This is a genomic window from Actinomadura sp. 7K507, from assembly GCF_004348425.1.
GTDB lineage: Bacteria > Actinomycetota > Actinomycetes > Streptosporangiales > Streptosporangiaceae > Spirillospora.
This window is the reverse complement of record NZ_SMKK01000014.1, coordinates 1-54,864: the sequence shown is the minus strand read 5'-3', so window position 1 is coordinate 54,864 and position 54,864 is coordinate 1. Positions and strand designations below refer to the sequence as shown.

Here is a 54,864-nt window from a genome sequence, read left to right as displayed (position 1 = left end):
CCGAGCCGACCGTGTAGCGCGTGAAGATCATCCGGAGGGCTCGCCCGCCGCGGGACCGGGACGCCCCGGCCTTCGGCCGGTCGTCCGGGGAGCCGGACCGGTCGGTGTCGGCGCGCATCAGTCCCGCGATGTTCCCTGCTCGGCCGGTACCCGGGCGACCGCGAGGATCGACTGGCCGAAGGGCACCGGCAGGAACCGGTCCAGCACCCGGGTGACCGGGACGATCACCCGGTCGTACACGCCGACGGCGCCGCTGTTGGGCGCCGCCGCCCGGCCGAGCCGCATGGCCGCCCACCAGGCCAGGCCGCCGAGCAGGTTCACCGGCCGCGCCAGCTCGCACCCGAGCCCGGCCCGCTGGATCGCGTCCCGCAGCGTCTTGGGCGTGTAGCGACGGAAATGCCCGACCTTGCGGTCGAAGTCGCTGTAGAGGCTCTGGTAGCCGGGCACCCACAGCACGATCGTGCCGCCCGGGACGACCGAACGCGCCAGCGAGGCGAGCACGTCCGCGTCGTCCTCGAAATGCTCCAGCACGTTGATCGCCACCACCGAGTCGACCGGGCGGTCCAGGCGGTCGCCCGCGTCCAGGTCGAACTGGCGGACCTCGATCTCACCGGCGGTCTTCCCGGCGGTGAACCGCTCCTTCATCAGCGTCACGGCACCTGGGTCGACGTCAGTGACCACGAGGCGGTCCAGCCCGGAGAACTGGGACGAGAACTCGCCGAGCCCGGCGCCGACCTCCAGCACGCCGGCGCCGCAGTGCGGGGCGATCAGGTCGAACTGGTAGCGCCGGTAGCGGGGCTTGTCGGCGCCCGCGGACTCGGCCTCCCGGCCTTCGAGCCCGCGGCCGGTGGCGCGCGTGAACGCGCCCTGTGCGTCGTTCATGGGGCTCCCGGTCGTCACGTTTCCTGCACGGGTCCGGACTGCTCGCGCCAGTTGACCTTGGGACGCAGGGCCTCGTCCTTCACCCGGCCCGCGTACCGCTTCGCGACGTCGAACAGCGAAGTGATGAGCGTATCGGAGAGCAGGTGGGGGGACAGGCCGAGATCCAGCAGCCGGGTGTGCACCACGTTGTAGTAGTGCTCCTCGCGCTCGACGCGGGGGTTGTCGAGGTGGTCGATCCGGACGTCGCCCGGGAAGCACCGCTCGACGGTCTCGGCCATCTCCTGGACGGACTTCGCCTCGGTCATCTGGTTGAACACGCGGAACTCGCCGCGGTCGGCGGGGTTCTCGCACGCCAGCTGGACGCACCGGACGGTGTCCCGGATGTCGATGATCCCGCGGCGCTGGCCGCCGGTGCCGTACACCGTCAGCGGGTGCCCGAGCACCGCCTGGATGACGAACCGGTTCAGCACGGTGCCGAAGACGGCGTCGTAGTCGAACCGGGTCGCCAGCCGGTCGTCCAGCATGGTCTCGGGGGTCGCCTGCCCGTACACCACGCCCTGGTTGAGGTCGGTGGCGCGCAGCCCCCAGATCCGGCAGGTGAACTCCATGTTGTGGCTGTCGTGGACCTTCGACAGGTGGTAGAACGACCCGGGCCGCTTGGGGTACAGGACCCGGTCGCGGCGGCCCTTGTGCTCCACCTCCAGCCAGCCCTCTTCGATGTCGATCTCGGGCGTGCCGTACTCGCCCATCGTGCCGAGCTTGACCAGGTGGATGTCGGGGTCGATCTCCCCGATCGCGTACAGCAGGTTCATGGTGCCGACGACGTTGTTGACCTGCGTGTACACGGCGTGCTTGCGGTCGATCATCGAGTACGGGGCCGCCCGCTGCTCCGCGAAGTGCACCACGGCCTCCGGGCGGAACTCGCGCAGCATCCGGTACGTGAAGTCCGCGTCGGTCAGGTCGCCGACGTACACGTCCATCGACTCACCGGTCAGGTCGCGCCACGTCTCGACGCGGGTCTGCAGCGTCTCGATCGGCACGAGGCTCTCGACGCCGAGTTCGAAGTCGTACTGCCGCCGTGCGAAGTTGTCGGCGACGGCGACCTGGTGACCGCACTGCGACAGGTGCAGGGCGGTCGGCCAGCCGAGATATCCATCGCCGCCGAGGACTAGAACGCGCATGTACCTCTCCTGTCATTACCTCAAGCCACGACGGCCGGACGAGACCGCGATCGCGTCCCACCCCCTGGACGTGGTGAGGTGGGCCGGGTTGTCGGTGTGGCTGCCTCGAAGCGGTCAGCATGGTTCCCCCCAAGCGGTGCCGTAATCACCATGCGACCAGAGCTCACCTGGCGGACACACTACCGACCATCTCAGCCCGTCGGCCATCCGCGCACGACCCGGCCACGCCTGGCGGTCCGCTGTCCCGCTCGATTCTTTATGATCATCATGACAGCCCCCACGCCCAGATTCGACCCCGCGAACGGCGCGGCCGGTGCGTATCCGCACCGGCCGCGTTCGGGAAGGGATTCGCGAAAGGGAGGGGTCAGGCTGGGAAGGAGGAGAGTTCCCTGTCCCAGTGGCGGTGCTCGGCGACCGCGTCGTGGAATCGCCGCGCGAACGCGTCGCCCGCGCTCGGGCCGACGACGCCCTGGTCGCCCGGCAGGTTCGCGGCCTCCAGCAGCGGCTCCGCGCCCGGCAGGACGCCGACCGCCTTGCAGTGCTTGAACGCCTCGCGCATGAACTGGACGGCCTGCCCGTCGGCGACGAGTTCCCGTCCTCCGGCCGCCAGGACCGCGTCGTAGAGCACCGAGTTCGCCGCGCTCAGCTGCTTGTCGGCCGTGAACGTCGCCACGGTGCCCTCGTGCGGGGCGACGACGTCGCAGATCGCGCCCTGGTCGCGCAGCGCCTGCAGCACCGGCCGGAGGACGCCCGGGTCGCTCTGGTCGCCGACCAGCACGGCGATCTTGCGGGTGGCGATCGACTTCGGCTGGTTCTCCTGGCTGAGCGCCGGAGAGGACCTGCCGTGGTTGGTGACGGTCACGCTGGGCGGGTCGAAGCCGAGGCCCTTGGCCACCTGCGCCGCGAGGTCCCCGTCCACGTTGGCGAGCCGCTCGACGACCTTCTCCTTGATGTAGCGGCGCTCCACGTGCCCGAGCTCGAACAGCAGGGCGTTGACGATGTGGGTCTTCTCCCAGCCGGCCATGCTGTTCCAGAACAGCGTGGCCTGGCTGTAGTGGTCCTCGAAGCTCGGGCTTCGCCGGCGGATCTTCTCCCCCGACACCCGCTCCTGGTAGTGGCGGAACACCCCCGCCGTCTTCCCGGTGTCCGCGGCGGTCGCCGGGCAGCCGCCGCTGATCGAGTTCTTGGAGTAGGCCGTGTCGCTGTCGTGGATCATGTGCTGGTGGAAGCCGTCCCGGTGGTCGTTGTGCACGGGGGCGACCGGCCGGTTGACGGGGATCTGCTGGTGGTTCGGGCCGCCGAGGCGGAGGAGCTGGGTGTCGAGGTAGGAGAAGTTGCGCGCCTGCAGCAGGGGGTCGTTGGTGAAGTCGATCCCGGCGACGATGTTGGCGGTGCAGAACGCGACCTGCTCGGTCTCGGCGAAGAAGTTCTGCGGGTTCCGGTTCAGGACCATCGTGCCGATCGGACGCAGCGGCACCTCCTCCTCCGGGATGATCTTGGTGGAGTCGAGCAGGTCGAAGTCGAACGCGTGCTCGTCCTTCTCGTCCACGAGCTGGACGCACAGCTCGAACTCGGGGTAGTCGCCGCTGACGATGCAGTCCCACAGGTCGCGCCGGTTGAAGTCGGGGTCGTTGCCCTGGACGCGCAGCACCTCGTCCCACACCAGCGAGTACGTGCCGAGTTTCGGCCGCCAGTGGAACTTCACGAACGTGCCCTTGCCCTGGGCGTTGACGAACCGGAAGGTGTGGACGCCGAACCCCTGCATCATCCGGTAGCTGCGCGGGATCGCCCGGTCGGACATCAGCCACATGATGAAGTGCATGGTCTCGGGCTGCATCTGGACGAAGTCCCACAGGGTGTCGTGCGCCGACTGGGCCTGGGGGATCTGGTTGCGCGGCTCCGGCTTCACCGCGTGGACGAAGTCGAGGAACTTGATGCCGTCCTGGATCGGGAAGACCGGCATGTTGTTGCCGACCAGGTCGTAGTTGCCCTGCCGCGTGTAGAACTTGGTCGCGAAGCCCCGCACGTCCCGGACCGTGTCGGCCGACCCGCGCTCCCCGGCGACGGTGGAGAACCGCACGAACGTCGGCGTGACCAGGGACGGATCGCACAGGAAGTCGGCGCACGTGATGTCCTCCAGGGACTCGTGCACCCGGAACTCCCCGTACGCCCCGGACCCGCGCGCGTGCACCACCCGCTCCGGGATCCGCTCATGGTCGAACCGCGTGATCTTCTCGCGGGCGTGGAAGTCCTCCAGGAGTGTGGGCCCCCGCTCGCCCACCGACAGCCAGTTGTCGGTGTCGGCCACCCCGACGCCCTGGTCGGTCGTGTAGTCGGCGCCGTCCGACCGGACCCGGTCGTCCTCTAGTTGCCGCTGCTTGTCGTTGTCGCCGCCTGCCACTGAACCTCCCGCGGTGAGTCGATCGCGCTGTCCCGGGGGCGGCGTTGCACCGGCCCCCGCCCTTCATGGCACTAACCGGCAGCGGTCATCTGTAACGCGACATCAGCAAAGGAGGAGGCAAGGTTGTCCGGGCCGCACGGCCCCGCGCTCCGCGGAGGGGCGGGAGGAACGAGTCTCGATCGACATCGGCCCACCTCTAGCTTCCCGAATCAAGTTCTAGTATCCAAGAAGCACAATCGGCTCCGGCACTTCCATCGGGAGGCAACAGTGCAGACTCGAGCGGCGATCCTGTGGGAACCACACACCGACTGGAGCGTCGAGGACATCGAGCTCGACGACCCCAAGGCGGGCGAAGTCAAGATCAAACTCGCCGCGTCCGGCCTGTGCCATTCCGACGAGCACGTCGTCACCGGGGACATGGTCCTCAGCGACGAGATCGCGGCGCTGCTGGGCGCGGAGCAGTTCCCGCTCATCGGCGGCCACGAGGGCGCCGGCGAGGTCGTGGAGGTCGGCCCCGGTGTCACCACGCTGCAGGAGGGCGACCACGTCGTCCTGTCGTTCGTCCCGTCCTGCGGCCGCTGCCCCTCGTGCGCGCGGGGCCAGCAGCACCTCTGCGACATGGGCGCCGTGCTGCTGGCCGGACGGCAGATCAGCGACATGACCGCCCGGCACCACTCCAAGAGCGGCAAGGACCTCGGCACCATGTGCTGCACCGGCACGTTCGCGCCGTACACCGTGGTCAACGAGGCGTCCGCCGTCAAGATCGACGACTGGATCCCGCTCGACAAGGCCGCGCTGGTCGGCTGCGGCGTCACCACCGGGTGGGGCGCGGCCGTCAACGTGGCCAAGGTGCAGGCGGGCGAGAGCGTCGTGGTGATCGGCCTCGGCGGCATCGGCATGAACGCCGTGCAGGGCGCGGCCATGGCCGGCGCCCGCCACGTCATCGTCGTCGACCCGGTCGACTGGAAGCGGGAGAAGGCCACCGAGTTCGGCGCGACCCACTCCGCCGCGTCCCTGGAGGAGGCCGCCGCCAAGGTCATGGAGCTCACCTGGGGCGCCAACGCCGACAAGGTCCTCCTCACCACCGGCGTCGCGACCGGCGACCTCATCAACCCGATGATGAGCATGGTCGCCAAGGGCGGCCGCGGTGTCGTGGTCGCCGTCGCGCCGATCCTCCAGGAGGACGTCAAGCTCAACCTGTTCGACCTGGCGATGCAGCGCAAGGAACTGGTCGGCTGCATCTTCGGCAACGCCAACCCGCGCCGCGACATCCCGCGCCTGCTGCGCCTCTACGACGAGGGCAAGCTCAAGCTGGACGAGCTGGTCACCACCACCTACACCCTCGACCAGGTCAACCAGGGGTACCAGGACATGCGGGACGGCAAGAACATCCGCGGCATGATCAAGTACTGACCCGCCCGCGCCTGGCCACCGGTTCCCGTCTCACAGCGTGTGGCGGTACCAGCCGCCGTTGGAGCCGGTGGTCAGGAACGAGCGGTCTCCCAGGGGCACGATGTCCTCCCTGTCGAAGAACTCGGAGGGCATCGGTCCCAGTACCCGTCCGGTCCGGACGTCGACCAGCTGGTTGTGGTGGAAGTCGAGGTCCTGCGGCTCGTCGTCGTCCTCGTCCTCGGCCAGCTCGCCGCGGACGGAGACGATCGCGGTTTCGGCGTCGAGGTAGCCCACGATGAAGCCGATGAAGAACGTCTCGTACTTGTCCTCGTCGTAACCGAGCGCCTCGGCCGAGACGATGACGTCCTCCTCCTCGCCGGGGAACGTGCGGATGACGAGTTCTTCGAGCAGGCTTCCCCGCACCTCCCGGACCGTCATCAGGCGGGTTCCGTCCGGGGACAGGGCGCACAGCATCGAGTTCCACTCGTACTCGGTCAGCGCGATTCCGGTGCCGTCCAGCCGGGCGCTGTAGATGCGCGACCCGTCCTGCCCCTCGCCTACTTCCAAAAGGATTTGCTCGCCATCCGGGTGGACGTAATGCTCTGCGCCGTGACCGGCGCTTCCCAGGTCGACCTGCCCGAGGACGTTCCCCGTGGCCGCGTCGAAGGCGAGCCACTGGTCAGTGTGGTCGCGTCCCTTCATGGCGAGGTCGGGCCGGTAGAGCCACACCACGTCGCCCTTCAGCGAGAACTCGCAGTAGGCCCTGCCGTTCATGTATTGCTCGGCCGGTGCCTCGAAGTCACTCCGCCACCTGGCGGTACCGTCACGCTCCACGCAGATGAGGGCTTCGTCGGTCGTGTACGCGGCACACTCCAGATCGGGCGCCGCCGCATGACCGTACGGCTTGCCTTCGGCGGGAAACGCCGCCGCGCGTTCAAGGAGGCCGCCGTTGGCGACCGGACGGGACAGGTCATAGGCGGCAACCGCATTCAGTGTCGCCTTTGTCAGGATTCGCGGATTCATGGTCACGCCCCCGCACGCTAGCCGGTCGGACCGGATCCCGGCGCGGAACGTCCGACTTCGAAACATAATGGAAGAACGGCATATCGGGGGCGGAGGGTCTGATGGACGCGGGTATGCGCGCGGGGCTGGCCGAGATCGCGGCCAAGCTGGACATCGTGCGGCGGACGGAGGCCGAGCACGGCTTCGGTGTCACCATCGAGGACCCCAAGGAGCTGGAAGACGTTCCGGAGCTTCCCGAAGGGGTGACGGCGGTCTTCCGGCTGTTCTCCTGCCTGGCAGGGGACTATTTCTGCTTCAGGCAACCCGATGTGATCCAGAACCCGGGCGCATGGAAATGGCGGCTGACGGCTCCGGGCTGTCCGCTGGGCAATCCCCTGGAGATCGGCTACGAGCGCTACGGGATCCCCGCCGCCATCCTCGAGGACATCGACGGCGGCGCCCCGGTACGCCTGGACATGAACGATGGGAGCGTCTACTACGTCGACCCGGACGACTACATCTTCTTCTACAAGAACGTCGAAGAGGAGGAGATTCCCAGCGAGGATTTCGCGGACGACGTCGTCGCCTTCTTCAACGACCACGTTCTCGGCGAGGGCTACCCGCGGCTCGTCGAGGGGGTCCTGGGGAGCCGTGCCGTCACGGAACACGACCGGCGAGGGCGGCACAAGGACAGCTGGATGAGGCTGCTCTCAGCGAGCGGCCTTCTCACCGGCCGTGTTCCGTGACGGACGAGCTCTTCAGCGCAGGGCGGCGACGAGGGCGTCGCAGTGGGAGCACCAGAGCTGGCGGGCCTCGGCGAAGCCGCGCTCGCGCAGCGCGTCCAGGTGCCACTGGGTGGTGGTGGGCCGGTCGCCGACCGGCCTGGCGCCCTTGCGGGGATCGCCGAGCATCTCGAAGCGGCGCTGGGCGAGTTCGGACAGCGCCGGGTCGTCGGCGACCTGGGTCCACCAGGTGCCCCAGTCGAGTGCGCCCTCGGCCTTCGCTCGTTCCTGGCGGGCCGTGAGGAGCGACTGGGCGGCGGCGTTGAGGCGAGGCGCGGACTCGTCGGTCATGTGGTCGGCGTTCAGGAACACGCCGCCGTCCTTCAGCACACCGCGGATCTGCCCGTACAGGACGCGCAGCGGCTCGGCGTCCAGCCAGTGCAGCGCGGTGGCGGTCACGACGGCGTCATAGGGGCCGTTCACGGCGTCGGTCCAGGCCGGGTCGGTGAGGTCGGCGGTCACGAACTCCACGCGGTCGTCGCCCTCGAAGTGACCGCGCGCCATGGTGAGCAGGACCGGGTCGTAGTCGAGGCCGGTCGAGCGGGCGCCGGGGAAGCGCTTCAGCAGCCGGTCGGTGATGCTTCCCGTCCCGCAGGCGAGGTCGAGGACGCGCGGCTCGGGGCCGGCGAGGGCCTCGACCATGTCGAGCATGACCCGGAACCGCTCCTCGCGGTCGGGCATGTACCACTCCTGCTGGCGGTCCCAGCTGTCCTGCCACGTCTGCCAGGCGAGCGTTTCCGTCATGACTTCCCTACCTTCTTCCTTGGTGGTCGTGCCGCCTGGATCAGCAGGCGGGTGGTCTCGGAGTCGGGTGCGTCCAGGACGCGGGCGAGTTCGCCCTGGTCGGCCGCGTGACCGCCGTCGAGGACGACGATCCGGTCGGCGACACGGCGGATGAGGGCCAGGTCGTGGCCGATCCACAGGATGGACGTGCCGTCCGCGCGCAGCCGGGCGACCTCGGCCAGCACGAGACCGGTGGCGGTGTCGTCGAGCGCGGTGGTGATCTCGTCGCAGATCAGGACGTCCGGGCGCGCCAGGACCGCGCGGGCGAACGCGGCGCGCTGGAGTTCCCCGCCGGACAGGGCCGCCGGCCGGCGCCGTGCGGTGTCCGCGGCGACGCCCAGCCGGGTGAGGAGGGCGGCGGCCTCCGCGGCGGCGTCGTCCGGGGGTGTCCCGCGGAGCCGGACGGCGGTGCGGGAGACCTGGTCCAGTACGGGGCGGCGCTCGTCGAACGAGCCGCGGACCTCCTGCCACACGTACTGGACGCGGCGTTTCTGCGCGCGGTCACGGCGCCGGAGCGGGGGTAGCGCGTTCCCGTCCAGGAGGACCTTTCCGCGATGCCGTTCGTGGAGTCCGGCCACGCATCGGGCCAGGGTCGTCTTGCCGCTGCCGGACGGACCGGCCACGGCGAGGCAGCCGCCCGGGGGCAGCGACAGGGAGATGCCGTGCAGGACCACGCCGCGTCCTCCCGGACGCAGCCAGGCGGTGAGGTCTTGCACCGCGAGCCGTGCCGGTTCGTCGTGCGGGAGGGTGGACGGGCTCGCGGGTTCGGTGGGGACGGGCAGCACGTCCAGGGGAGCGCCCTGCTTGGTGACACGGCCGTCCTCCAGCAGGACGACGTGGTCGGCCAAGGCGCGCACGAGGTCGTGGTCGTGGGTCAGCAGGAGCAGCGCCATCCCGTCCTCGGCGAGAGCGGCGAGTTCCTCGATGAGGCCAAGGCGGGTCACCGTGTCCAGGCCCGTGCTCGGTTCGTCCAGGATGAGCGCCTTGGGTCCGCAGGCCAGCACCTGCGCGAGCGCGACACGCTGGCGCTGGCCGCCGGAGAACTGGTGCGGGAAGCGGCGCAGCACGGACCTCTCCGGGGACAGCTGCGCCTTGCGGACCGCGTCGGCGACCGTCACGGTTCCGTGCAGCCCGGCCAGCTCCTTGATGACCGCGCCGGTGCGGCGGGCCGGGTTGAGCGCGTTGCCCGGATGCTGCGGCAGGTAGGCGATCGTCCCGCCGCGCAGGGCGGCGGCCTCCCGGGTGACGCCGTGCTCGGACACGACCGGCACGCCGTCGACATGGACGGCGCCGCCCAGCTCCACGCCCGGCGCGGATTCGCCGAGGAGGGCGAGTGCCGTCGTGGTCTTGCCGCTGCCGGACGGCCCGGCCAGGGCGGTCACCCCGCCCGCCCGGACGTCGAGATCCACCCCGCGCAGCAGGTCGGACGTGCCGGTACGGGCCGTCAGCCCGCGCACCTCGATCACCGCGCCGCCTCCACCCGCGCCGCCTCCACCCGTGCCGCCTTCACCCGTGCCGCCTTCACCCGGCGCGGCCGTTCCCGCTTCTCGTGCTTCCCGCGTTTCAGGAGGCGGTCGGCCAGGAGGTTGAGCCCGACGGTGAACATGACGAGCATCGCGGCGGGCGCGGCCACGGCCCACGGCTGGATGAGCAGCGCCTCCCGGCTCCCGGCGATGGTGACGCCCCAGTCGGGCGAAGCCGGGTCCAGGCCGAGGCCGAGGAAGTTGGCGGCGGCGACGGTGAAGACCGCGGCCGGGACGCGGGTGCCGACGTCGGCGGCGGCCACCGGCAGGACGGACCGCCCGACGTACCCGAACAGGACCCGGGCCCGGGACTCGCCCTGCACCCGCATCGCCTCGGCCACCGGCCCGCTCGCCGCGTCCAGCGCCGCCGCCCGCACCAGCCGGGCCACCGCGGGCGCGTTGATCACCGCCACCGCGAGCGCGACGGCCACCGGGCTGCCGCGCCACCCCACGCCGACCACGCTGATGACCAGCAGCGACGGGATGGGCAGGAGCAGCTCGATCGGCCGCATCATCAGCTCGTCGACCCAGCGGTGCCGGGTCGCGGCGGCGGCCAGCCCGAGCGGCCCGCCGACGAGGCAGGCGAGGGCGACGGCGCAGCAGGCGACGCCGAGGGCGCTGCGCCCGCCGCGCAGCAGCAGCCCCAGCACGTCGCGCCCGGTCCCGTCCGTGCCGAGCAGATGGCCGTTGCCCGTCACGTACGGCGCGCCGTCGTCCGGGGTGATCGCCGGGGCGAGCAGCGGCCCCAGCACCGCCGCCGTCACGGGCACGGCCAGCAGCAGCGCCGCCAGCGCGATCGTCAGCGAGGGACGCCGCCCGCGCGGCTTCCCGGGACCGGTCATCGCAAGACCTCCGTGCGCGGGGCGAGACGCTGGCAGACGAGGTCGGCGGTGACGTTGAACGCCAGCGCCAGCGCCGCCAGCAGCAGCGTCAGCGCCTGGACGGTCGGGACGTCGCGGCTCTGCACCGCCTCGATCAGGGCGGTCGCGGTGCCGGGGATCACGAAGATCGCCTCGACGATCAGGACGCCGCCGAGGAGCTGGTCGCCGGTCCGCGCGAGTTCCTGCACACCGGGCACCGCCGCGTTCGGCAGGACGTGCCGCAGCACCAGCCGGGTGCGCGGGACGCCGAGCCGCCGCGCCTGGACGGTGTAGTCCGCCTCCAAGGCGGCGATGGCGCCCGCCCGTATCTGCCGGGAGAGCGTGCAGACCGTCCGGGCGAGCAGCACGGCGACCGGCAGCACGAGCAGGACGGGGCTGGCCAGCAGGCCGCCGCCGTCGGCCCCCAGCCAGGTGGACGGCAGCCAGCCCAGGTGCAGGGAGAACGCCGCGATCAGGGCGAGGGCGAGCACGAAGTCGGGGACGGAGTTGAGGGCGAGCGTCACCGAAGTGATCACGCGGTCGGCGGCCCCGCCCTCGCGCAGCCCCGCCGTCAGGCCGAGCAGCATCGCCAGCGGCACCAGGAGCGCGGCGGTGACACCGGCGAGGACGAGGGTGGAACCGAGCGACCCGGCGACGATCTCGCGCACCGGGTTCCCGCTCACCAGCGACGTGCCGAGATCACCGGACAGCAGCCCGCCGGCCCAGTCGGCGAACCGCTCGTCCAGCGGGCGGTCGAGCCCGAGCTGCGCACGCAGGTGCGCGACCTCGTCCAGTCCCGCTTGCTCGTTGAACCGCACCTCGGCGGCGTCCCCGGGCAGCAGCGAGGTCAGCAGGAAGATCAGGACGGCCAGGAGCGCGAGCTGGACGGCGGCCAGCAGCCCGCGCCTGGCGGCGTGGCGCAGCACCGTTCAGGCCAGCCACACGTCGTCGAACCGGGCCCAGTGGACCGTGTTCGGCGGTGCCTTCCGCACCCCGTTCACGCGGGACGACACAGCGTTGAGCCAGTCGGGATGCCCCCACAGCAGCAGGCCGCCCTCGTCGCGGATCCGCCGCTGGAGCGCGCCGTACTTCTGCGTGCGCTCCTTCTCGTCGACGATCGACTGGGCCTTCCTGAACTCCTTGTCGAAGTCCTCGCGCTCCCAGGCGGTGGCGTTCTGCGGGGAGCCGGTCAGCATCCGGTCGCTGATGTAGGTCGGGATCGGGGTGGCGCCGGTGCGGTGGCTGCCGATCAGGCCCTTGTCGAGCTGGTCGGTGTAGTAGGTCTCCGGCGGGCCGTTCACGATCTTCACGCGCAGCCCCGCCTCGGCCGCCTGCTCGCGGAACAGGTTCGCCGCGTCGACGAACCCGTTCGCGGCCGTGGAGGTGTAGAAGGTCACCTCCTTGTTCAGCGCACCGCTCTTGCGCAGCAGGGCGCGGGCCTCGCCGACGTCGCGTCCGCGCTGCGGGACGTCCTCGGGGTAGTAGGTGAACCCCTTGCCGTACATGTCGTTGCCGACCACGCCGCGGCCGCCGAAGACGACCTCCACCAGGCGCTCCCGGTCGGCCAGGAGCTTGACCGCCATCGCCGCGTCGGGGTCGTCGAACGGCGGCCGGTCGGTCTTCATCACGATGCCCTCGGCGCCGCTGCGGGGCGTGGCGATGATCCGCACGTTCCGGTTCGACTCGACGACGCGGGCGAACGTCGGCGTCATCTCGTGCGCGTACTCGACCTCGCCGGCCTGGACGGCGTTGGCGCGGGCCTCGGTCTCGGCCGACAGGATGCGGATCTCGTCCAGGTGCGGCGCGCCCTCCCAGTGGTCGTCGAAGCGGCGGCCCGTGAACGACCGGCCGGCGGTGAACGAGTGCGCCCGGAACGGTCCGGTGCCGACCGGCTTGGACGGGTCGGCGTAGCCGCGCCGGACGATGTGGGTGCCGGTCATGGCGAGGAGCGAGGGCAGTTCCGCGTTCGGGCGCTTGAGCGCGATCTCCACGACCCGCTTGCCGGCGGCCCGCGAGCGGTTCAGGTCGACGGCCGCCAGCGAGGCTCGCGCTCTCCTGTCGACGCCCTTGGGGTCGAGGATGCGCGCCAGGCTGTAGAGGACGTCCTCGGCGTCCAGGACGTGGCCGTCATGGAACGTGGCGGCCCGCAGGTGGAACCGCCATACGGTCGCGTCGCCGTTGGTCTCGTAGCGTTCCGCCAGCCGGGGCACCGGCCGGAGGGTCTCGCCGAGATCCACGAGCTTGTCGAAGACCGCCTTGTGCCGGGCGATGTCGACGAACTGCCGCTGCGCGTGCGGGTCCATCGTCTCCTTGGCCCCGGAGCCGGGGAACACCGCCCGGAGGGTGCCGCCCCTGCGCGGCGTGCTGGAGCCCGTCCCGCCGGACGAGCACGAGGTGAGCAGGACCGCCCCCGCCGCTCCGGCCAGGCCGAGGAACCCCCGGCGCGTCGTACCGCCCGGCACGCTGAACACCACCCCTTACCCCGAGAACCACTCAACGCACTTATTGCGCAAATGCAACATACTTGCAAGTTAACGGTGGATCGGGACGGACCCCCTGCTTCGGGACGCGACCCACGCCGGGTGGCGAATCGACGGCGCGAGGCCCGGCGGGACAGCGCTTTGAACAGCGCTTTTGGCGCCTCCGAGAGCGCCGGAGGCCCTAACGGTCACGATCAAACGTGGGTTTGATCACAGCGCGTGTTAGCAAGAACTACCGCAGGGACCCCTTATTTCTGGCCGTGCGCAGGGCTAACGTTCGTCCTGTCCGTCCTGTCCGCACTAGTTCGTCACACTATGTGACGCATCGACCGACCAATGGTGACCACCGTGCGTCCCTTGCGGGCCGCGCACCGTCACCAGCAGCACGTCCACAGGAGGAAGTCCGATTCAGCGCCAAGAGTTCGGGGAAAATCCGACCGAGGTTCGCGACACCGATCACTACACCGAAGAGTACGTCCAGAGCTTCGTGGAGAAGTGGGACGAACTCATCGACTGGAAGCGGCGCTACGAGAGCGAAGGCAGCTTCTTCGTCGACCAGCTCAGAGAACGAGGGGTCAAGAAGGTACTCGACGTCGCCACCGGGACCGGGTTCCACTCGGTCCGGCTTCTCCAGGAGGGCTTCGAGACCGTCAGTGCCGACGGCAGCCCGGAGATGCTCCGCAAGGCCTTCCAGAACGGCTACACGTTCGGCGGCCACATCCTGCGCGTGGTGTGCGCCGACTGGCGTTTCCTGAACAGGGACGTCCACGGCGAGTTCGACGCGATCATCTGCCTGGGCAACTCGTTCACCCACCTGTTCTCGGAACGCGACCGGCGTAAGGCCCTGGCGGAGTTCTACGCCATGCTCAAGCACGATGGTGTGCTCATCATCGACCAGCGCAACTACGACTCCATCCTGGACAACGGCTTCTCCAGCAAGCACTCGTACTACTACTGCGGGGAGGAGGTCGTTGCCGAGCCGGAGTACGTCGACGAAGGTCTCGCGCGGTTCCGGTACCGCTTCCCGGACAACAGCGAGTACGCCCTCAACATGTACCCGCTGCGCAAGAACTACACGCGGCGGCTCATGCGCGAGGTCGGCTTCCAGCGCATCGACACGTACGGTGACTTCCAGGACACCTACAACGACGACGACCCCGACTTCTTCATCCACGTGGCGGAGAAGCAGTACCGGGAAGACGACATGGCAACCGGCTACTCCACGGCGGTGAACACCGCCCGCGACTACTACAACTCAAGCGACGCGGACACGTTCTACCACTCCGTCTGGGGCGGGCAGCACATCCACGTCGGCATCTACGAAGAGAACGACACCATCGACGCGGCCAGCGCCCGGACCGTCCAGCAGATGGCCTCCGGCCTGAACCTGACGCCGGACTCGCAGGTCATCGACCTCGGCGCGGGCTACGGCGGGTCCGCCCGCGAACTGGCCCGCACGTACGGCTGCAAGGTCACCTGCCTCAACCTCAGCGAGGTCGAGAACGACCGCAACCGCGCCATGAACGAGGAGCAGGGACTCGCCCACCTCATCGACGTGGTCGACGGCTCCTTCGAGTCCCTTCCGTTCAACGACAACACCTTCAACGTCGTGTGGTCGCAGGACGCCCTGCTGCACGGCGGCGACCGGATCCGCGCCCTGGAAGAGATCGCCCGGGTGCTCAAGCCGGGCGGGGACTTCGTCTTCACCGACCCGATGGCGGCCGACGGCTGCCCCCGGGACTCGCTGAAGCCCATCCTCGACCGCCTCCACCTCGAGACGATGGGTTCGCCCGGCTTCTACCAGCGCGAGATCGCCCGTCTCGGGATGCGGCCGACCTTCGAGGACCTGACCGAGCACCTCACCACGCACTACGGCAGGGTCCTCAAGGAGACCGAGGAGCGCGAGGCGGACTTCTCCGGCCAGATCAGCGCCGACTACCTCGAACACATGAAGTCGGGCCTGCGCAACTGGGTCCACGGTGGCGAGTCCGGCCACCTGAAGTGGGGAATCTTCCGCTGTAAAGCGTGAGCCCGCACAGGGCGGGACGGATGGCCGAGGCCGGGAGAGGAACGTTCCTCTCCCGGCCTCGCCGGCTCGGTCCCCCGGCTCGGTCCCCCGGCTCGGTCCCCCGGCCCGGTCAGCTCCAGCGGAACAGCTTCGCCGCCGCACCACCGGCCAGGACGATCACCGCGGCGAGCACCGCGAGCTGCGACGGGTCCGGCGCTACGCCCATCCAGGCATCGCTCATCGCCTCGACGCCCGCCCCGAAGGGCAGGTACCCGCCGAACGCGGCCAGCCCGTCGGGCAGGTTCTCGCGCGCCCCGAACCCGCCGCCGACGGCCATCATCAGGAAGAACACCACCAGGCCGATGGCCATGGCCGCGTTCGTGGACGGCGCGATCGCCGCGACCACCATCCCGAGCGCGTACATCGCCAGCGTCACCAGGCAGAACACCCCGGCGGCCGTGAAAGCGCCGCGGGGCATCGACACGTCGAAGGCCAGCCGCGCCACCAGCAGGGACAGCGCCACACCGGCCAGCACCTGCACCAGGCTGGCCAGCACCTGGGCGATCAGCAGCATCGCCGGATGCGCGGGGGTGACCCCCAGCCGCCGCAGCACGCCCTCCTTGCGGTACGACGCGAGCACCGCCGGCATGTTCACCGTGCCGATGATCGCCACGACCATCACCATGGTCAGCGGGACGACGTAGGCGTCCAGAGCGGGAAGCCCGCGGAACTTCCCGTCGCCCCGGCCGTCGGAGCCCAGCCCGTTCATCACCATGATCAGCATGGGCAGGCCGAGCGGAATGACCAGCCCTGGGGTGTCCCGGACGACCAGTTTGGCCTCGGTCCAGGTGAGCAGCGCCCACGAGCGCGCCGAGGGCCGGTACGCCGTCATCCCGCCTCCCTCTCGCCGCGCGGCCGGACGGCCCCGTCCTCGCGCGCCCCCCGGCCCGTCAGGGCGAGGAACGCGTCGTCGAGCGTGGCGTGTTCGAGCCTCGTCTCGGTGGCGACGACGCCGTGCCGCACCAGCGCCGAACTCACCGTGTGCAGCAGGTTCCCGGTTCCGGTGACCACGGTCTCGCCTCGTTCGGTGCGCACCTCACCGACGCCGTCGAGCCCGGCCAGCAGCGTCGCGTCGAACGGTGCGGCCACCCGGAACCGGACGCGCTGCGGAGCGTCCAGCCGCGCGATCAGCCCGCCCGGCGTGTCCAGCGCGGCGAGCCGGCCCCGGTCGAGGACCGCGATGCGGTCGCACAATCGCTGGGCCTCGGCCATGAAATGCGTGACGAGCAGCACGGTCACGCCGGTGTCGCGGATCTGCTCGATGAGCTCCCAGGTGCCCTGGCGCGCCTGCGGGTCGAGGCCGGTGGTCAGCTCGTCGAGCACCGCGACCCGCGGCCTGCCGATCAGCGCCAGCGCGACCGACAGCCGCTGCGCCTGGCCGCCCGACAGCCTGTCGTACGCCGTGTCGCGCTTGCCCGCCAGCCCCAGCTCCTCCAGCAGCCGGTCCGGATCGGCGCCGTCGGGATAGAACGACCGGTACAGCTCGATCGCCTCGCCGACCCGCAGCTTCTCCGGCAGGGCCTCCTTCTGCAACTGCGCGCCCAGCACCTGCCTGAGCCGCGCACGGTCGCGCTGCGGATCCAGGCCCAGCACGCTGATCCGGCCCCGGTCGGGCCGCCGCAGCCCCTCGACGCACTCCACGATGCTCGTCTTGCCGGCGCCGTTCGGGCCGATGATCCCGAATATCTCACCCTCGTCCACGGTGAAGGACACATCGTCCACGGCGACCGTCCCGCCGTACCGCTTGCACAGTCCCTCGACCTCCACTACCGGCATCGCCACATCCCTTCCCCCTCTGTAACAGCAGGTCAGAACGCTAGGCGGGCGGCACCCCCGGCCGCGCGTGCCGGAGGTCACGACCCGCGCCCATGACTTCCGGCACGGTCGGCCCCCGCCGCGCCGCCCGTATGCTTCGGGACATGGCCAGATCCCATCTCGAAATCTGGGGTGCGGCGAGCGCGGTGGCGGTGTGCCTGGTGGTCGGGGCGCCGGTCTTGTTCATCGACGAGGACCTCACGCTCGGGCCGGACTGGGTGTGGTGGTCCTGCTACCTGGGGTTCCTCGCGCTGTTCACGCTGGCGATGGTGGACGTCGTGCCGGGGCGCAGTGGCCGCCTCCCCCTGATCGGACTCGTGGCGGCCGGGCCCGCGGCGGTGCTGCTGGCCCCGGGCTTCGGCTGGCTCCCCATCCTGCTCGTGTTCGCCACCGCGCTCCTCGCGCACCTGACGTCGATGCGCATCGTCATCGCGGTGCTCGCGCTGAACAGCGCGACGGCCGGCGCGGCGCCGCTGCTGCGGGACGGCTCGATCCTGGACGTGACGCTGACCGCGTTGATCTACGCGATGCTGCAGATCTGCACGGTGTGGGCGGTGCGCAGCGAGCAGCGGGAGGCCGCCGCCCGCGAGCGCCTGGCCGTGGCCAACACCGAACTACGCGCCGCCACCGCGCTGCTGGCCGAGTCGAGCCGGTCCGCCGAGCGGCTGCGCATATCCCGCGAACTGCACGACCTCCTCGGCCATCAGCTCACCGCGCTCGTCCTCGAACTGGAGGTCGCCGCACACCACAGCACGCCGCCCGCCGACGGGCACGTGGAACGCGCCCGCGGGCTCGCCAGGGACCTGCTCGGCGACGTGCGCTCGGCCGTCGGCGAACTCCGCGCCCGCACCCCGCCCCTCCGCCAGGCGCTCACGGAGATCGTCGCGGATCTGCCGCACCCGCGCGTCCACCTGAGCGTCGACGACTCCGCCGAACCGGACGAGGCGTGCACGGCCGCGCTGATCCGCTGCGTGCAGGAGGTCGTCACGAACACCATCCGCCACTCCGGCGCCGGGAACCTGTGGATCGACGTCGCCCAGGCCGGCGACGGGGAGATCGTCCTCACCGCACGCGACGACGGCCACGGCACCTCGGTCCTGCGCCTCGGCAACGGCCTGACCGGCGTGAGGGAACGCATCGCGCAACTTGACGGCGCGGTCTCGTTCGACACCCGGTCCGGCTTCACGGTCAACGCCAAGGTCCCGGCTCCGTGATCCGCGTAGGCGTCGCCGACGACCAGACGCTCGTGCGCCAGGGGATCCGGCACCTGCTGGAGCTGTCCGCCGAGGTGACCGTCACCGCGGAGGCCGGCGACGGCGACGAGGCACTGGCGATCCTGGAATCCGACCCCCCGGACGTCCTCCTCCTGGACCTCCGCATGCCCCGCCGGGACGGCATCGCCACCCTCGTCGCCATGCGGGAGCGCGGCATCACCGTCCCCACCCTCGTCCTGACCACGTTCGACGACGACGAACTGGTGCTGCGGGCCCTGCGCGCCGGCGCGTCCGGCTACCTGCTCAAGGACGTCACCCTCGACCAGGTCGTCGGCGCCATCCGCACGCTCGCGGACGGCGGCACGCTCGTCCAGCCCGCCCTGACCGAGCGCCTGCTCCAGGCCACCAGGCGGCTCCCCGACCCGGACGAGATCCAGGACCTCCCGCCCCAGCCGCTCACCGACCGGGAACAGGACGTCCTGCGCCTGCTGGCCGGCGGCTACGCCAACCGCGAGATAGCCGAAGCCCTGCACCTGGCCGAGGGCACCGTGAAGAACCACGTGTCCAGCCTCCTGGCCAAGCTCGGCGTCCGAGACCGCACCCGCGCCGTCCTCAAGGCCCTCCACCACGGCCTGCTGGACCGCTAGCGCCTCCGGCCGGTCGCCACCCCCCCGTGCCGAGCCGAGCCGCGCGATGGGGTAGGAGGGCGTAAGCTTGGGTTGAGCAAGGGTTCTCGACGCGAGTGACCAAGCCCGCGTCCCCCTGCTTTCCCGATACTCGGTCTCCTTCGGGGGCCCAGACAGGTCCGGCGCCCATGACGCCGCAACACCAGCCCTCCTGGACGTCCGCCGCCTGCGCGTTCTTCACCACGGGCTGACGGCCCGGGGTGAGGTACGCGCCACCGTCCGGGACAGGCTTCGCCCGTGAACGGCACTCATTGACTCCGGATCGGAGATCCAGCATGCCCACCGACGTTTCCGCCTCGGCCTTGTCCGAGGCGGGCCTGAGCCGCGAGAGGCTCGGGGAACACACCATCGTCGCCATCAGCGGCGAACTCGACATCGCAACGACGCCGTCGCTGCGCGAGCGCCTGAACGCCGCGCTGCGCGACACCGGACCGCACGTGGTCATCGACCTGTCGGGCGTGACCTTCTGCGACGCGTCCGGCCTGGCCCTGCTCGTCGGCGCACGCCGGCGGACGCAGCCCAGGGGCGTCACCCTGGTCCTCGCCGGGCCGCGCCCGCAGCTGAACAGGCTGCTGCGCGTCACCGGCCTGTCCCGTGTCTTCACGGTCCACCCCACCGTCACCGCCGCGCGGCTCGGCCGTCCCGGCATCCGATCGGCCGCGGCCTGACCGCGCGAGGCCCCGAGGGGCCGGACTTTGGAGGCGGCGGCGACGATCCGGCGCCCGTCCACTGGGGTCCGCCGGGAGCCGTCCACGCCTCGGACGACCACCGGCGGTTCGCCGCGTCGTCCGAGGTGATGACCGCGGTCCTGGACGGTACCGGCCTGCCCGGCCTGCTGAACCTCGTGGCAGTGCACGCGCGCGCGATGGCGCACGTCCCGCTGGCGTTCATCGCCCTGCCCGCGGAGGACCCCAACATGCTCCGGATCGATGTCGCCGTCGGCGCTGACGGCGACAGGATCCGCGGGCTGACGGTGCGGCGCGGGCGATCGATGCTCGGCCGCGCGTTCAGCACCCGCCGGGCCCTGTCCGCGCGGATCGCCGCCGACCAGACGCTCAGCGTCCTGCCGGCCGGCCCGATCCTGATCCTGCCGCTGGAGACAGGTGAGGGCACCCGCGGGGTGCTCGCCGTCCTGGGGCGTCCGGGCGCGGAGCCGTTCAACCCGCGCACCGCCCGCCAGTTGCTTCTTTTCGCTGACATGTCCGCCCGGCTGATCGAGCTGGCCGAAGGCGTCCGCGCGACCGCCTCGGCGGATCCCGCCGCCGACGGCGCGCACATCGTCCGCGATCTCCGCCCCCTCGGCCCACGCGAACGTGAGGCGACCGGGCGGGAATGACGGAGTTCGACCGCCCAGGCCGGCGTGTCCCGGGCCTGGGTGGGGTCTTCCGGCTCGCGGCGCCCGCCCGATTCCGGGATGTGAGGCGCTGCCGTGCCGGTTCCGAGCGGAAGCTCAGAGCTTGAAGAGTTTCGTGTAGGGGGCGGGAATCCTGACGGTGCGTGTCCCGAAGTCGACCAGGACGGCGTGGCCGTCCTGGACCTCCAGGACGCGTCCGAGGCCGTACTTGTCGTGGGTGACCTGGTCCTGGAGTGCGAACTCCTTGGCGGGCGGGGCCGCGGCCGGTGGCTTGAAGGGGCTGGTGGGCAGGTGTCTACGCCTGGCGGGTCCGGTGGGTTTCATCACTCCCAGTATGCGCCTATCTGAGCAGTCTGGGGAGTCTGTCCAGCAGGTGATGGCAAAATTCCTCCCGCCGGCTCGTGTGGTACTCTGTTGGTAGTTGCGGTTCCCATAGACATTCTTGTGCGCCTGCGGGTTCGTCCTCAGGCGCATTTTTGTTGTTCTGGATCTTCCGGGTGGGCCTATCGCGGCGTCCCGGCCGCACAAGGTGTGCGGCGGGGAAACCGACCCAGAAGAAGGAGAAAATCATGGCCAGCGGTACCGTCAAGTGGTTCAACGCTGAAAAGGGCTTCGGCTTCATCGAGCAGGACGGCGGCGGCGCCGACGTCTTCGCCCACTACTCCAACATCGCGGGCAACGGCTTCCGTGAGCTCCAGGAGGGGCAGAAGGTTTCGTTCGACGTCACCCAGGGCCAGAAGGGCCTCCAGGCGGAGAACATCGTCCCCGCCTGATCACCGACGGCGCGGCGGGCGAGCCTGAGGGCCGCCCGCCGGCTTGTCGTCGCGCAGCCTCGCTGCGATGGCGTAGTCGATCCGGACGTCGCGGTAGGTGATGTTCTCCTCGACCTCGTCGGGCAGGTCGGTGCGCGTGCTTCCGGACGCGGAGTCGTCACCGGCGTCGCCGGTGAACTCCACGCGGCTTTCGGGAGCGGTCCCGAAGCAAAGCTCGTCGGCCTTCACTCTGGCCGTGAAGAGGATGTCCGCCGTCCGCTGAAGCTCCGGTTCCGGATGCTCATCGCGGCTCACGGCCACTCACCCCTTCACCATCCGCAGCAGCGCCCGCCCCAGGTCGCGCACGGAATCCTCGGCCTCCTGCAGAGCGTTCTGAACGGCACCGCCCTCTTCTTCCTCGCGGTCGGCCGTCCCGTCTTGATCAGCCGAGGTCTCAGCGTCCCCCCGGTCTTCCGACCCGTCAGCACTCCCGCCTTCGCCGGCATCCTGGCCGGTGTCCTCGTCCTGGCCGGTGTCCTCGTCCTGGCCGGTGTCATCCGGGGCGGTTCCGGCGACGCCCTTCGCGGCCTCGCCCGCGCCTGCGGCCGCGCCCCCGGTGCCCTTGCCCACGTCCTTGGCGGCGCTCCCGGCGCCCTTGCCCACGTCTCGGGCCGTGTCGGCGGCTCCCTCGCCGACGTCCTGCACCGCTCCGCCGGCACCCTCGCCCACGTCCTCCACAGCGCTGCCGGCGCCCCTGCCGACGTCTTCGACCGCCCCGCCGGCACCCTCACCGACGTCCTCGACGGCGCTCCCGGCACCCTCACCGACATCTTCGACGGCGCTCCCGGCACCCTCACCGACGTCTTCGACGGCGCTGCCTGCTCCCTTGCCGATTTCGCCGACCGCTGAACCGGTTCCGGCGCCGATGTGGCGTGTCGCCGACTCCACACCGCGGCCGATGTGCTGGAGGATCTCCGGGTTCCGGTCGAGGGTGGTCAGCACGCGGTTGACGATCACGGCCACGTTGTCGAGCCGGACGTCCAGCTGCGCCTCCGCCTCGACCCCCTTGATCTGCAGCTCGACCTTGCCGAGGTACACGTCCGCGCCGACGTTCAGCTTGAGCATGTCGAGGACTTGGGCCACGAGCGATACGTGCGCCTCCAGGTTGTCGACCTCAAGGGAGATCTCGTCCACCTTGAGCATGGGGACATTGAGGTGGACGTCCGGCCCATCTCTCGGACTCGGCTGGTTCTCCCGCTCGTAGACCCTGCCGACCGCGGCTTCCCGCCCCTGATCGGCGTCATCGCGTTCCTGGCCGCGCTCCGGCTCGCCCGACGTGCTGTAATCCGTCATTCGGCCCGCTCCTTCTCCTCCTGGACGGCCTCCTCGTGCGTCTTGACCACCTCGCCGTCGCGGATCTCGCCGCGCCAGCCCTCGGTCTCGTCCTGGGCCAGGAGGGTGCGCGTCATCATGTGCCGCTTGATGTGCTTGAAGTCCAGGCGGAGGCGGCGTCCCTGGGCCCGCCACAGGTTGGCGGTCTTCTCCAGGAAGCCGTCGGGGTGGTACTCGGCCACGAGCATGATCCGGGTCATGGTGGGGGCCAGCTCGTGGAACGTCACGGCGCCGTCGACGTAGCCCTTGGCGCCCTTGGACTTCCAGACGATCCGCTCATCGGGGACCTGCTCGATGATCGTGGACTCCCAGCTGCGGTGCGACAGGAAGATCTGGGCCCGCCAGTTGACCTTCTCGTCGGACTCCTGGTCGACGCTCTCGACCTTGCGGGTGAAGGACGGGTAGTCGCCGAACATCGTCCACTGGCCGTAGGCGACCCGTCTCGGCAGTCCGACGTCGAACTCTTCGACGATGTTGACGACCTTGCCCTCACCGCTGTCCTGGCCGCCGCCCTGGCCGTCGCCGCCGTCCTGGTCTTCGTCGGGCTTCCCGTCGCCGTCCGTGCCGGGAAGCAGGCGGGTGAGGCCCCGGATGCCGCCGCTGGTCTTCTCCAGCGTCTGCACCGCGGCCGCTTTGGCGATCCCCTGGCCCGCATGCTTCAGCTGCTCGGTGGGCAGCAACCCGGCCAGCCCCCGGCCGAGGGCCCCGACCCCGGCGCCTGTCTCCATCATGATCATCACTTCGCCTCGTCGAGGTGCCGTACCGGCTCGTACGGCTGAGTACCGGCATAGCCGTAATCACCGCGACGAAACGACCTTTATTAGCCCTGACCAGGGGAGATAAGGATCTACCGCGCTAGGGGTTCGACAGGTGGCGCTCCTTCAGGGCGGCCTTGTGGATCTTGCCTACCGGGGTCAGCGGGACCTCGGTGGTGACCACGAACTGGCGGGGGATCTTGTAGTCGGCCAGGCGCTCCCGGCAGTAGGCGGTGAGTTCCTCCGGAGTGGGCGGTTCGGAGTCGGGGCGCGGGACGACGTAGAACCGGCCCACCTCGCCCAGCACCTCGTCGGGGACGCCGATACCGGCGGCCATCGCGACCTTCGGGTGGGCGGTCAGGACGTTCTCGATCTCCACCGGGTACACGTTGAAGCCGCCCTGGATGTACATCTCCTTCTTGCGGCCGCGCAGTACGAGATGCCCGTCCGGCTCCATGGCGACCATGTCGCCGGTGGCGAGCCAGCCGTCCGGCAGGAAGACCTCGGCGGACTCCTCGGGCATGTCCCAGTAGCCGGCGGCAACGCAGTCGCCGCGGACCTCGAGTTCGCCGGTCTCCCCCGGCGGCAGGACGTCCCCGTCGAGACCGGTCACGCGGGCCTCGAAGTCGCCGATGACCACGCCCAGGGTGCGGGCGACCGTCTCCGGGGCGTCGTCCAGCAGCGAGAGCACGCACGCGCCCGACGATTCGGACAGGCCGTACAGCCCGTAGAGCGGGGCGCCGGGGAAGCCGCGCCGGATCTCCTCCGCCAGCGCGGGCTCCACGTTGGACCCGCCCGCCACGCAGAGCCGGACGGACGAGAGGTCGTGGCCGGCGAAGTCCTCCCGGCCGAGCATCAGCACGTACATCGTCGGCACCGCGCCGCAGAAGGTCACCCCGTGGCGCTCGATGGCGCGCAGCGCCGCGTCCGGGCCGAACGCGGGCAGCAACGCCACCGCCCCTCCGCTGACCAGCGCGGACATGATGGTGCAGGTGATGCCGCCGACATGGTTGAACGGCAGATGGCCGAGCAGGACGTCGCCCTCGGTCATCTGGAAGTGGTCCGCCTGCGCCCGCGCGGAGGCCAGGATGCTCTGGTGCGTGATCGTCGCGCCCTTGGGGCGTCCGGTCGTCCCCGAGGTGTAGAGGATCATCAGGGGGTCGGCCGGGTGCACGGCGTCGCGCGCCGCCGCCAGCCTGGCCGGGTCGGGCGGCGTCGCGGTCAGCTCGTCGAACGTCCCGCTGCCCGCGAAGCCGCCGCCGAAGAACACGTGGTCGGTCACGCCGGGGAGGCGGTCCCGGGAGTCCTCGAAGAACGCCGCGAAGTCGAAGTCGGGGACGGCGTCGATGCTGATGACCGTCCGGGCGCCGCTCTGGCCGAGCATGTAGGACAGCTCTTGCTCCCGGTAGCGCACGTTGAGCGGGACGACGACCGCGCCGATCCGCGCGGCGCCGAAGAGGGCCGCCAGCCATCGCGGCGTGTTGAGGTCCAGCAGCGCGATCCGGTCGCCACGGCCGATCCCGCGCGCCAGCAGCCCGGCGGCGACCCGGTCGGCCAGCTCGTCGAACTCGGTGAACGTGATGGTGTCGTCGCCGTCGTGCAGGAACGCCTTGCCCCGCGCCGCCGCGTCCCGCAGCGCCGCCCCGACCGTCTTCGCTCGCATGCCGCCTCCCAACGCCGATACTCATCAACGATCACTGATCGGGCCCCCATCTGCCAAGACCCGTCATCCCTGGTGAGCGGGTGAGATCTCGTCGCGGATTCTGGAACGATGACGGGCATGACCGACCGCGTCGGCCTGCGCACGGCCGAGGACGATCTGCTGCCGCCCGCGGACTGGGGGCGCCGCGACCCCGCGTCGCCGGGGACCCGTGCCGCGTGGGCGTTCGGCCTGCTGGCCGCTTTGCTGGTGCTCGGGCGGATGTGGGTGGCGCCGCACGTCGACGCCGGCGCCCTCGACGCCTGGACGACGATCTTCGTCGCGGTGTGCGTCCAGGCGCTGCCGTTCCTGGTGTTCGGGGTCGCGCTGTCGGCCGCGATCACCGCGTTCGTCCCGGCGTCGCTGTGGCGGCGCGTGCTGCCGCGCCGGCCGGGGGCCGCGGTGCCCGTCGCGGGCGCCATGGGCGCCGTCCTGCCGGGGTGCGAATGCGCGTCGGTGCCGGTCGCGGGCGGGCTGATGGCCCGCGGGGTCGTGCCCGCCGCCGCGCTGACCTTCCTGCTCGCCGCACCCGCGATCAACCCCATCGTGCTGATCGCCACCGCGGTCGCCTTCCCCGGGCAGCCGGAGATGGTGGTGGGACGTTTCGTCGCCTCCCTGCTGGTGGCCGTGCTGGCGGGCTGGACGTGGCTGCTGATCGGCAAGGGCGAGTGGATCAAGATCCCGTCCCGTCCGGAGGTGCACGGGAGGGCCGGGCGCGTGGAGGCGTTCCGGCAGGCCATGCGGCACGACATCGTCCACGCCGGAGGGTTCCTGGTCGTCGGCGCCTTCGCGGCCGCGACGATCAACGTCGTGGTGCCCTCCGCCTGGGTGTCCGCGGCGGCCGACAATCCCGTCGTCTCGGTGATGCTGCTGGCGACGCTGGCCGTGCTCATGTCCATCTGCTCGGAGGCGGACGCGTTCGTCGCGGCCAGCCTGTCGCAGTTCTCGACGACCGCGAAGCTGACCTTCCTCGTCGTCGGGCCGATGGTGGACCTGAAACTCATCGCCCTGCAGACGGGCTTCTTCGGCCGCCGCTTCGCGGTCCGTTTCGTCCCGCTGACCTTCTGCCTCGCGGTCGGGGTCAGCGTCCTGGTGGGAGGGCTGCTGTCATGACCAAGGCCGCGCAGAACCTGCTGCTGGTGTTCCTCGGCGTCGCCGTCCTGTGGATCACGCTGGGCAGCGGCGAGTACGTCAACTACGTGCGGCCCGGCTTCCGGTACCCGCTGGTGGCCGCCGCGGTGGCGCTGCTGGCGCTGGGCGGCGCCGGAATGCGCCGGGAATGGCGGGACGCCGGAGACCACGCCGGGCACGCGGACCACGCCGACGGGCACGATCATTCGCGCGGCCCCAAGGTGGCGTGGCTGCTCGGCCTGCCCGTGCTGGCGATCTTCGTGATCGCTCCCCCGGCGCTCGGATCGTTCACCGCCGCCCGGAACGCCGACCGCACGGCCCAGCCGCCCGCCCCGCCGGACAACGGTTTCCGTCCCCTGTCGGCGGCGGGCGGGCCGGTCGAGATGTCCATGAGCGAATTCCTCGGCCGCGCCCACGAGGCCCAGACCGGTGATCTCGCGAAGCTCGCGGGCGTCCCCGTGCGGCTGACCGGATTCGTGGGCCCGGCCGGTGAGGGCCAGGCCGGGTGGCAGATCATCCGGATGAAGGTCGCCTGCTGCGCGGGGGACGCCGTGCCGTTCCCGGTCAGGGTGCGCGGCCTTCCGCAGCCGCCCGCCGACTCGTGGGTCCGGGTCGTCGGCGTCTGGGAGCCGCCCACCGGCGCTCAGCGCAACAGGACGGTCATACACACGCTCCGGGCCCGGTCCGTCCAGAAGGTCGAGAAGCCCGGCAACCCGTACGAGTAGTCCCGGGTTCCGGTCACCGGGACCTTCCGCCCGCAGGGCGTCACGGAGCTTCTACCGTCGGGCCGTTGGGGATGATCGGGCCAGGCGCGGGTCCGCATGACCGGCCGCCTTCCGTCGGCGGCCGCTGAGAGGAACGCGCATGGACCAGACCGCTGATTACGTCATCGTGGGGGCCGGCAGCGCGGGGTGCGTGCTGGCGAAGCGGCTGGCCGAGTCGGGGGCGGACGTCGTCCTGGTGGAGGCCGGCGGGCCCGACCGGACCGCGCTCGTGCGCAAGCCGGGGCTCATCGCGGTCTTCCACAATGTGCCGCAACTGAAGAAGCGGCTGGACTGGGGCTTCTACAGTGCCCCTCAGGTGAACGCGCTCGGCCGGAAGATCCCGCAGACCAGGGGCCGCGTCCTCGGCGGCTCGGGGTCGATCAACGGGATGCTGTTCGTGCGCGGCAACCGCAGGAACTTCGACGACTGGGCGGCCGACGGCTGCACCGGCTGGGGTTACGACGACGTCCTGCCCAGCTTCAAGCGGATGGAGACCTGGGAGGACGGCGAGACCGGCCTGCGCGGCGCGGACGGGCCGATCCGGGTGACCCGGCAGCGGGACCTCACGCCCGCGTCCGAGGCGTTCCTGGAGGCGATGGCCGAGACGGCGGGCGTGAAGCGGAACGACGACTACAACGGCGAGGTCCAGGACGGCGCGTCGACCTTCCAGCAGAGCGTGGCCGAGGGGCTGCGCTACAGCTCGTCCGTGGGCTACCTGGACGACCACGGCCTGCCGAACCTGACGATCCTGACCAAGGCGATGGTGGAACGCGTGACGGTCCGGGACGGGCGCGCCACGGGCGTGGAGGTCGTCACCGGGAAGGAGCGCGGGACGATCCGGGCGACCCGCGAGGTGATCCTGGCCGCCGGGGCGTTCGGCTCGCCGCACCTGCTGATGCTGTCCGGGGTCGGCCCCGCGGACCACCTGCGGGAGCACGGCATCGACGTCCACGCGGACCTGCCCGTCGGGGACAACCTCCACGACCACATGTTCCTGCCGATGACCTTCCTCATGGACACGGCCCGCCACCGGGGTACCGCCCCCTACTTCGCGTCCGGCGTGGCGAAGGAGTGGACGCGCGGCGGCACGTGGGTGGCGCGCAGCGTGTTCGAGGGCGTCGGCTTCGTCCGCAGCCCGCAGGCCGGCGACATCCCCGACCTGCAGATCCACACGCTGCCGTGGTCGTATCCGTTCCCCAACCAGGACGCCCCGACGCGGCACAAGGTGGACAAGCGCCCCGCCCTCACGATCATGCCGACGCTGATCTACCCGAAGAGCCGGGGGACGGTGCGGCTCGCGTCCGCCGACCCGGCCGCCGCGCCGGTCATCGACCCGGGCTACCTCAGCGAGCCCGACGACGCCCGGCTGCTGCTGGACGGCATCGACCTCGTCCGCGAGATCATGGCCAACAAGATCATCTCCGCCGGGGTGGGCGCCGAGCTGTCGCCCGGCCCGGACTTCCCCGACCGCGCCGCGATGGCCAGGGAGCTGCCGAACCGGGCGACGACCGTCTACCACCCGGTCGGCAGCTGCCGGATGGGCGCCGACGAGCGCGCCGTCGTCGACCCCGCGCTACGGGTCCGCGGCATCGAGGGCCTTCGCGTGGCCGACGCCTCGATCATGCCGAGCATCACCGGCGGCAACACCGCCGCCCCCAGCATGATGATCGGCGAACACGCCGCCGGCCTGATCCTCGGCTAGGTGGCCACCAGGTCCACCTGCCATCGACCGGTTTCCGCAGGTCTTGGCGGGCTGTGGCCGCCGGTCGGGGATGTTCACCGGTCGTGTGATCTGGCGGGACATCAAGTGATGCCCGGCGGTGCCTGCGCCGGGCAGTTCGGCGAGCCGTCCCCAAGACGCCAATCGGCCCACTCCTGGGCGGCGTCGGCCATCGCCTGCATCCACGCCACGTCGGGATACCGCCGGGCGAAGCCGACCTGCATCCGCGCGTTCGCCGCCGCGAACTCGTCAAGCGCCTCGGGATCGGCGCCTGTCCACGCCGAGCATCCGGCAACGACACCCTCGGCCGCCTCCGCCCGGTACCCGGTCGCGATGAGCTGCACGACGAGCAGGGCCGGGTCGATGAACGCCGCGCCCCTGGTGGGCCACGCCCAATCGACCGCCCATACTGCCTGGTCACCGATGAGGATGTTGTCGGGCTGGATATCGGTGTACAACAGCGTGTCACCCTGCAGCAACTCGGGCCGATCGGTGTGGCGATCCCACCGGGTCTCCTGCCAGCCCGCGGCGACGTCGGGGAGTGGCAGGGCGCTGATGCGGCCGAGGACATCGACCACAGCGGACATGTCGGGAGACCCCGGCTCGAAGACGGAGGGCCGGCCGTCGACGACCTCGAAGCCGAGCGCGAGCCACTCGCTGCTCTCGGCTTTCCAGAGGACAGCCGGGGAGATCGGCTGCACATGGGGGTTGACGAGTCCTTCCCGGACCAGGGAATCGCGTCGGCCGCCAGGGCGGTCACGCACCGCCTTGACGAACCATCGGCCCGCCTCAGACGAGACCAGGGCGGTGACGTCCGAGGAGTGCCCGCGCTCGGTCGCCTCAATGCCGGTGATGACACCGGTGTGGGGGGACAGGACCTCGGCGAGCCCCGCAGGCCCGGGAAGGTCGCTCATCGGTTTCTCCTCAGGTGCGTGGGCTGCAGCCGCTTCCGGGGTACCCGGGACGGCATTCGTCGTCGGGGTCGCAGTCGGTGATGGCGGGAACGGCAGCGCCGATGGTGGCCGTGGCGTCGGTCATGGCGGCGCCGCTGACGATAGCCGCCAGGGGCGCCTCGCGGACGTTGCCCACGCCCATCCAGCTCGACATCGGGCACGGCGACACCTGCCCGTCGGGGTCGACGGCGGCCTTGTCCGTGCCGCACCGCCCGCACAGGTCGGCCGGGTCGGGGGCCTGGCCGTGGGCGGCGCGGCCGAACGGCCGGACGCGGTCGATCTTGATGCGGGTAACGCCGATGGACTCCAGGTCGTGGCGGGCCTTGTGCGCGGTTTCGGGGGCGCCGGTGTCGACGATTCCGACGCGTACCCGGATGCCGAGCTGGACGGCCTTGGCGATGTTGCCGCGGGTGAGGCGGTGGGTGGGCCGACCGGTGACCGCGTTGTGCTCGGCAGGGTCGGCGGAGTAGTAGGACGTGGCGATCGAGATGCCGTCGCGCTGGAGCAGGTCCCACCATCGGGCGGGGATGTGGACGAGGTTGCTGTAGACCTCGACGTCGAGGTCGAGGTCGAGGTCGAGGGCGTGGCAGGCGATCTCGAAGGCGTCGGGTTGGGCGGTCGGTTCGCCGCCGATGAGCTGGCCCTTCTTGACGCCGCCGGCTGCGGCCTGGTCGAGGACGCCGAACCAGTCGCCGCGGGTCATGCTGCCGTGCGTCCCGTCGGGGCCAGAGGCGTTGTAGCAGTGGGTGCACTGCAGTGGGCATCTGCGGGTCAGGTCGAGCGAGATCATGGTCAGGCCGATGTTGGCCGGCCGGCGCGTGTCGGTGATGGTCATGGTGTCCCTCCAGCGGCGCGCTTCGTGGATGATGCGGCAAGTCCCGGTAACCTGCTCGACCCGGCCGCCGGTGACGAGCGCGACGTGCAGGACGTTGTCGCGCAGGTCGGCCGTCGCGTCCTGGTGCGCTTTGATGGACTGCTCTAGGGCGAACAGGTGCTCGGACGCTCGCATGTGGTGCCTCACGACGCCGCCCTCCGGGAGGCGTCCTCGGCTGCGTGCTGCGCCTCGGCCTGGAGAGCGCCGCCGATCAGCTCCCGCAGCCGATGAGCGGTGTCAGCATGCAGCCACCCGTACCCACCGAGCGGCGGGAGCCGGAACGGGAGGCGACGGGCCTCCCATGGCAGGTTCGCCTCGGGCATGTGCTGGATCACCCAGTCCGGATACTCGGCGCGTAGTTCTGCCCCTCGCGCCAGGTCCAACTGCTCGCGAAGCCCGACTTCGCTGTCGGCGCGGAGGGTGTGGACGAGCCCGTCGCGTATCTCCGACTCGGTGAGGAGCCGGTCGCGGGTGCCCCACCACGTCGTCACGCCGTTCTTGGTGGTGGCCCAGATGGACCAGCCGGCGATGTCGGCGGAGGGGGCGGGCGTTCCGGGCGTGGCAGTCATGGGTTCTCCTGGGTGTTCCTCTGTGCTGTGACGGGATCAGGAGCCAGCCAAGCCCTGGGTGTGCCGCCGGGGGGAGGTGTGAATAGGCGCGGATGGTGGCGCTTCCTTCACACGGGGTGTGGAACAAGTGGCCGTGACGCCTCTCACAATCGGGTGCCTCGCTCCTACACTGCGTGTGACCCCCAGCAAGGAGGCGCGTCGTGGCCGAGCCCAACCTGCTGCTCGACGCTTTGATCGACGAGGCCGGCATGTCGTACGCCGGGTTCGCGGGTCGCCTCAACCGCGGCCGCACCACCTGCTACGACCACGCGTCTGTTCGGCGGTGGATCCGCGACCACGCCATCCCGCGCGGCGAAACCCCGGAGGTGATCTGCCGGGTGCTGAGCGGCGCGGTGGGCCGCCCTCTCACGCTCGCCGACATCGGCATGGACCGCACCCACCACGGCGACCTGTCCGACACTCCGCTTCAGGCCGCGATCGACCAGGCTGCGGCCTTGTGGCGCGGTGACCACGTCAAGAGCGAGGCGGTCGAGCAGACCCGGATGCTCGCCGGTAGCGCCGCGGTGGCACCGGCGTTCGCGTGGGAGAATCCGCCCAACGACATCGATGTGTCTCACCGCGGGCCGCGTGCGGTCGGTGCTGGCGATGTGGCACGGGTCCGAGCGGCCAGGGATCAGTACGAGCAGATGTATCGGCGGGTGGGCGGTGTCCCAGTGCGGCCACGGATCGTCGCCTACCTCAACACCAGCGTCGGGCCTCTGGTGCGCGGCGGGTACGACGACCGCACCGGGCGGGGTTTACTGCGGGCGACTGGTGGCTTGATCGCTTTGGCGGGTATCTCGGCCTATGACGCCGATAGGCAGGCGCTCGCGCAGCGGTACCTTCTGCACGCACTGCGCATGGCCAAAGCGTCCGGACATCGCGGTTTCGGCGGGTACTGCCTTGCGCTGCTGGCCAACCAGGCGATGTACCGGGGCAACTACCGCCGGGTCGTACAGTATGCCCAGACCGCGCTGCGCGGTGCTCACGGGCACCTGTCCCCGGCGCTGGCCGTCGACCTGCACACGCTGCAGGCCAAGGCGTACGCCCGGATCGGCGACACCCGCGGCTCCCACCGGCACATGACGCAGGCGGAGAGCATTCAGATAAGCCCGGAGAACGAACCGCCAGAGACCGGGTATGTGCAGCCCGGCCTGGTGGAGACCCAGCACGCGGATGTCCTGCGCCGACTCGGTGACCTCCGGGCCGCACAGACCTACGCCGAGGAAGCGGTCCGTGCTTTCGGCGGCACGCACCTGCGGGGCCAGGCACACCGGCTCGCGACGCTCGCGCAGGTCCAAGGTGAGCGCGGCCACGCCGAGGAAGCCGCCGCGACCGCGCAGCAGATGCTCGACCGCACCGAAGGTATGGAATCGGGTCGCATCCGCGACCGCGTCACCGGCCTGGCCCGCGCGCTGGCGGCCTATGACACTGGGGATGTGCGGGCTTTCCGGGAGCGTGCGGAGCTTCAGGTCCAGGACGGGCAGTAGGTTGACGGGCGAGCCACGCCAACCGACCGAGGAGCTCGTCCGTGCGCTGGAAGGTCCACTCCGAGAAACCGCTCTACACCGACCCGTGGCTCGACATCCGCCTCGCCGACGTCGAGATCACCGGCGGCCGGCATCTGGAGCACCGAGTGATCCGCTCCCACACGGGAGGGGCAGGTGCGGTCGTGGTCGACGAGCAGCGGCGGGTTCTCCTGGAATGGCGGCACCGCTTCATCACTGACGCGTGGAGCTTTGAGATCCCGATCGGCGGTATCCGGGACGGCGAGGACCCGGCTGCGGCGGCCGCGCGCGAGGTGGAAGAGGAGACCGGATGGCGGCCTGGCCCGATGCGTCCGCTCACCGTCGTGCATCCCACCCCTGGGATCAGTGACTCCCGGCACCACATCTTCTGGGCGGACGGTGCCACCCTGATCGGGCCGCCGGCGGAGGACTGGGAGGCTGAGCGGATCGAGTGGGTCCCGCTCGTCGACATCCGGGGGCTTGTGGAGGCGGGGGAGATCGTCAGTGGCACCAGTATGGCGGCCCTTCTGCTGGCCGCCTCGACACCTGGAGCCTAGGCTTCGCGACCGCTTGCAGCGTTTCGCTTATCGGTCGACCGCCACGCCGCAGGCGTGGCGGTCGGGCACCGACTCCTGGACGACCGCGCGGCCGAGAACCAGGCCAGGTCGATAAGTCCCGGCGCAGTGGAGACCTTCGTAGGGCACGAGGGTGTAACCGGCTACGGTCGTCACTTCGCCGCCTCCCGCAGCTCGGCGGACTAGGTGGCCACGAGGTCCAGGGATTCGAATTTTCTTAGGAGGTTTGCTCTGGCCAGGGCGACCTGGTCGGAGCCGCCGTCGCGGGGGAACGGCAGCTCCATGCGCATGTCCTCGACCAGGCGGCCGCCCTTGGCGAACATGAGGATGCGGGTGGACAGCTCGATGGCCTCGCTGACGTCGTGGGTGACGAACAGGACCGTCTTCTGGCTCCAGCCGTTCGAGGGGATCGACCGCGAAGGCCGACGACCAGCAGCTCCGGACGGCCACGCCGATGTCGCCGGGCGTCACCTCGCTGACCGAGGAGAAGGCGCCCGACCAGCGGTGGTCGCCTTCGAGCGGGCTGGACGAGCGCACGATCACCCGTCCGCCCAGTTCCCCGACCACGGCGCCGAGCCGTGCTTCGAGGGCGTCGTCGAGCGGGACGCGCAGCGCGGCACGCCGGGCCGCGCCGCTGTCGCCCGCCCGCTCCCGCAGCGCCCCACCGCCGCCGACGGGCACCGCAACCTACTGCTGACCATGGCCGTCGACCTGTCGGCGGCGCGCGGGGCCGAGGTGGAACTGCCACCCGACCCCGCCGAGCTGGACCGCGCCTACGCCGGCGCCGAAGCCGCTGAGTGAGCCGGGAGGAGATCACGATGCGACAGATCAACCTGGGGATCGTCGGGACGGGCTGGTGCGGCGGCATCAGGGCCGACGTCGCCGCCGCGAGCCCGCTCGTCGACCGGCTGCATTTGGCCGAGATCCGTCCCGAACGGCTGGCTGAGGTCGCGGAACGCACCGCCGCGAGCACCGCCACCGCCGACTACCACGACGTGCTCGCGCAGGACGTCGACGCGGTGATCGTCTCCGCGACGCCCGAGACCGTCCACCACCCGATGGCGCGGGACTGCCTGCTGGCCGGCAAGCACGTCCTGCTGGAGAAGCCCCTCGCCCTCACCCTGGACGAGGCGGACGAGCTGATCGGCCTCGCCGAGGAACGCGACCTGAAGTTCGCCATCGGCTACTCGCAGCGCTTCAACGCCAAGCAGGCGTACGTGCGCCAGTGCGTCCAGGACGGGACGCTCGGCCGCCCTGTCAGCGCGCTCGTCAGCCGGCACATCACCCGCAACCTCGGCAACAAGATCGGCGGCCGGATCAAGCTGTCCCCCGCCGCGATGGAGGCCACCCACGACATCGACTTCCTGTTGTGGTGCCTCGCCCCCGCCCGCCCCGCGACCGTGTACGCGCAGTCGGTGTACGGGGTGATGAAGGACGCGCACGACGTCCCCGACTGCACCTGGATCACCATCACCATGGGCGACGGCGTTGTGGTCGTGGTCGGCGCCGGGTGGATCCTGCCGCCCGGATACCCGAACTTCTCCACCACCACGATCGAGATGGTCGGGTCGGAGGCGGCGCTGCTGATCGACGACAGCCACCGCGACATCGTGCTGAACCGGATGGACGGCGGGATCTCGCTGCCGCTGTCGACCATGCCGGGCGAGCAGGTCGGGCACGTCTACGCGGGCCCGATGGCGGCCGAGACCATCCACTTCCTGGAGGCCGTCGCCCTCGACCGTCCCGTGCTGGCGACCGCGCGGCAGGCCCGCACGGTCATGGAGGTCTACCTCGCCGCGGACGCGTCCGCCGAGTCGGGCCGTCCCGTCACCCTCGATCCCGTACCGGTGTAGCGGACGGCGGCCTCGGGGCGGTCAGGCGGGTGGGAAGCGGGTTACCCAGCGGCGCTGCCAGGGGGTTTCCACGGCCCGCGGGTGGTGGTGCTCGCGGGTCCAGGCGACCGCTTCGGACGGGTCGAGGCCGGACAGGACGGCCAGGCACGCGAGGACCGTCCCGGTGCGCCCGACGCCGCCTCCGCAGGCGACCTCGACCGGCGCGCCGGAGCGGGCCCGCTCGTGCAGCGCGCGGATCTGCCGGACGGCCTCGTCCCGGTCGCGGGGCAGCAGGAAGTCCGGCCACTCGATCCATGCGGACGGCCAGGTCAGCTCCGCCTCGTGGCGACGGCGGAGGCGGCCCGAGCCCAGGTAGAGACCGAAATCGGGCACCGGACCCTCGGGCGCCGGGTCGCGCAGGCCGCGTCCCCTGACCGCGGTTCCGTCCGGGAGTTTCAGCGAGCCGGTGAGCGAGACTGTCACGCAGGGACTGTATCCGCTAGACCGTCTCCTCGGTGGAGACGCGGAACTCCAGCCCGCCGTTCGCGGCGGAGACGTCGATGTGGTTGCCGTGCCGCAGGTCGCCCGCGAGCAGCAGGTCGGAGAGCTGGTCGTCGACCTCCCGCTGGATCGTGCGGCGCAGCGGGCGGGCACCGAACTCGGGCTGGTAGCCGCGCTCGGCGAGCCAGTCCACCGCCTCGGTGGTGAAGGTGACGTCGACGTCCTGCGCGCGGAGCCTGCGGCGCGTCTCGTCGAGCAGGAGGTCGGTGATCTGGCGGAGCTGCCCGGCCTCCAGCCGCTGGAACACGATGATCTCGTCGATCCGGTTGAGGAACTCCGGCCGGAACGAATCGCGCAGCACCCGCATGATCCGGTCGCGGAGCGCGGTGCCCTCCCCGCCGGGCGTCCCGAAGCCGATCTCGGTGCGGCCGGTGATCAGCTCGGAGCCGAGGTTGCTGGTCATGATGACCACGGTGTTGCGGAAGTCGACGGTGCGGCCCTGCGCGTCGGTGAGGCGTCCGTCGTCGAGGAGCTGGAGCAGCACGTTGAAGACGTCCTGATGCGCCTTCTCGATCTCGTCCAGCAGGACCACCGAGTACGGCTGCCGCCGGACGGCGTCGGTGAGCTGCCCGGCCTCCTCGTATCCGACGTATCCGGGCGGCGCGCCCATCAGCCGGCTCACGGTGTGCCGCTCCTGGAACTCGCTCATGTCGAACCGGATCAGCCGGTCGCGGCTGCCGAACAGCGCCTCGGCGAGCGCCTTGGCCAGCTCGGTCTTGCCGACGCCGGTCGGGCCGAGGAACAGGAACCCGCCGATCGGGCGGTCCGGGTCGCCCATGCCCGCGCGGGACCGCCGCACGGCCCGCGCCACCGCGGCGACGGCGTCCTCCTGCCCGATCACCCGCTCGTGCAGGTGCTCTTCGAGACGGGCGAGCCGTTCACGCTCCGCCTGAGTGAGCTGGGTGACGGGGACGCCGGAGATCCGGGACACGACCTGGGCGATGTCCTCGGTCGCCACCTCGGGGACCGTGACGGGCCCGCCGTTGTCGCGGGTCGCCTCGATGTCCTTCTCCAGCCGGACGATCTCGTCGCGGAGCTCGGACGCCTTCTCGTAGTCCTCGTCGGCGACGGCCTGGTCCTTCTCCCGGCGCCGGCGGTCGAGGCGTTCCTCCATCTCGCGGCGGCCGCCGTCGCGCGTCCCCGACCGCAGCCGCACGCGGGCGCCGGCCTGGTCGATCAGGTCGATCGCCTTGTCCGGCAGGAACCGGTCGGTCAGGTAGCGGTTCGACAGGTCCACGGCCGCGATCAGCGCCTCGTCGGTGAACCGCACCTGGTGGTGCGCCTCGTACCGGTCGCGCAGGCCGCGCAGGATCTCGATGCTGTCGCCGACGCTGGGCTCCGGCACGAGGATCGGCTGGAACCGGCGCTCCAGCGCGGCGTCCTTCTCGATGTTGCGGCGGTACTCGTCGATCGTCGTGGCGCCGACGACATGCAGCTCACCGCGTGACAGCGGCGGTTTCAGCATGTTGCCCGCCGACATCGAGCCCTCCCCGCCGCCCGCGCCCACGATCGTGTGGATCTCGTCGATGAAGACGATCAGCTCGTCGGCGTGGTCGCGGATCTCGTCCACGAGCTTCTTCATGCGTTCCTCGAAGTCGCCCCGGTAGCGGGTGCCCGCGACGACGCCGCCGAGGTCGATCTGCACGACCCGCTTGCCGCGCAGCGTCTCCGGGATGCCGTCGTCCACGATCCGCTGCGCGAGGCCCTCGGCTATCGCGGTCTTCCCGACCCCCGGGTCCCCGATCAGCACGGGGTTGTTCTTGGTGCGCCGCGACAGGACCTCGACGGTCTCCTCGATCTCGTCCTCGCGCCCGATGACCGGGTCGATCCGCCCTTCCCGCGCAAGCGCGGTGAGGTCGCGGCCGAACTCGTCCAGCGTCGGCGTCCCGGTCGCCTGGCCGCCACCACCGCCGCCCCCGCCGGGAGGCTGCTGCCCGCCGCCGGTCGCCGCCGACTGCAGCGAGTCCGGCGTCACATGCTCGGCGTCCAGGATCCGTCCCGCGCCCGACCCGCGGTCGAGCGCCAGCGCGAACAGCAGGTGCTCGGGCCCGATGTAGGAGGACCCGAGAGCCCGCGACACCTGGTGCGAGTCCAGCAGCGCACGCTTGGCCGACGGCGTCAGCTCCGGCGGCATGTCCCGCGGCTCACCCGGCCGGACATGCTCCTCGATCTCGCTCTTGATCTTGTCCGGGTCGGCGCCGGCCCGCTCCAGCCAGTGCCGGGTGCCCTGCTGCCGCGTCGCCGCCCACAGCAGGTGATCGGTGTCCAGGTCGACGCTTCCCCACTGCGCCGCCTGCGTGGCCGCGTCCCGCACCAGTTCCCGCGCGGGCTCGCTCATGAGCCGCGCCAAGCTGATCCGCTCCGTCGGACGCCGCTGCGCCCGTGCCCCGAAGAACCTGGCCAGCATCTCCTCGAACGGGTCCATGCCCCCGGACCCGTACCATCCCTGGGTCATCTCCAGTACCCCCTGAGCATGGAACGACGCGTCATAGCAACGGTCAGTCACGTGCCCATGGAAAGCCCCCAGAAACCCGCGTCCGACTTGCCCTGCCACGGCGCCGCACGCGCTCGGCGAGCTCCTCGGCGGCCTCCGTCCACCGGGCGTACTCGAACGCGAAGCCCGCGTCGGCGAGACGGCCGGGGACGACGCGGCGGCTTTTCAGCAGCAACTCGGGTGTCCGAGCGCATCGCGAGCGCATCGCGAGCGCTCCGATCTCCGCCATCCCCTTCGTCGCGGGCAGCCCGACCGGCACCCCCACGCCGCCCGCAGCGTACGCATGAACTCGCGCTGCGGTGCCCCCTTATTGGACGGCGGCGACCAAGTCGTCCACGACCTCGGGGGTCAGGCCGATGCCGAACGACCTGAACTTCGCCAGGGGGATACCGCGCATCAGGTTGAACAGCGCCGGTGAGGACTCGGCCATGCCGGTGAACCTGTCCCCGAGCCGGTCCCGGAGGATCGGGCCGCCGGCCGGATGGTCGAGCCATTCACCGAGTGTGGACATCCGTCCGAGGGCGTCGACATACCCGTCGCCAGGCGTGGTCAGCTCGGCGCGCAGCCGGATGTCGCGGGACGAGGCGCCCACCTCGACCGCGAACGTCCCCGCGTCGATCCGCCAGCCGCCGCGCGCCGTCGACCACCAGGCGATGTCGCGTCCGGTGACGGCGAACGTGACCTGGGTGCCGGTCCCCGGTTCGAGCTCGACCTTCGCGAAGCCGCGCAGCTCGTGGCAAGGCCGTGACGGCAGATCCTCGTCGAAGGCCACGTAGAGCTGGACGACCTCGGACGCCGTCCGGCCGCCCACGTTGGTGACGGTGCACTCCACGGCCCACTCGTTCGCGCCCGTCTCGCGGACGTCCAGGCCGGAGTACTCGAACCGCGTGTAGGTCAGGCCGTGGCCGAACGGGTACGCGACGTCCGTCCCGAGCGTGTCGTGGTAGCGGTAGCCGACGTAGCGGCCCTCGCCGTACGCGACGTGCCCTTCCGCGCCGGGGAAGTTCAGGTGGGACGGGACGTCCGCGAGCCGGTTCGGGATCGTCTCGGTGAGCCGCCCGGACGGACTGGCCACGCCCAGGAGCAGGTCCGCGATCGCCGAGCCGCCCGCCTGGCCGGGCAGCCAGGCTTCCAGGATCGCGTCCGCCTCCGCGTCCCACTCCGCGACCGACACGACACCGCCGTTGGCGAGCACGACGGCGACGCGCGGGCAGGCCCGCGCGACCGCGCGCAGCAGCTCGACCTGCACGCCGGGCAGGTCGATGGACGTCCGGTCGAACCCCTCGGACACGGCGTCGCCCGGCAGGCCCAGGAACACCACCGCCACGTCGCTCGCGCCGGCGGCCTCGGCCGCCTCCCGCTTCAGCGGCTCGTCGGGCGCGCCGTCGAGCCGGTACCCGGCGGCGAACGTCACCGGCCCGGCCGCCCGCAGCGCCTCCCAGGCCGAATCCAGCTTCGTCGGGACGACATGGGAGCTGCCATACCCCTGGTAGCGGGGGCTCTGGGCCAGCTCCCCGACCACGGCGACGCGCTGTGCCGCAAGGTCCAGCGGCAGGACGTCGTGCTCGTTCTTCAGCAGCACCAACGACCCGCGTGCCGCCTCCCGGGCCAGTTCGTGGTGCGCGTCCACGTCCCAGCCGTCGAACCGCTCGGCCGCCGCGACCCGCCGGGTGAGCGTGCGCAGCCGCCCGGCCGCCCGCGTCACCGTCGCCTCGTCCAGGCGGCCCGCCCGTACGGCGTCCACGATGTCCTGGTCGGTGCGGCTGGGCGGCATCTCCAGGTCGAGCCCGGCGGCGAGGGACGCGACCCGGTCGTTGACGGCGCCCCAGTCGGAGACGACGAGCCCGTCGAACCCCCACTCACCGCGCAGGACCTCGGTCAGCAGCCAGTGGTTCTCGCTCGCGTACACGCCGTTGATCTTGTTGTAGGACGACATGACCGCGTACGGCCCGGCCTCGCGCACGATGTGCTCGAACGCGGCCAGGTAGATCTCGCGGAGCGTCCGCTCGTCCACGTCGGCGCTGACCCGCATGCGGTCGGTCTCCTGGTTGTTGACCGCGAAGTGCTTGACGCACGCGCCGATCCCGAGTGACTGGATCCCGGCGACGACGGCGGCGCCCATCACGCCGGTCAGGTGCGGGTCCTCGGAGAAGTACTCGAAGTTGCGGCCGCACAGCGGCGAGCGCTTGATGTTGATCCCGGGACCGAGGACGACGTCGACGCCGAGGGCGGACGCCTCCCGTCCGAGCGCCGCGCCCACCCGGCGCGCCAGCCCCGTGTCCCACGACGAGCCGAGCGCGACGGCGGGCGGGAAGCAGGTGGCGGGGACGCTGTTCTCGAGCCCGAGCGCGTCCCCCGCCTCCTCCGGCTGCCGCCGGATGCCGTGCGGGCCGTCGCCGAGCCGGATGGCGGGCACCACGTCCCCGGCGGCGGTCGTGCGCCACATGTCGGCCCCGGACGTGAGCGACGCCCTCTCCTCCAGCGACAGCTCGTCCAAATCGTCCAGGGTCGGGTCGTCGGAGGCCCTCGGCACAGGCTCATCGGGTGTCTCAGACATGCTGCTCTCCTACCACACGGCAGGAGATTCAGCGATCCTCTAGCGAGGAACCCCGGTCCTTCACTTCAGGGGCCGGGAGGAATCGCTTCTCGTGTACGGCGCGTCAACGCCGCCTGAGCCGGTTGTTGCGTGAAGCGATAGTTGTCGGTAGGTAATGTTATGGTCACGCCATGAAGTTGGTGGTGCAGGTGAAGCTGCTACCGACGGCCGTGCAGGCCGCCGCGCTGGCCGAGACCCTGCACGCCTGCAACACCGCGGCGAACCAGGTGTCGCGGGTCGCGTTCGACACCGGCATGACGCGCAACTTCGATCTGCGCAAGGCCACCTATGCGGGGTTGCGGGAGGCGGGGATCGGGTCGCAGGCGGCCCAGCATGTGATCAAGAAGGTCGCCGACGCCTACACCACCCTGCACGCCAACATTCGCGCCAGGAACCTGGGCCGCCCCGGCTCCCGGCGCCGCGCCCGCGCCCAGAGCAAACCGATCATGTTCCGGGCGGACGCGGCGCAACCGTTCGACCAGCGGAACCTGTCCCTGGCGGTGGACGCGGGCACGGTGTCGATCTGGACCACCCGCGGCCGCTGCAAGGACATCGCCTTCGCCTGCTCCACCCAGACACGCAAGACGCTGGCCGAGTCCCCGCGCGGCGAGTCGGACCTGCTGTACCGGGACGGCAAATGGCTGCTGCTGATCACCGTCGACGCCACCGAACAACCCCTCAACACCGATCCTGGCGGGTTCGTGGGGGTGGACCTGGGCATCGCCAACATCGCCACCACCTCGTCGGGGTACCGGGCGGCCGGGCGCGGGCTGAACCGGCACCGCGCCCGCCAGGCCGCGCTGCGCCGCAAACTCCAGCACAAGCGCACCAAGGCCGCCAAGCGTGTGCTGAAGCGGCAGCGCCGCCGGGAGCGGCGCCGCGCCACCGACATCAACCACTGCGTCTCGAAACGGATCGTGGCCGAGGCTGAACGCACCGGGTACGGGATCGCCCTGGAAGACCTGACGGGCATCCGCAGCCGGGTACGGCACCGCAAGCCCCAACGGGCCGCGTTCCACTCCTGGGCGTTCGCCCAGCTCGCATCCTTCATCCGCTACAAGGCCCGCCGCGCCGGTATCCCCGTGGTGTTGGTGGATCCGGCCCACACCTCGCAGAGGTGCGCCGACTGCGGTCACGTGAGCCACCTGAACCGGGTGAGCCAGGCCTTGTTCGTCTGCCAGGACTGCGGCGTCGTTGCACACGCGGACCGGAACGCCTCCCGCAACATCGCCCACCGGGCGGGTGTTGCGTGGGACGCGGGGCGGCAGTCATCCGCCCCTGCACCCGACCCCTAACCAAGGGCGGGTGCTGGACGCGGCAGGCACCCCGGTACCCAGCCGGGACCTAGCCGCAAGCTCGGCCGTTCACGGCTCGCTCACGGCCGAGAAGCTGACAACTGGTCGGCGGGCTGGAGGAGCGGCCGCAGCAGGGCCGCCTCGACGCGCTGCTCCTCGCTGACGCCCGTCATCGGGTACTTCTGCGCCGTCCGCAGGTGGCCGCGCAGCAGGCGGGCCACGCCGTCGGCGTCGCCCTCCTCGATGAGGGCGAGCGCCTGCGCGTGCTCGTCCAGCGCCTGCCTGCGCAGCGCGGGCTCCGGGAAGAAACCGCCGCGGGTCGCGTGCTCGGACCAGCTGCTCTCCTGCGCCGTCCACAGCGTCTCCAGCGCACCGGCCACGACGAACAGCGTCTCGTTGCCGCAGAGCCGGACGATCGCCTCGTGGAACTCGCGGGACGCCGGCGTCGCGCGCTTCTCGTCACCCGTCTCGACGGCGTGCACGAGGCTCTCGTGGGCGCGGCGCAGCCCCGGAACGACGGCGGTGTGCCGGTCGGGGCGCTGCGCGCAGAGCGACGCGCAGAACGGCTCGATCTGCTGGAGCGCGAACCCCACGTCCGGCAGCGCGGCCTGCCGCGACTCCAGGACGAGCGCGAGCATGTAGGCGACGCTGTCGCGCTTCGGCGCGTGCACGACCGACCCGCCGGTGTTGCCGCGCCGGACGGTGATCAGGCCCTCCGTCTCCAGGATGCGCAGCGCCTCGCGGGCGGCGAGCTTGCTGACCCCGAACTCCGCCAGCAGGTCGGACTGCTTGGGCAGCAGGCTCCCGTCGGGCAGCTCGCCCCGCAGGATCCGCGCCCGCAGGGTGTCGGCGAGCAGGTCCGCCACCCGCGGCTGGCGCATCTGCGCACGCGGCTCCGGGGCCCCCGTGTCCTCCACCGTGTCCGTGTCCTCTCGGCCGTCGTCGTTCCGGTCATCCCGTGTTATCTCATGTTCCACCTTGCGGCGAAACCGCTTGCCGCACCGCGTCCTCGGGCCTTCCGGCGACCGTGACGCCCATCGCCCGCTGGTACGCGGCGTCCAGGTCCCGGCCGCCCTCGACGGGGTCGGACGCCTGGCCGCGGAGCAGCACGTAGCCGCGGTCGAGGCGGTCCCGGATCGCGCCGATGGACGGCTCGACGACCACCACGACGGTGCCGTCCTCGGCGAGCCTCCGGGCGGTGTCCATCAGCTCGGCGACGATGAGCGGCGCGAGGCCGGTGGACATCTCGTCCAGCAGCAGCGCCTTCGGCGACCCCATGAGGGCGCGGGACACGGCGAGCATCTGCTGCTCGCCGCCGCTGAGGACCCCTGCGAGCGCCCGCGCCCGTTCCCGCAGCACCGGGAAGCGGTCCAGCGCCGACTCGACCTCGCCGCGGGGCAGGCCGAGCGTGTCCGCCATGACCTGGAAGTTCTCCCGGACGGTCAGCCTCGGGAAGATCTGCCGGCCCTGCGGGACGAGCGCGAGCCCGCGGCCGGCGCGGCGGGCGGCGCTCAGCCCGCCGACCTCCTCGCCGTCCAGGGTCACGCGGCCCTTCGCGGCGACCGACCCGTACGCGGCGAGCAGCAGGCTGGACTTCCCCGCTCCGTTCGGCCCGACGACGGCGTTGATCTCGCCGCCGGTGAAGGTGAGCGACGCGTCCGCGACGGCCACCGACTCGCCGTAGCGGACGGAGACCCCGCTCAGCGCGAGCTCATGCGCTTCCCCAGGCTTACGCGACCCCGCTGGCTTATGCGACAACGTTCTCACCACCGGTTCCGAAGTAGACGTCCTGCATCTCCGGGCTGGCCAGGCATTCGGCCGGGTCGCCGTCGAACACCACCGACCCGGAGCGCAGCAGCATGATCCGGTCGACGAGGGACGCGACGATGTCCACGTTGTGGTCGACCAGGATGATCCCCTGGCCGTCGGCCCGGACCGCGCGCACCGCCTCGGAGATCGCCGCGATCCCGGCCGAGTCGGCGCCGGCGAACGGCTCGTCCAGCAGCAGGACGGACGGTTCCTGGGCGAGCGCGCGGGCGACCTCGACGAGCCGCTGCTCGCCGAGCGTGAGGTCGCCGCACCGCCGCTCCAGATCGCCGAGTTCGAGGGCGTTCGCGACGCGGTGCAGGACGCCGTCGAAGCGGGCCCCGGCGGGACGGAACGCGCCCGCGACCAGCCCGCCGAGCAGCCCGCCGACTCCGGCGAGCTTGGGCGCGGCGGCGCCGAGCAGGACGTTCTCGCGGACGGTCAGGTCGAGCGCGAGATGCGGATGCTGGAACGTGCGCGCGAGGCCCGCGCGGGCACGCCGCGACGGCGGGCCGGAGAGCCGGCGGCCACGGATGGAAAGACTCCCGCGGTCGGCGGGCTGCGCACCGTCGAGCAGGTCGACCAGCGTCGTCTTCCCTGCTCCGTTGGGGCCGATCAGCCCGAGGACCTCCCCTTCCGACAGGCGCAGCGACACGTCGTCGACCGCGTGGACACCGCCGTAGCTCTTGCCGAGCCCGGTGCCTTCCAGCAGAACGGTCATCCTCGTGCTCCCTTCGTGCGGGTCAGCCGTCCGCGCAGCCATCGCGCGCCGCGCCCGGTGTAGCCGAGGATCCCGCCGGGCGCGATCAGCAGCACGGCCAGCACCGCCACGCCGAAGATCAGTGATCCGGCGCGCTCGAAGATCTGCAGGTTGAAGGTCAGCTGGACGACCAGGACCGCGCCGAGCACCGGCCCCCAGGCCGTGCCCTGGCCGCCGAGCAGCGGCATGAAGATCGCCAGCATGATCAGGTGGAGCGTGAACGTGTCCGGACCGATCGTCAGGTTCGCGGTCGTGAACAGGCCGCCGCCGAGCGACGCGATCGCCGCGCCCGCCCCGAGGACGGTCAGCCGGAGCGTGGGGACGTTGATCCCGGCGGCCTCCACGGCGTCCGGAACGTCCCGGGAGCTCTGCAGCGCCACCCCGAACGGCGACCGCCGGATCCGGTCCACGGCCACCGCGACGATCCACACGACCAGCAGGCACAGGGCGATGAACGTCTGCCGGTCCAGCTCGTTCCCGAACAGGGTGAGCGGCCGGATGGAGCCGATGCCGAGCGCCCCGCCGGTGATGCCCTTGGCGTCCAGGAGGAAGTTCTGGAACGCCATGCCGAACAGCAGCGTCACCGCCGCCAGGTAGAAGCCGGACAGCCGCCGCGTCGCGAACCCGAGCGCGACGGCCAGCACCGCGGACGCGGCCGCGCCGAGCAGGTAGGCGACCGGCAGCGGCCAGCCCGTCTTCGTCGCGACGAGCCCGACCGAGTACCCGCCGATCGCGACGTAGGCGCTGTAGGCGAGCGACAGCGCGCCGGCCAGGTTGAACGGCATGTACATGCCGAGCGCCAGCAGCGCGTAGGTGGCGCCGAGGAGCGCCAGGTCCTGCCGGAACAGGTCGCCGCCCGCCCACGCGATCACGCACAGGGTGAGCGCGAACGTCCCGAGCACGCGTCCGGTCTCCGCGGACCGCACCCACCCGAGCGACCCGGCGGCCGCGGGACTCTTCATCGCCTCGCTCATACTCGGACCTTCCGGACGAACAGGCCTTTGGGCCGCAGCGCGAAGAACAGGATCGCGACGGCCAGGACGGCGTAGTCGAGCGACGCGCTGCCCAGGTAGTAGGGGACGAAGGTCTGCGCCATCGCGAGCAGCATCCCGCCGGCCAGCGGCGCCCACACCGAACCCGTGCCTCCGATGACCATGGCGAGGAAGCCCGACAGCGCCCACCCGAACCCGGACTGGAAGCTCACTCCGGCCTTGGCGGAGAACAGCTGCCCGGCCAGGCCGACGACGAGGCCGGCGAGCCCGAACGCGACCAGCCGCACCCGCCCGACCGGCATCCCGAGCGTGCGCGCCGCCTCCCGGTTGCTGCCGACCGCGCGCAGGATGCGGCCGTACTTGGACTTGCGCATCCACAGCCACACGGCGGTGAACGAGACGAGCGTGCACGCGACGAGCACGAGCGTCTGCCCGTCGATGGTGACGAAGCCCAGGTCGAGGGACGTGTCCGGCAGCCATGACCGGCCCGGCATGAGCTGCCGTCCGAACAGCGTGCCGGCGAGCTGCTCGACCGCGAACAGCACCGCGACCACCGCGATGAGCGACGGCAGTTCGCCGCCGCCCGTCCGCGCGTCGATCGGCCGGACGAGCGCGACCTCCGTGACCATCGCGAGCGCCGCGGCGATCGCGATGCCGAGCACGGCGGCCAGCCCGAGCGGCCAGCCGCGCTCGGCCATCAGCCAGGAGGCGGTGAGGCCGGAGAACATCGCGAACGGCCCGAGCGCGAAGTTGAAGAAGTCGGCTCCTTCGAGGACGAGGTAGTAGCCGAGGGCGACCAGCCCGAAGAAACACCCGATCTGGACGACCGAGACCCACAGTTGCGCTGACATCACGCTCCTTCCGGCCGTGGCCCCTACCCGGACTGCTCCACCGGGCGGGCCCCTACCGGCCGCGTTCTGTGGGATCTTATGTTTAAAAGAAAGCTATGACAATGCTCAAGCCGCTGCTAACTTCGAGGCAGCTCGCGACCCCGGGGAGGCACCTGTGACCAGTCCATACGCGACCCGCCCCTTCGACGAGGCGACCGTTGCGGCATACCGGGCCGCAGGCTGGTGGGGCACGGAGACCGTCGCCGACCACGTCCGGCGGCACGCGGCGGAACGTCCCGGCGACCCCGCCTACGTGACCCCGGACGAAACGCTCACCTGGTCGGCATACGACGAGAACTCGACGACGCTGGCACGCCACCTGGCCGCCCTCGGCCTGGCCCCGGGCGACCGGGTCGCAACACTCCTCCCGGACGGCCCGGCCTGGCACATCGCGGCCGTGGCCGCGGAGAAGGCGGGCCTCGTCCTGGTCGGCGTGGGCGCACGCGCGGGCCGCCGCGAACTGCACCACCTCCTGCACCGAACCGGCTCCCGCGCCCTGGTCACCCCCGCGGACCATCGCGGCGGACCGTCCGGCGCCTTGCTGGACGAACTACGCACAGACGGCGTCGACCTCGCCCACCACGTCGTCGTCGACCGCCTGGGCCTCCCCGACCGTCCTCGCGACTCCGACATCACCGGCCGCGCACTCGGCCCGGACGACTTCTCCATGCTGAACTCGACGTCGGGCACGACCGGACTGCCCAAATGCGTCTCGCACACCCAGAACCGCTGGTTCTACTTCCACGAACTGGCCCGCCGCGCGGGGGCGCTGAACCCGTCCGACGTGTTCATGGGCGCGGTCCCGTCCCCGTTCGGGTTCGGGCTGTGGACGGCGCACTTCTCCCCCGCCGCCCTCGGCGTCCCCACGATCCTGATGGAGCGGTTCGACGCGCACGCCGCGCTCGACCTGATCGAACGGCACCGGGTGACCGTCCTGCACTGCGTGAGCACGCAGTTCATCATGCTGCTGAACGCGCAGGCCGAGCGGGAGCGCGACCTGACCTCGCTGCGCTGCATGTTCACCGGCGGCGAGGCCGTCCCCTACGACCGCGCGGCACGGTTCGAGGACGCGACCGGCGCGAAGGTCCTGCAGTTCTACGGCTCGAACGAGACGGGCGCGCTCAGCCACACCAGCCTGGACGACACCCGCGAGCACCGCCTCCGCACCGCCGGGCGGGTCATCCCGGAGATGGAGGTCCGCCTGTTCGACCCGTCCGACGGCTCCGACATCACCGGTTCGGGCCGCCCCGGCCAGCCCGGCTGCCGAGGCCCCGCCACCTGCCCCGGCTACTACGACGACCCGGAGGCCGACAAGGCGCTGTTCACCCCCGACGGCTGGATGCTCATGGCCGACATCGTGGAGATCGACGACGACGGCTACCTGCGCGTGGTGGGCCGCCTCAGCGACCTGATCATCCGAGGCGGCAAGAACATCAGCGCCGCCGCCGTGGAAGAGGAGGTCAGCACCCACCCGGCCGTCGCACTGGCCGCCGCCGTCGCCATGCCAGACGAGGTCTTCGGCGAACGAGTCTGCGTCTACACGGAACTACGCCCCGGCACGTCCCTGACCCTGGACGACCTGACCGCGCACCTCACCGAACGCGGCGTCTCCCGCGAATGGCACCCCGAACGCCTCATAGTCGTGGACGCCCTGCCCCGCTCGTCCGGCGGCAAGGTAGCCAAGGGCGCCCTACGCGAAGACATCCGCCACCGCCTCACAACCTGACCTGCCGCAAGGGCCTTCTGGTCAGTTCCAGTAATCGCGTTCAGGAAGCTTCAGCCACATGTCGGCGGGCCCGACGATCGCACGGGAGTCGGTCGGCCGCAGCCCTGTATTGGCGAAGCAGAACGCTGCGGCCTTGTGGCTGTAGAGGTAGGTGAAAAGGACCTCCTCGACGGTGTCGCCAACGCTGGCCGATCCCCCGAAATAGAGGTCCCAGCCTTCGATCAAGCTGTCCCGGACGATGCTTCCCTGGTTCCCGCTCTTGGGATTGGCGTACATGGCGTAGCATACGGTCCCTGCCGAAAGGGCTTTGATCACGCCTGGCATGGATGCCCCGTAGGCCCATGGCTGGATGATGACGCACCCGCCCGGCACGTCGATCGCGCCGACGACGGAGTCGTCGTAATCGCCGTGGTCTCCGTACTCCTCGTACTCCGGCGCTTCGGCCTTCGTCGCCTCCAGCCGCCGGGCCGCATCGTCCGCGGTGATGTCGGCGACACAGGCCAGGCTGTAGCCGTCGTAGAAGTGCTCGCTCAGCGCCCTTATAAGGCGGCGGGCTTCCCCGGCCGCCGCGGCCTCGGCGGCCGAAAGCTCGGCGCGGGACGGCGAGAACAGGTCCGGGTACGGACCGGCCAGGGCGAGCCGCCCAGGTGACCAGCCGGCCATCATGGGGCGCCACGGGTCGGCGCCGGCTTCGGCCAGGGCCCGGGCGTTGTCGGGACAGTTGTCGAAGACGGCCCTCCAGAGAGCGGTCCGGCCCTCATGTTCGGCGTCCACGTCCCTGACGTGCCTGGCCAGTTCCGCGACCACTTCGGGCGAGCCGTACTTCACTGCGAAGTCCAGCGGACGATGGGACCCGTGTATGAGGGCGTCCGGATCGGCGCCCACTTCGAGGCGTGCACGGACCTGGGCGAGGTCGCGCCAACTCGTGTTAGCCCATTCGTTGGTGTCCATGGCACGCGGATTGTGGCGCGCAGGTCCGACAGTTCACATGGACGCGCCCCGATCGAGGTCACCCCTTGCCGCGAGTGCGCTCCCGGTGCCCCTTGGCGTCGGGGCGGCCGATGTGGCCGGCCGCCCGCTCGTATTCGCCGAGCCAGAGTTGGGGGACGTACTGCTGGACCGCCGCGACCATCTGCTGCCGGCTGGCGGCGGGGATGCCGAGGCGGTGGCGCAGGCGGGGAAGGCCGGGGCGGAACGGCTCCTCGTCGCGGACCAGGGCCCACAGGACCGGGTCGTCCCGGTCGATGGGGCCGGTGGGGAACAACTCCAAGGAGTAGAGCTTCTGGCTGCGCCCGAGATTGCTCCAGTAAAGGCAGACTCCGGCGAGAGTGTTCCAGGGGATGACGTTCCGAAGTTTCCCGCTTTCGATCCAAAGACCTGTGTGGTCGATGAGGATCCTCGTGCGGCGCCCCATCCAGATCGGGATGAAGAAGATGACGCCGAGAACCCCGAGGGCCACCAAGACGCCGAGCCCCACGAAACCCGCGCCGGTGGATTCTCCCTTCTGGTTCCCGGTGGCGACCACCACACCGCCGATGATGCCGACGACACCGACCGCCATGAGGAAGACGGAAATGGGAAGTCCGATCATGGCGCTACGGCGACCGGTCCGCATGACCGCGGCGTCCGGCGCAGGGGAAGGCGTGGGGGGAGGCGACATGGCGCGTGAGCTTAACGGCCATTCTCGTGAGGAGTCGAGATGAGAGATGGGCACGAGGGCGAAACACCTCGCGGAGGCATCGACTCGCGGCCCTCCAGCTTCGTCCCGTTGACGGGATGCCCCGCTCGTCCGGCGGCAAGGTGGCCAAAGGCGTCCGACGCGAAGACGCCCGCGACCGCCTCACGACCTGAGCCGCACCCTGGCCGTCCTCCCGCGCAGGCCACGGTTGTCCCTGGTGAGCGGGGTACGTGCCCGGTCGGACGCTGATCTGGAAAGCGATCTGAGAAAACTCGACGAGGTCATGTCGAGACGGCCGGGTCGGCTCCGACCTCCTGGTGACGGCGCCCGAGGGCGGCGCCGATCGATCGAAGGAGCACCCTGATGTCCAAGGTTCGCGTTCACAACTTCACGACCTCGCTGGACGGGTTCGGCACCGGCGAGGGTCAGACCCAGGCCGCCCCGTTCGGCCACGCCGGCGAACGCCTGCACGAGTGGATGTTCGCCACCCGGTTCTGGGGCGAGATGATCGGCGCCCAAAGCGGCCACTCCGGCGCCGACCACGCGTTCGCCGCGATGCACGAGCCCGGCATCGGCGCCGAGATCATGGGCGCCGGCAAGTTCGGCCCGCCCGGCTGGCAGGACGACCCCGACCACAGGGGCTGGTGGGGCCCGAATCCGCCGTTCCACACGCCGGTGTTCGTCCTGACCCACCGGCCGCGCCCCTCGATCGAGATGGAGGGCGGCACCACGTTCCACTTCCTGAACACCACACCCGCCGAAGCGCTCAACGTGGCCCGCGAAGCAGCAGGCGGCCAGGACATACGCCTGGGCGGCGGCCCCACAGTGGTACGCGACTTCGTTGCCGAAGGCCTGGTCGACCACATGCACGTGGTCCAGGTCCCCGTCCTGCTAGGCCGCGGCGTCCGCCTCTGGGACGGCCTGGAATCACTGGAAGAGGCGTACGACATCGAGACGGTCTCCACCCCCAGCGGCGTCACCCACCTGACCTTCACCGCCAAGACCCGCTGACCACAAAGGCAACCGCCCCGCAGGGAATCCAGCCAGGCCCCCCGCGGGTCACCTACCGTCCGTCAGCAACAAGACGCCATGCCGCGCGGCATCCGGCTCGGCTGCTTCACCATGCGACATGGCCGGACTTGACCTCCGGCTCGGCGACATGGTCCGCGAGCGCCGCAGGGAACTGGGACTCACCCAAGCAGAAGTGGCCAGGCTCGCAGGCATCACACAGCCCGCGCCGTCACGCATCGAGGGCGGTGGAGGTGTGCCGACCCTCGCGATGCTGGACCGGATCGCCAAGACGGCCCGCGAGGCGACCGACCCGTAGGGGATCCAGCCAGGGTCCCCTACGGTCACCTGACCTCTGTCAGTAGTGACACCGCATGCCGGGTGGCGTCCGGGTCGGCGGTGGCCAGCGACTCCAGGAGGCCGTCCAGGTCGGACGCCGAGATCGAGATACGGCCGACGGCCCGCCACCCACCCGCACCGTCCCGCATGATCGCCCACTCCGGGAACAGGTGGTGGAGCAGCAGCAACATCACGGACTCGTTCATCGTCAGCGCAGCTTGGCCCAAATGACCTTCCCTCCCTCGTTGAGGGGACGGACGCCCCAGGCGTGGACGAGTTCGGCCAGGAGCAGCAACCCCCGTCCGGAGACGGCGGCGTAGTTCTCCGGCCGGACCTCCGGCCGCCCCTCCCCGCCGTCCCACACCTCGACGACGGGACGACCGTCGCGCTCGTCGAGGAACACCCGCACGACGATCTGCCCCTTCCCGTGCAGATAGCTGTTGGTGACGAGCTCGCAGACCACGACCCGGCCGACGTAGTCGTCCTCGATCCCCCACTCGGCGAACCGCTCGGCGAGGAACCGGCGGGCGAGGCGTGGGGCTTCACTGTCCGGGTCGAGGACGAGCGTGGACGGGGCCTCTGGGGCGAGCGCTGCTGCTGGCATCGTTGCGACCTTTTCGAACGTCTCCGCTTGAACGCCCTTATTGAGCCACCGAACGAGTGCGCAGCGTAACGAAGCGCAGGTGGTTGCCTGGCAATCTCATCTGACTGACTTTCTGAACTTGGTGGCCGCTTGTGTCAAGGTTGGGGGACGATGACCGCATGGCACCACGACGGTCGAGAGCGAAGGTCAGCCCGAGCCTGGTCGCGTTCGGGCGCAGGTTCCGCCGGTTCCGGGAGGCCAAGGGCTGGAGCCAGGAGAACGTCGCGCGCCGGGCTCGCGACGGAGAGGGCGTCACCTCGCAGTACATCGGGCAGGTCGAGACCGGCCGGACGCGCTGCACCCGCGATTTCGCCGAGACGATGGACCGCGAACTCGAATTGGACGGTGAGCTGGTCGAACTGTGGGAGGACCTCGTCAAGGGCGCGGAGTTCCCGACCTGGTACGAGTGGCTCCCCATCGAGGAGACGGCAGAGGAGTTGACCTGCTACAGCCTCTCGCTCGTCCATGGCCTGCTCCAGACACCCGGCTACGCCGAAGCGCAGTTGATGGGAGATAAGAAGAAGACTGAAGAGCGCATAGCCCGGCAGAGCATCCTGACACGACAGAGCCCGCCGCCACCCGGCTGCACCTTTCTGGTGGACGAAGGCGTGCTGCTACGCGAGGTCGGGAACGCACAGGTCATGCGCGAGCAGTGCGATCACCTCATCGCGGCACCAGAAACCCTTGGAGTTTCGCTGCACATCGTGAAGATGCGGGGTGAGCACGGCGGCAACATCAGTTCGTTTACGATCGCCACCATGGAGGACATGCGCGAAGTCGCGTACTTTGAGTGCCCGGCACGCGGATTCACCCTGGAGACGGCAGAGGAGCTGACTGCCACTCGCCGGGCGCTCCGAGAAGTCCGGGCCATGACCCTCCCGATAGACCAGTCGCTCGACGTCATCCGAAAGGTGCAGGCAGAACGATGGACCTGAACACGGCCACCTGGCGCAAGAGCAGCCACAGCGGCAACACCGGAGGCGAATGCGTCGAACTGGCGTCGGCCCCCGGAATCATCGCCCTCCGCGACAGCCAAGACCCGGACGGCCCGAAGCTACTGCTAGACCGCGACGAGTTCGCGACCCTGGTGACCTCCCTGAAGCACTGACACTCCCCGATCAGCACCGGAGCCCCGGGCGCTTCAAGGTCCGGGGCTCTTGCGCGTTCAGCGCCGCTCAACGGCACGCTGCCTCGCCTCGGTCAGAGGCGTTCGGGGGCCGTGATCCCCAGCACGCCGAGGCCATGTTGCAGGTACGGCGACGGCGACGGGATATTGGCTGAGTTTGAGGGCCAGAGCCCGCTCCGGGGACTCGGCGAGAGTGATGGCCGGCCCGTCCGGTGCGGGCGCACCGACCGCCCGGCCTTCGGCGCGTAATCTTTGACGCACGCGCTTCACCACCCGAGACGGCCGCGCCACGTTACGGCGTCCGCGGAATGAGTGAGCCAGGAACCGAGGTCACGCGCCACGACGTCGAACGCCTGTGGTCCGACGCCATCGCCGGGAGGTGCTCCTGGCAGGAGACATCGGACCGTGCACAGGCGCTGATCGATCTGGTCAACGCGGAGACCCCCATCGTCAATGGGGGCCTCTTGACGCTGTACTACTTGTGGCGACCTGGAGCACGTCGAGATCCGGAGTCGCTCACCGAGGAGCGAGAGCGGTGGCGGGCTCGGCTACGCGTATATGACTCCGACCCGCGGGCCTGGTGGCGGAACCACTACCACAGGATGCTGGAACGGCACGCTGAGCAGCACGGGGTTCCCGCAGCCCAGGGCTTCGGAGAACGCCTGGTCCGCGATGGACACCTGCCGGAGGACGACCTTTCCTGGATTCTCGATCGGCTGGACTGAAAGCACTGGGAAGATCAGGAATATGGGAGACGCGTCAGACCTTGTTTATCGGCTCGAACTCACGCACGAGGGCGGCCCGGAGCGGTATGCGGGCTCCGAACTCGATGTACGTTCGGTGGTCGCGCGGATCCCGCAGGACGTCAAGGACGAGCTGAGGTTCGACCAGATTCCCTGGGGGCGGTTCGCGCACTCCTTCGGGTCTGGAGAGGACGTGCCCGAGTACTTGTCCCGGCTCGGGTCCGAGGACATCGAGGCCGTCGGGAAAGCCCTGAGCATCCTGGGCGATTGCATCTGCCATCAATGTGCGACGTCGCCGCCTGCCGCGTTGGCCGTACCGTTCCTGGTGCGCATCGCCAGGTCGCCTACCGCGCACTGGAGGGCGGAGATCCTCGGACTGGTCGGCAGGGCAGGGCGATGTGCGCATGACGGGGATGAAATGCGTGCCGGGCTGCTCCAGATCACCGGCCGCGACGACCGGCTGTGCTACGACGTTGCGGGATATCTGGAGAACTGGTCGGTCCAGGCGGCGCGCATCGCCATCACCTCCGATGCGCCCCTGCTCGTGGCGCTGCTCGACGACGCCGACGCGGCCGTCCGCTCTTCGGCCTGCTACGCCCTGGCCACCGCCCTGGACGGCACGGAGTCGATCCTCTCGGCGCTGCATCGGAGGCTGGGCGTCGAGCGGGTCCCGGCCGCCCGGATGAGCCTCATCCTGGCGATCGCCCAACTCGCCCGTGTCCACGGGGACGAGCCCACGATGACGAACCTTCGGCAATGGTGGGCGGATCCCGACCGTCCTACGGACGTCCGGGTCAGCGCCGCTCTGGCCTGGCGGTACATGGGCGGCGATCCGGTCCCCGACGACCTGCGGTCGTTGCTCACCACTGCGGTCACCGATGAGCTTGCCGAGTCACTGGCAGACGTCCCGTGGATGAAGGACGTCGAGTTCCGGGCCGGCACGGGCCTGCGGCGCTCCGTGCGCCTGGCGCTCGACCTCGAAGGAGACCGGCAAGAGCGCCTTTAGGGCTGGGGGTCGGGTGATCGGTTCGGGTGGGAGCGGTAGCGGCCGGGGGCGATGCCGAACTCTCGTTTGAAGGCGTTGGCGAAGGCGTATTCCGAGGCGTATCCGACGCGCTGTGCGATCGCCGCCAGCGGGACGTCCTCGCGGGTCAGTATCCGCGCGGCCGTCGTGAGGCGCCACCAGGTGAGGTAGGCGAGCGGAGGCCGTCCGACCAGCGC

General features: G+C 70.7%; 58 protein-coding genes (1 of these 58 only partly in view). 23 read left to right on the top strand and 35 right to left on the bottom strand.

What is annotated here, in order from left to right; translation table 11 throughout:
- From E1285_RS05515 to E1285_RS05500, 4 genes are all read right to left on the bottom strand, one after another.
- Positions 1 to 118 carry the 5' portion of a GtrA family protein gene (locus E1285_RS05515; RefSeq protein ID WP_132148715.1) on the bottom strand. 452 nt of this gene lie to the left of the window's left edge, so only the first 118 of its 570 coding nucleotides appear in the window; it begins with the start codon at positions 116 to 118; its stop codon lies off the left edge, out of view.
- Positions 118 to 882: a class I SAM-dependent methyltransferase gene (locus tag E1285_RS05510; protein ID WP_132148713.1), complete on the bottom strand. Its 765-nt coding sequence runs from the start codon at positions 880 to 882 to the stop codon at positions 118 to 120. The genes E1285_RS05515 and E1285_RS05510 overlap by 1 nt, the downstream gene beginning before the upstream one ends.
- A gap of 14 nt (positions 883 to 896) precedes the next feature.
- Positions 897 to 2,063: an NAD-dependent epimerase/dehydratase family protein gene (locus E1285_RS05505; RefSeq protein ID WP_132148711.1), complete on the bottom strand. Its 1,167-nt coding sequence runs from the start codon at positions 2,061 to 2,063 to the stop codon at positions 897 to 899.
- A 364-nt stretch (positions 2,064 to 2,427) separates the two neighbouring features.
- On the bottom strand, positions 2,428 to 4,464 hold the full coding sequence (locus E1285_RS05500) for a catalase (RefSeq protein ID WP_132148709.1): 2,037 nt from the start codon (positions 4,462 to 4,464) through the stop codon (positions 2,428 to 2,430).
- Between the two features lie 267 nt (positions 4,465 to 4,731).
- Between E1285_RS05500 and E1285_RS05495 the strand changes: the two genes are divergently transcribed.
- Positions 4,732 to 5,877 (top strand): NDMA-dependent alcohol dehydrogenase, encoded by a 1,146-nt coding sequence (locus tag E1285_RS05495; protein ID WP_132148707.1) that lies wholly within the window; start codon positions 4,732 to 4,734, stop codon positions 5,875 to 5,877.
- A gap of 30 nt (positions 5,878 to 5,907) precedes the next feature.
- On the opposite strand, the gene E1285_RS05490 is transcribed toward E1285_RS05495, so the two are convergent.
- The gene (locus E1285_RS05490) at positions 5,908 to 6,885 is read right to left on the bottom strand and encodes a hypothetical protein (RefSeq protein ID WP_132148705.1); all 978 of its coding nucleotides are present in this window, start codon (positions 6,883 to 6,885) and stop codon (positions 5,908 to 5,910) included.
- Between the two features lie 95 nt (positions 6,886 to 6,980).
- Between E1285_RS05490 and E1285_RS05485 the strand changes: the two genes are divergently transcribed.
- Entirely contained in the window at positions 6,981 to 7,604 is a 624-nt protein-coding gene (locus tag E1285_RS05485) for a hypothetical protein (RefSeq protein ID WP_132148703.1), read from the top strand.
- 12 nt (positions 7,605 to 7,616) lie between these two features.
- Here E1285_RS05485 and E1285_RS05480 read toward each other — a convergent pair whose 3' ends face one another.
- From E1285_RS05480 to E1285_RS05460, 5 genes are read right to left on the bottom strand one after another with little or no spacing between them, the layout of a single operon-like run.
- A complete protein-coding gene (locus tag E1285_RS05480) occupies positions 7,617 to 8,384 on the bottom strand; it encodes a class I SAM-dependent methyltransferase (protein ID WP_132148701.1) in 768 nt (255 codons plus the stop codon).
- The gene (locus E1285_RS05475; protein ID WP_132148699.1) at positions 8,381 to 9,889 is read right to left on the bottom strand and encodes an ATP-binding cassette domain-containing protein; all 1,509 of its coding nucleotides are present in this window, start codon (positions 9,887 to 9,889) and stop codon (positions 8,381 to 8,383) included. The genes E1285_RS05480 and E1285_RS05475 overlap by 4 nt, the downstream gene beginning before the upstream one ends.
- Entirely contained in the window at positions 9,886 to 10,788 is a 903-nt protein-coding gene (locus E1285_RS05470) for an ABC transporter permease subunit (RefSeq protein ID WP_132148697.1), read from the bottom strand. Before E1285_RS05470 ends, E1285_RS05475 begins: the two co-directional genes overlap by 4 nt.
- Entirely contained in the window at positions 10,785 to 11,732 is a 948-nt protein-coding gene (locus tag E1285_RS05465) for an ABC transporter permease (RefSeq protein WP_132148695.1), read from the bottom strand. Before E1285_RS05465 ends, E1285_RS05470 begins: the two co-directional genes overlap by 4 nt.
- Before the next feature lie 3 nt (positions 11,733 to 11,735).
- The gene (locus E1285_RS05460; RefSeq protein ID WP_207946422.1) at positions 11,736 to 13,277 is read right to left on the bottom strand and encodes an ABC transporter substrate-binding protein; all 1,542 of its coding nucleotides are present in this window, start codon (positions 13,275 to 13,277) and stop codon (positions 11,736 to 11,738) included.
- Between the two features lie 496 nt (positions 13,278 to 13,773).
- Between E1285_RS05460 and E1285_RS05455 the strand changes: the two genes are divergently transcribed.
- Positions 13,774 to 15,315, top strand: coding sequence for a class I SAM-dependent methyltransferase (locus tag E1285_RS05455; RefSeq protein ID WP_243722577.1), 1,542 nt, complete (start codon positions 13,774 to 13,776; stop codon positions 15,313 to 15,315).
- 109 nt (positions 15,316 to 15,424) lie between these two features.
- Here the strand turns inward: E1285_RS05455 and E1285_RS05450 are convergent, their stop codons facing one another.
- Both E1285_RS05450 and E1285_RS05445 read right to left on the bottom strand, forming a co-directional pair.
- Positions 15,425 to 16,186, bottom strand: a complete 762-nt coding sequence (locus tag E1285_RS05450; RefSeq protein WP_132148689.1) for an ABC transporter permease — start codon at positions 16,184 to 16,186, stop codon at positions 15,425 to 15,427.
- Positions 16,183 to 17,130 (bottom strand): ABC transporter ATP-binding protein, encoded by a 948-nt coding sequence (locus E1285_RS05445; protein ID WP_132148687.1) that lies wholly within the window; start codon positions 17,128 to 17,130, stop codon positions 16,183 to 16,185. Before E1285_RS05445 ends, E1285_RS05450 begins: the two co-directional genes overlap by 4 nt.
- 143 nt (positions 17,131 to 17,273) lie before the next feature.
- On the opposite strand from E1285_RS05445, the gene E1285_RS05440 reads away from it, so the two are divergent.
- The 4 genes from E1285_RS05440 (at position 17,274) to E1285_RS05425 (ending at position 20,405) form a co-directional block, all read left to right on the top strand.
- Positions 17,274 to 18,383 carry a histidine kinase gene (locus tag E1285_RS05440; RefSeq protein ID WP_132148685.1) on the top strand — a complete coding sequence of 370 codons (1,110 nt, stop codon included), beginning with the start codon at positions 17,274 to 17,276 and terminating at the stop codon, positions 18,381 to 18,383.
- Positions 18,380 to 19,030, top strand: coding sequence for a response regulator transcription factor (locus E1285_RS05435; RefSeq protein WP_132148683.1), 651 nt, complete (start codon positions 18,380 to 18,382; stop codon positions 19,028 to 19,030). Before E1285_RS05440 ends, E1285_RS05435 begins: the two co-directional genes overlap by 4 nt.
- A 314-nt stretch (positions 19,031 to 19,344) precedes the next feature.
- A complete protein-coding gene (locus E1285_RS05430; RefSeq protein WP_132148681.1) occupies positions 19,345 to 19,737 on the top strand; it encodes an STAS domain-containing protein in 393 nt (130 codons plus the stop codon).
- A gap of 128 nt (positions 19,738 to 19,865) precedes the next feature.
- Positions 19,866 to 20,405 carry a GAF domain-containing protein gene (locus E1285_RS05425; RefSeq protein WP_132148679.1) on the top strand — a complete coding sequence of 180 codons (540 nt, stop codon included), beginning with the start codon at positions 19,866 to 19,868 and terminating at the stop codon, positions 20,403 to 20,405.
- Positions 20,406 to 20,519: 114 nt separating this feature from the next.
- On the opposite strand, the gene E1285_RS05420 is transcribed toward E1285_RS05425, so the two are convergent.
- The gene (locus tag E1285_RS05420; RefSeq protein ID WP_132148677.1) at positions 20,520 to 20,747 is read right to left on the bottom strand and encodes a hypothetical protein; all 228 of its coding nucleotides are present in this window, start codon (positions 20,745 to 20,747) and stop codon (positions 20,520 to 20,522) included.
- Positions 20,748 to 20,992: 245 nt separating this feature from the next.
- Here E1285_RS05420 and E1285_RS05415 point away from each other — a divergent pair, with 245 nt between their 5' ends.
- Positions 20,993 to 21,196, top strand: a complete 204-nt coding sequence (locus E1285_RS05415) for a cold-shock protein (protein ID WP_132148675.1) — start codon at positions 20,993 to 20,995, stop codon at positions 21,194 to 21,196.
- Here E1285_RS05415 and E1285_RS05410 read toward each other — a convergent pair whose 3' ends face one another.
- The 4 genes from E1285_RS05410 to E1285_RS05395 form a co-directional block, all read right to left on the bottom strand.
- Positions 21,197 to 21,490, bottom strand: coding sequence for a hypothetical protein (locus tag E1285_RS05410; protein ID WP_132148673.1), 294 nt, complete (start codon positions 21,488 to 21,490; stop codon positions 21,197 to 21,199).
- 6 nt (positions 21,491 to 21,496) lie between these two features.
- On the bottom strand, positions 21,497 to 22,528 hold the full coding sequence (locus E1285_RS46465) for a hypothetical protein (protein ID WP_207946421.1): 1,032 nt from the start codon (positions 22,526 to 22,528) through the stop codon (positions 21,497 to 21,499).
- Positions 22,525 to 23,298: an SRPBCC family protein gene (locus E1285_RS05400; RefSeq protein WP_207946420.1), complete on the bottom strand. Its 774-nt coding sequence runs from the start codon at positions 23,296 to 23,298 to the stop codon at positions 22,525 to 22,527. Before E1285_RS05400 ends, E1285_RS46465 begins: the two co-directional genes overlap by 4 nt.
- Before the next feature lie 124 nt (positions 23,299 to 23,422).
- Positions 23,423 to 24,985: an AMP-binding protein gene (locus E1285_RS05395; RefSeq protein ID WP_132148669.1), complete on the bottom strand. Its 1,563-nt coding sequence runs from the start codon at positions 24,983 to 24,985 to the stop codon at positions 23,423 to 23,425.
- A gap of 108 nt (positions 24,986 to 25,093) precedes the next feature.
- Between E1285_RS05395 and E1285_RS05390 the strand changes: the two genes are divergently transcribed.
- The 3 genes from E1285_RS05390 (at position 25,094) to E1285_RS48080 (ending at position 28,618) form a co-directional block, all read left to right on the top strand.
- The gene (locus tag E1285_RS05390; protein WP_132148667.1) at positions 25,094 to 26,134 is read left to right on the top strand and encodes a permease; all 1,041 of its coding nucleotides are present in this window, start codon (positions 25,094 to 25,096) and stop codon (positions 26,132 to 26,134) included.
- Positions 26,131 to 26,877: a TIGR03943 family protein gene (locus E1285_RS05385; protein ID WP_132148665.1), complete on the top strand. Its 747-nt coding sequence runs from the start codon at positions 26,131 to 26,133 to the stop codon at positions 26,875 to 26,877. Before E1285_RS05390 ends, E1285_RS05385 begins: the two co-directional genes overlap by 4 nt.
- A 139-nt stretch (positions 26,878 to 27,016) precedes the next feature.
- The gene (locus E1285_RS48080) at positions 27,017 to 28,618 is read left to right on the top strand and encodes an FAD-dependent oxidoreductase (protein WP_132148663.1); all 1,602 of its coding nucleotides are present in this window, start codon (positions 27,017 to 27,019) and stop codon (positions 28,616 to 28,618) included.
- 101 nt (positions 28,619 to 28,719) lie between these two features.
- Here the strand turns inward: E1285_RS48080 and E1285_RS05375 are convergent, their stop codons facing one another.
- From E1285_RS05375 to E1285_RS05365, 3 genes are read right to left on the bottom strand one after another with little or no spacing between them, the layout of a single operon-like run.
- Complete coding sequence (locus E1285_RS05375; protein WP_132148661.1) at positions 28,720 to 29,550, bottom strand: protein kinase; 831 nt, start codon at positions 29,548 to 29,550, stop codon at positions 28,720 to 28,722.
- Between the two features lie 10 nt (positions 29,551 to 29,560).
- A complete protein-coding gene (locus E1285_RS05370) occupies positions 29,561 to 30,598 on the bottom strand; it encodes a radical SAM protein (protein WP_243722575.1) in 1,038 nt (345 codons plus the stop codon).
- 8 nt (positions 30,599 to 30,606) lie between these two features.
- Positions 30,607 to 31,032, bottom strand: coding sequence for a hypothetical protein (locus E1285_RS05365; RefSeq protein ID WP_132148659.1), 426 nt, complete (start codon positions 31,030 to 31,032; stop codon positions 30,607 to 30,609).
- Between the two features lie 200 nt (positions 31,033 to 31,232).
- Between E1285_RS05365 and E1285_RS05360 the strand changes: the two genes are divergently transcribed.
- Complete coding sequence (locus E1285_RS05360) at positions 31,233 to 32,561, top strand: transcriptional regulator (protein WP_243722574.1); 1,329 nt, start codon at positions 31,233 to 31,235, stop codon at positions 32,559 to 32,561.
- Positions 32,562 to 32,602: 41 nt separating this feature from the next.
- Complete coding sequence (locus E1285_RS05355; RefSeq protein WP_132148657.1) at positions 32,603 to 33,136, top strand: NUDIX hydrolase; 534 nt, start codon at positions 32,603 to 32,605, stop codon at positions 33,134 to 33,136.
- A gap of 200 nt (positions 33,137 to 33,336) precedes the next feature.
- On the opposite strand, the gene E1285_RS45340 is transcribed toward E1285_RS05355, so the two are convergent.
- Positions 33,337 to 33,477: a hypothetical protein gene (locus tag E1285_RS45340; RefSeq protein WP_165966468.1), complete on the bottom strand. Its 141-nt coding sequence runs from the start codon at positions 33,475 to 33,477 to the stop codon at positions 33,337 to 33,339.
- Between the two features lie 10 nt (positions 33,478 to 33,487).
- Between E1285_RS45340 and E1285_RS45335 the strand changes: the two genes are divergently transcribed.
- Together E1285_RS45335 and E1285_RS05345 are read left to right on the top strand one after the other, a co-directional pair.
- Positions 33,488 to 33,955: a hypothetical protein gene (locus E1285_RS45335; protein WP_165966467.1), complete on the top strand. Its 468-nt coding sequence runs from the start codon at positions 33,488 to 33,490 to the stop codon at positions 33,953 to 33,955.
- Positions 33,956 to 33,972: 17 nt separating this feature from the next.
- Positions 33,973 to 35,007, top strand: a complete 1,035-nt coding sequence (locus tag E1285_RS05345; RefSeq protein ID WP_132148653.1) for a Gfo/Idh/MocA family oxidoreductase — start codon at positions 33,973 to 33,975, stop codon at positions 35,005 to 35,007.
- 21 nt (positions 35,008 to 35,028) lie between these two features.
- On the opposite strand, the gene E1285_RS05340 is transcribed toward E1285_RS05345, so the two are convergent.
- The 4 genes from E1285_RS05340 to E1285_RS05325 are packed head-to-tail and all read right to left on the bottom strand — an operon-like array spanning position 35,029 to position 40,598.
- The gene (locus E1285_RS05340; RefSeq protein ID WP_132148651.1) at positions 35,029 to 35,469 is read right to left on the bottom strand and encodes a protein-tyrosine phosphatase family protein; all 441 of its coding nucleotides are present in this window, start codon (positions 35,467 to 35,469) and stop codon (positions 35,029 to 35,031) included.
- Positions 35,470 to 35,485: 16 nt separating this feature from the next.
- Positions 35,486 to 38,002: an ATP-dependent Clp protease ATP-binding subunit gene (locus tag E1285_RS05335; RefSeq protein ID WP_132148649.1), complete on the bottom strand. Its 2,517-nt coding sequence runs from the start codon at positions 38,000 to 38,002 to the stop codon at positions 35,486 to 35,488.
- Between the two features lie 43 nt (positions 38,003 to 38,045).
- Positions 38,046 to 38,306 (bottom strand): DUF1731 domain-containing protein, encoded by a 261-nt coding sequence (locus E1285_RS05330; protein ID WP_207946419.1) that lies wholly within the window; start codon positions 38,304 to 38,306, stop codon positions 38,046 to 38,048.
- A 42-nt stretch (positions 38,307 to 38,348) separates the two neighbouring features.
- Positions 38,349 to 40,598 (bottom strand): glycoside hydrolase family 3 C-terminal domain-containing protein, encoded by a 2,250-nt coding sequence (locus E1285_RS05325; protein ID WP_132148647.1) that lies wholly within the window; start codon positions 40,596 to 40,598, stop codon positions 38,349 to 38,351.
- 170 nt (positions 40,599 to 40,768) lie between these two features.
- Here E1285_RS05325 and E1285_RS05320 point away from each other — a divergent pair, with 170 nt between their 5' ends.
- On the top strand, positions 40,769 to 41,932 hold the full coding sequence (locus E1285_RS05320) for an RNA-guided endonuclease TnpB family protein (protein WP_132148645.1): 1,164 nt from the start codon (positions 40,769 to 40,771) through the stop codon (positions 41,930 to 41,932).
- Between the two features lie 80 nt (positions 41,933 to 42,012).
- On the opposite strand, the gene E1285_RS05315 is transcribed toward E1285_RS05320, so the two are convergent.
- From E1285_RS05315 to E1285_RS05295, 5 genes are read right to left on the bottom strand one after another with little or no spacing between them, the layout of a single operon-like run.
- Complete coding sequence (locus tag E1285_RS05315) at positions 42,013 to 42,849, bottom strand: FCD domain-containing protein (RefSeq protein ID WP_207946418.1); 837 nt, start codon at positions 42,847 to 42,849, stop codon at positions 42,013 to 42,015.
- A 49-nt stretch (positions 42,850 to 42,898) separates the two neighbouring features.
- The gene (locus tag E1285_RS05310) at positions 42,899 to 43,690 is read right to left on the bottom strand and encodes an ATP-binding cassette domain-containing protein (RefSeq protein ID WP_132148643.1); all 792 of its coding nucleotides are present in this window, start codon (positions 43,688 to 43,690) and stop codon (positions 42,899 to 42,901) included.
- Positions 43,680 to 44,459 carry an ATP-binding cassette domain-containing protein gene (locus E1285_RS05305; protein WP_132148641.1) on the bottom strand — a complete coding sequence of 260 codons (780 nt, stop codon included), beginning with the start codon at positions 44,457 to 44,459 and terminating at the stop codon, positions 43,680 to 43,682. Before E1285_RS05305 ends, E1285_RS05310 begins: the two co-directional genes overlap by 11 nt.
- Positions 44,456 to 45,472: a branched-chain amino acid ABC transporter permease gene (locus E1285_RS05300; protein WP_132148639.1), complete on the bottom strand. Its 1,017-nt coding sequence runs from the start codon at positions 45,470 to 45,472 to the stop codon at positions 44,456 to 44,458. The genes E1285_RS05305 and E1285_RS05300 overlap by 4 nt, the downstream gene beginning before the upstream one ends.
- The gene (locus E1285_RS05295; RefSeq protein WP_207946417.1) at positions 45,469 to 46,341 is read right to left on the bottom strand and encodes a branched-chain amino acid ABC transporter permease; all 873 of its coding nucleotides are present in this window, start codon (positions 46,339 to 46,341) and stop codon (positions 45,469 to 45,471) included. The genes E1285_RS05300 and E1285_RS05295 overlap by 4 nt, the downstream gene beginning before the upstream one ends.
- Positions 46,342 to 46,495: 154 nt before the next feature.
- Between E1285_RS05295 and E1285_RS05290 the strand changes: the two genes are divergently transcribed.
- On the top strand, positions 46,496 to 48,106 hold the full coding sequence (locus E1285_RS05290) for a class I adenylate-forming enzyme family protein (RefSeq protein WP_132148635.1): 1,611 nt from the start codon (positions 46,496 to 46,498) through the stop codon (positions 48,104 to 48,106).
- A gap of 21 nt (positions 48,107 to 48,127) precedes the next feature.
- On the opposite strand, the gene E1285_RS05285 is transcribed toward E1285_RS05290, so the two are convergent.
- Both E1285_RS05285 and E1285_RS05280 read right to left on the bottom strand, forming a co-directional pair.
- A complete protein-coding gene (locus E1285_RS05285; protein ID WP_165966466.1) occupies positions 48,128 to 49,057 on the bottom strand; it encodes an ankyrin repeat domain-containing protein in 930 nt (309 codons plus the stop codon).
- A gap of 58 nt (positions 49,058 to 49,115) precedes the next feature.
- Positions 49,116 to 49,667 (bottom strand): hypothetical protein, encoded by a 552-nt coding sequence (locus E1285_RS05280; RefSeq protein WP_207946416.1) that lies wholly within the window; start codon positions 49,665 to 49,667, stop codon positions 49,116 to 49,118.
- A gap of 480 nt (positions 49,668 to 50,147) precedes the next feature.
- Between E1285_RS05280 and E1285_RS05275 the strand changes: the two genes are divergently transcribed.
- Both E1285_RS05275 and E1285_RS05270 read left to right on the top strand, forming a co-directional pair.
- Positions 50,148 to 50,795, top strand: a complete 648-nt coding sequence (locus E1285_RS05275; RefSeq protein ID WP_132148631.1) for a dihydrofolate reductase family protein — start codon at positions 50,148 to 50,150, stop codon at positions 50,793 to 50,795.
- 118 nt (positions 50,796 to 50,913) lie between these two features.
- Positions 50,914 to 51,111 (top strand): helix-turn-helix transcriptional regulator, encoded by a 198-nt coding sequence (locus E1285_RS05270; RefSeq protein WP_132148629.1) that lies wholly within the window; start codon positions 50,914 to 50,916, stop codon positions 51,109 to 51,111.
- Between the two features lie 25 nt (positions 51,112 to 51,136).
- On the opposite strand, the gene E1285_RS05265 is transcribed toward E1285_RS05270, so the two are convergent.
- A complete protein-coding gene (locus E1285_RS05265; protein ID WP_132148627.1) occupies positions 51,137 to 51,337 on the bottom strand; it encodes a hypothetical protein in 201 nt (66 codons plus the stop codon).
- Between the two features lie 2 nt (positions 51,338 to 51,339).
- Positions 51,340 to 51,735 (bottom strand): ATP-binding protein, encoded by a 396-nt coding sequence (locus tag E1285_RS05260; protein ID WP_132148625.1) that lies wholly within the window; start codon positions 51,733 to 51,735, stop codon positions 51,340 to 51,342.
- 158 nt (positions 51,736 to 51,893) lie between these two features.
- Between E1285_RS05260 and E1285_RS05255 the strand changes: the two genes are divergently transcribed.
- From E1285_RS05255 to E1285_RS05245, 4 genes are all read left to right on the top strand, one after another.
- Entirely contained in the window at positions 51,894 to 52,709 is an 816-nt protein-coding gene (locus E1285_RS05255; RefSeq protein ID WP_132148623.1) for a helix-turn-helix transcriptional regulator, read from the top strand.
- Entirely contained in the window at positions 52,700 to 52,882 is a 183-nt protein-coding gene (locus E1285_RS05250; RefSeq protein WP_132148621.1) for a DUF397 domain-containing protein, read from the top strand. The genes E1285_RS05255 and E1285_RS05250 overlap by 10 nt, the downstream gene beginning before the upstream one ends.
- A 326-nt stretch (positions 52,883 to 53,208) precedes the next feature.
- Positions 53,209 to 53,625, top strand: a complete 417-nt coding sequence (locus tag E1285_RS45330; protein ID WP_165966465.1) for a hypothetical protein — start codon at positions 53,209 to 53,211, stop codon at positions 53,623 to 53,625.
- 22 nt (positions 53,626 to 53,647) lie between these two features.
- Positions 53,648 to 54,649 carry a HEAT repeat domain-containing protein gene (locus E1285_RS05245; protein ID WP_165966464.1) on the top strand — a complete coding sequence of 334 codons (1,002 nt, stop codon included), beginning with the start codon at positions 53,648 to 53,650 and terminating at the stop codon, positions 54,647 to 54,649.
- Here the strand turns inward: E1285_RS05245 and E1285_RS05240 are convergent.
- The coding region (locus E1285_RS05240) for a helix-turn-helix transcriptional regulator (RefSeq protein ID WP_132148617.1) at positions 54,646 to 54,864 on the bottom strand (219 nt) is incomplete at its 5' end. The genes E1285_RS05245 and E1285_RS05240 overlap by 4 nt on opposite strands.

What these genes read in the sequence shown, in the direction of transcription:
- E1285_RS05510 (WP_132148713.1), bottom strand. Translation starts at nt 882, where the DNA reads ATGAACGACGCACAGGGCGCGTTCACGCGCGCCACCGGCCGCGGGCTC.
- E1285_RS05505 (WP_132148711.1), bottom strand. Translation starts at nt 2,063, where the DNA reads ATGCGCGTTCTAGTCCTCGGCGGCGATGGATATCTCGGCTGGCCGACC.
- E1285_RS05485 (WP_132148703.1), top strand. Translation starts at nt 6,981, where the DNA reads ATGGACGCGGGTATGCGCGCGGGGCTGGCCGAGATCGCGGCCAAGCTG.
- E1285_RS05480 (WP_132148701.1), bottom strand. Translation starts at nt 8,384, where the DNA reads ATGACGGAAACGCTCGCCTGGCAGACGTGGCAGGACAGCTGGGACCGC.
- E1285_RS05470 (WP_132148697.1), bottom strand. Translation starts at nt 10,788, where the DNA reads ATGACCGGTCCCGGGAAGCCGCGCGGGCGGCGTCCCTCGCTGACGATC.
- E1285_RS05450 (WP_132148689.1), bottom strand. Translation starts at nt 16,186, where the DNA reads ATGACGGCGTACCGGCCCTCGGCGCGCTCGTGGGCGCTGCTCACCTGG.
- E1285_RS05445 (WP_132148687.1), bottom strand. Translation starts at nt 17,130, where the DNA reads ATGCCGGTAGTGGAGGTCGAGGGACTGTGCAAGCGGTACGGCGGGACG.
- E1285_RS05440 (WP_132148685.1), top strand. Translation starts at nt 17,274, where the DNA reads ATGGCCAGATCCCATCTCGAAATCTGGGGTGCGGCGAGCGCGGTGGCG.
- E1285_RS05430 (WP_132148681.1), top strand. Translation starts at nt 19,345, where the DNA reads ATGCCCACCGACGTTTCCGCCTCGGCCTTGTCCGAGGCGGGCCTGAGC.
- E1285_RS05425 (WP_132148679.1), top strand. Translation starts at nt 19,866, where the DNA reads ATGACCGCGGTCCTGGACGGTACCGGCCTGCCCGGCCTGCTGAACCTC.
- E1285_RS05420 (WP_132148677.1), bottom strand. Translation starts at nt 20,747, where the DNA reads ATGAAACCCACCGGACCCGCCAGGCGTAGACACCTGCCCACCAGCCCC.
- E1285_RS05415 (WP_132148675.1), top strand. Translation starts at nt 20,993, where the DNA reads ATGGCCAGCGGTACCGTCAAGTGGTTCAACGCTGAAAAGGGCTTCGGC.
- E1285_RS46465 (WP_207946421.1), bottom strand. Translation starts at nt 22,528, where the DNA reads ATGACGGATTACAGCACGTCGGGCGAGCCGGAGCGCGGCCAGGAACGC.
- E1285_RS05400 (WP_207946420.1), bottom strand. Translation starts at nt 23,298, where the DNA reads ATGATGGAGACAGGCGCCGGGGTCGGGGCCCTCGGCCGGGGGCTGGCC.
- E1285_RS05395 (WP_132148669.1), bottom strand. Translation starts at nt 24,985, where the DNA reads ATGCGAGCGAAGACGGTCGGGGCGGCGCTGCGGGACGCGGCGGCGCGG.
- E1285_RS05390 (WP_132148667.1), top strand. Translation starts at nt 25,094, where the DNA reads ATGACGGGCATGACCGACCGCGTCGGCCTGCGCACGGCCGAGGACGAT.
- E1285_RS05385 (WP_132148665.1), top strand. Translation starts at nt 26,131, where the DNA reads ATGACCAAGGCCGCGCAGAACCTGCTGCTGGTGTTCCTCGGCGTCGCC.
- E1285_RS48080 (WP_132148663.1), top strand. Translation starts at nt 27,017, where the DNA reads ATGGACCAGACCGCTGATTACGTCATCGTGGGGGCCGGCAGCGCGGGG.
- E1285_RS05375 (WP_132148661.1), bottom strand. Translation starts at nt 29,550, where the DNA reads ATGAGCGACCTTCCCGGGCCTGCGGGGCTCGCCGAGGTCCTGTCCCCC.
- E1285_RS05370 (WP_243722575.1), bottom strand. Translation starts at nt 30,598, where the DNA reads ATGCGAGCGTCCGAGCACCTGTTCGCCCTAGAGCAGTCCATCAAAGCG.
- E1285_RS05365 (WP_132148659.1), bottom strand. Translation starts at nt 31,032, where the DNA reads ATGACTGCCACGCCCGGAACGCCCGCCCCCTCCGCCGACATCGCCGGC.
- E1285_RS45340 (WP_165966468.1), bottom strand. Translation starts at nt 33,477, where the DNA reads ATGTTCGCCAAGGGCGGCCGCCTGGTCGAGGACATGCGCATGGAGCTG.
- E1285_RS05345 (WP_132148653.1), top strand. Translation starts at nt 33,973, where the DNA reads ATGCGACAGATCAACCTGGGGATCGTCGGGACGGGCTGGTGCGGCGGC.
- E1285_RS05335 (WP_132148649.1), bottom strand. Translation starts at nt 38,002, where the DNA reads ATGACCCAGGGATGGTACGGGTCCGGGGGCATGGACCCGTTCGAGGAG.
- E1285_RS05325 (WP_132148647.1), bottom strand. Translation starts at nt 40,598, where the DNA reads ATGTCTGAGACACCCGATGAGCCTGTGCCGAGGGCCTCCGACGACCCG.
- E1285_RS05320 (WP_132148645.1), top strand. Translation starts at nt 40,769, where the DNA reads ATGAAGTTGGTGGTGCAGGTGAAGCTGCTACCGACGGCCGTGCAGGCC.
- E1285_RS05305 (WP_132148641.1), bottom strand. Translation starts at nt 44,459, where the DNA reads ATGACCGTTCTGCTGGAAGGCACCGGGCTCGGCAAGAGCTACGGCGGT.
- E1285_RS05300 (WP_132148639.1), bottom strand. Translation starts at nt 45,472, where the DNA reads ATGAGCGAGGCGATGAAGAGTCCCGCGGCCGCCGGGTCGCTCGGGTGG.
- E1285_RS05295 (WP_207946417.1), bottom strand. Translation starts at nt 46,341, where the DNA reads ATGTCAGCGCAACTGTGGGTCTCGGTCGTCCAGATCGGGTGTTTCTTC.
- E1285_RS05285 (WP_165966466.1), bottom strand. Translation starts at nt 49,057, where the DNA reads ATGGACACCAACGAATGGGCTAACACGAGTTGGCGCGACCTCGCCCAG.
- E1285_RS05280 (WP_207946416.1), bottom strand. Translation starts at nt 49,667, where the DNA reads ATGGCGGTCGGTGTCGTCGGCATCATCGGCGGTGTGGTGGTCGCCACC.
- E1285_RS05275 (WP_132148631.1), top strand. Translation starts at nt 50,148, where the DNA reads ATGTCCAAGGTTCGCGTTCACAACTTCACGACCTCGCTGGACGGGTTC.
- E1285_RS05270 (WP_132148629.1), top strand. Translation starts at nt 50,914, where the DNA reads ATGGCCGGACTTGACCTCCGGCTCGGCGACATGGTCCGCGAGCGCCGC.
- E1285_RS05265 (WP_132148627.1), bottom strand. Translation starts at nt 51,337, where the DNA reads ATGAACGAGTCCGTGATGTTGCTGCTGCTCCACCACCTGTTCCCGGAG.
- E1285_RS05260 (WP_132148625.1), bottom strand. Translation starts at nt 51,735, where the DNA reads ATGCCAGCAGCAGCGCTCGCCCCAGAGGCCCCGTCCACGCTCGTCCTC.
- E1285_RS05255 (WP_132148623.1), top strand. Translation starts at nt 51,894, where the DNA reads ATGGCACCACGACGGTCGAGAGCGAAGGTCAGCCCGAGCCTGGTCGCG.
- E1285_RS05250 (WP_132148621.1), top strand. Translation starts at nt 52,700, where the DNA reads ATGGACCTGAACACGGCCACCTGGCGCAAGAGCAGCCACAGCGGCAAC.
- E1285_RS45330 (WP_165966465.1), top strand. Translation starts at nt 53,209, where the DNA reads ATGAGTGAGCCAGGAACCGAGGTCACGCGCCACGACGTCGAACGCCTG.
- E1285_RS05245 (WP_165966464.1), top strand. Translation starts at nt 53,648, where the DNA reads ATGGGAGACGCGTCAGACCTTGTTTATCGGCTCGAACTCACGCACGAG.